33 protein-coding genes (1 of these 33 running past the window's edge) are annotated in these 57671 nt (G+C 72.1%); 16 read left to right on the top strand and 17 right to left on the bottom strand.

Translation table 11 applies throughout. The annotated features are described in order from the left end of the window. A protein-coding gene (locus tag Pmi06nite_RS07505; protein ID WP_203952151.1) for a non-ribosomal peptide synthase/polyketide synthase crosses the window boundary here: on the top strand, window positions 1-18587 show its 3' portion. Its footprint begins 4123 nt before the window's first position; the window shows 18587 of its 22710 coding nt (coding positions 4124-22710); the start codon falls outside the window, past its left edge; it ends in the stop codon at window positions 18585-18587. A gap of 90 nt (window positions 18588-18677) precedes the next feature. Next, a complete protein-coding gene (locus Pmi06nite_RS07500) occupies window positions 18678-18890 on the top strand; it encodes an MbtH family protein (protein ID WP_203952150.1) in 213 nt (70 codons plus the stop codon). Window positions 18891-19024: 134 nt separating this feature from the next. Here the strand turns inward: Pmi06nite_RS07500 and Pmi06nite_RS07495 are convergent, their stop codons facing one another. After that, on the bottom strand, window positions 19025-19711 hold the full coding sequence (locus Pmi06nite_RS07495; protein WP_203952149.1) for an alpha/beta fold hydrolase: 687 nt from the start codon (window positions 19709-19711) through the stop codon (window positions 19025-19027). A gap of 34 nt (window positions 19712-19745) precedes the next feature. Beyond that, the gene (locus Pmi06nite_RS07490; protein WP_203952148.1) at window positions 19746-20951 is read right to left on the bottom strand and encodes a YbfB/YjiJ family MFS transporter; all 1206 of its coding nucleotides are present in this window, start codon (window positions 20949-20951) and stop codon (window positions 19746-19748) included. A 147-nt stretch (window positions 20952-21098) separates the two neighbouring features. On the opposite strand from Pmi06nite_RS07490, the gene Pmi06nite_RS07485 reads away from it, so the two are divergent. After that, window positions 21099-21680: a TetR/AcrR family transcriptional regulator gene (locus tag Pmi06nite_RS07485; protein WP_203952147.1), complete on the top strand. Its 582-nt coding sequence runs from the start codon at window positions 21099-21101 to the stop codon at window positions 21678-21680. A 124-nt stretch (window positions 21681-21804) separates the two neighbouring features. On the opposite strand, the gene Pmi06nite_RS07480 is transcribed toward Pmi06nite_RS07485, so the two are convergent. From Pmi06nite_RS07480 to Pmi06nite_RS07470, 3 genes are read right to left on the bottom strand one after another with little or no spacing between them, the layout of a single operon-like run. After that, the gene (locus Pmi06nite_RS07480; RefSeq protein ID WP_203952146.1) at window positions 21805-22872 is read right to left on the bottom strand and encodes an ABC transporter substrate-binding protein; all 1068 of its coding nucleotides are present in this window, start codon (window positions 22870-22872) and stop codon (window positions 21805-21807) included. An 11-nt stretch (window positions 22873-22883) separates the two neighbouring features. Further along, complete coding sequence (locus Pmi06nite_RS07475; protein ID WP_203952145.1) at window positions 22884-24776, bottom strand: ABC transporter ATP-binding protein; 1893 nt, start codon at window positions 24774-24776, stop codon at window positions 22884-22886. Continuing rightward, a complete protein-coding gene (locus tag Pmi06nite_RS07470) occupies window positions 24773-26476 on the bottom strand; it encodes an ABC transporter ATP-binding protein (protein ID WP_203952144.1) in 1704 nt (567 codons plus the stop codon). The genes Pmi06nite_RS07475 and Pmi06nite_RS07470 overlap by 4 nt, the downstream gene beginning before the upstream one ends. Before the next feature lie 154 nt (window positions 26477-26630). Between Pmi06nite_RS07470 and Pmi06nite_RS07465 the strand changes: the two genes are divergently transcribed. The 7 genes from Pmi06nite_RS07465 (at window position 26631) to Pmi06nite_RS07435 (ending at window position 33768) form a co-directional block, all read left to right on the top strand. Beyond that, complete coding sequence (locus Pmi06nite_RS07465; RefSeq protein ID WP_203952143.1) at window positions 26631-27323, top strand: response regulator transcription factor; 693 nt, start codon at window positions 26631-26633, stop codon at window positions 27321-27323. Next, window positions 27320-28882, top strand: a complete 1563-nt coding sequence (locus Pmi06nite_RS07460; RefSeq protein ID WP_203952142.1) for a sensor histidine kinase — start codon at window positions 27320-27322, stop codon at window positions 28880-28882. The genes Pmi06nite_RS07465 and Pmi06nite_RS07460 overlap by 4 nt, the downstream gene beginning before the upstream one ends. 41 nt (window positions 28883-28923) lie before the next feature. Then, on the top strand, window positions 28924-29457 hold the full coding sequence (locus Pmi06nite_RS07455) for a hypothetical protein (RefSeq protein WP_203952141.1): 534 nt from the start codon (window positions 28924-28926) through the stop codon (window positions 29455-29457). Then, window positions 29454-30602: a peptidoglycan-binding domain-containing protein gene (locus Pmi06nite_RS07450; RefSeq protein ID WP_203952140.1), complete on the top strand. Its 1149-nt coding sequence runs from the start codon at window positions 29454-29456 to the stop codon at window positions 30600-30602. Before Pmi06nite_RS07455 ends, Pmi06nite_RS07450 begins: the two co-directional genes overlap by 4 nt. Beyond that, window positions 30599-31330, top strand: coding sequence for an ABC transporter ATP-binding protein (locus Pmi06nite_RS07445; RefSeq protein ID WP_239113743.1), 732 nt, complete (start codon window positions 30599-30601; stop codon window positions 31328-31330). The genes Pmi06nite_RS07450 and Pmi06nite_RS07445 overlap by 4 nt, the downstream gene beginning before the upstream one ends. Further along, the gene (locus Pmi06nite_RS07440) at window positions 31324-32580 is read left to right on the top strand and encodes an ABC transporter permease (protein WP_203952139.1); all 1257 of its coding nucleotides are present in this window, start codon (window positions 31324-31326) and stop codon (window positions 32578-32580) included. Before Pmi06nite_RS07445 ends, Pmi06nite_RS07440 begins: the two co-directional genes overlap by 7 nt. A 183-nt stretch (window positions 32581-32763) precedes the next feature. Beyond that, complete coding sequence (locus Pmi06nite_RS07435) at window positions 32764-33768, top strand: helix-turn-helix domain-containing protein (RefSeq protein ID WP_203952138.1); 1005 nt, start codon at window positions 32764-32766, stop codon at window positions 33766-33768. A 42-nt stretch (window positions 33769-33810) separates the two neighbouring features. Here the strand turns inward: Pmi06nite_RS07435 and cobF are convergent, their stop codons facing one another. Both cobF and Pmi06nite_RS07425 read right to left on the bottom strand, forming a co-directional pair. Then, on the bottom strand, window positions 33811-34641 hold the full coding sequence (gene cobF / locus Pmi06nite_RS07430) for a precorrin-6A synthase (deacetylating) (RefSeq protein ID WP_203952137.1): 831 nt from the start codon (window positions 34639-34641) through the stop codon (window positions 33811-33813). 52 nt (window positions 34642-34693) lie between these two features. After that, the gene (locus tag Pmi06nite_RS07425) at window positions 34694-37051 is read right to left on the bottom strand and encodes a M48 family metalloprotease (protein WP_203952136.1); all 2358 of its coding nucleotides are present in this window, start codon (window positions 37049-37051) and stop codon (window positions 34694-34696) included. Between the two features lie 146 nt (window positions 37052-37197). Between Pmi06nite_RS07425 and Pmi06nite_RS07420 the strand changes: the two genes are divergently transcribed. From Pmi06nite_RS07420 to Pmi06nite_RS07405, 4 genes are read left to right on the top strand one after another with little or no spacing between them, the layout of a single operon-like run. Then, window positions 37198-37974 (top strand): Crp/Fnr family transcriptional regulator, encoded by a 777-nt coding sequence (locus Pmi06nite_RS07420; protein ID WP_203952135.1) that lies wholly within the window; start codon window positions 37198-37200, stop codon window positions 37972-37974. A 37-nt stretch (window positions 37975-38011) separates the two neighbouring features. Then, on the top strand, window positions 38012-38578 hold the full coding sequence (locus Pmi06nite_RS07415; RefSeq protein ID WP_203952134.1) for a hypothetical protein: 567 nt from the start codon (window positions 38012-38014) through the stop codon (window positions 38576-38578). 1 nt (window position 38579) lies between these two features. Further along, the gene (locus Pmi06nite_RS07410; protein WP_203952133.1) at window positions 38580-41477 is read left to right on the top strand and encodes a CHAT domain-containing protein; all 2898 of its coding nucleotides are present in this window, start codon (window positions 38580-38582) and stop codon (window positions 41475-41477) included. Further along, window positions 41474-42865, top strand: coding sequence for a hypothetical protein (locus Pmi06nite_RS07405; RefSeq protein WP_203952132.1), 1392 nt, complete (start codon window positions 41474-41476; stop codon window positions 42863-42865). The genes Pmi06nite_RS07410 and Pmi06nite_RS07405 overlap by 4 nt, the downstream gene beginning before the upstream one ends. A 17-nt stretch (window positions 42866-42882) precedes the next feature. Here the strand turns inward: Pmi06nite_RS07405 and Pmi06nite_RS07400 are convergent, their stop codons facing one another. The 10 genes from Pmi06nite_RS07400 to Pmi06nite_RS07355 all read right to left on the bottom strand — a co-directional run bounded on the left by Pmi06nite_RS07400 (window position 42883) and on the right by Pmi06nite_RS07355 (window position 53720). Next, window positions 42883-43455: a hypothetical protein gene (locus Pmi06nite_RS07400; protein ID WP_203952131.1), complete on the bottom strand. Its 573-nt coding sequence runs from the start codon at window positions 43453-43455 to the stop codon at window positions 42883-42885. Window positions 43456-43507: 52 nt separating this feature from the next. Beyond that, window positions 43508-44689 (bottom strand): DUF475 domain-containing protein, encoded by a 1182-nt coding sequence (locus tag Pmi06nite_RS07395; protein ID WP_203952130.1) that lies wholly within the window; start codon window positions 44687-44689, stop codon window positions 43508-43510. After that, entirely contained in the window at window positions 44686-45261 is a 576-nt protein-coding gene (locus Pmi06nite_RS07390; protein WP_203952129.1) for a TerD family protein, read from the bottom strand. Before Pmi06nite_RS07390 ends, Pmi06nite_RS07395 begins: the two co-directional genes overlap by 4 nt. A gap of 11 nt (window positions 45262-45272) precedes the next feature. Continuing rightward, on the bottom strand, window positions 45273-46565 hold the full coding sequence (locus Pmi06nite_RS07385; protein WP_203952128.1) for a hypothetical protein: 1293 nt from the start codon (window positions 46563-46565) through the stop codon (window positions 45273-45275). Between the two features lie 43 nt (window positions 46566-46608). After that, a complete protein-coding gene (locus Pmi06nite_RS07380; protein WP_203952127.1) occupies window positions 46609-47364 on the bottom strand; it encodes a hypothetical protein in 756 nt (251 codons plus the stop codon). Between the two features lie 6 nt (window positions 47365-47370). Further along, window positions 47371-48153: a hypothetical protein gene (locus tag Pmi06nite_RS07375; protein ID WP_203952126.1), complete on the bottom strand. Its 783-nt coding sequence runs from the start codon at window positions 48151-48153 to the stop codon at window positions 47371-47373. Between the two features lie 425 nt (window positions 48154-48578). After that, complete coding sequence (locus Pmi06nite_RS07370) at window positions 48579-50636, bottom strand: beta-galactosidase (RefSeq protein ID WP_203952125.1); 2058 nt, start codon at window positions 50634-50636, stop codon at window positions 48579-48581. Between the two features lie 46 nt (window positions 50637-50682). Then, on the bottom strand, window positions 50683-51522 hold the full coding sequence (locus Pmi06nite_RS07365) for a carbohydrate ABC transporter permease (protein WP_203952124.1): 840 nt from the start codon (window positions 51520-51522) through the stop codon (window positions 50683-50685). Then, window positions 51519-52484: a carbohydrate ABC transporter permease gene (locus tag Pmi06nite_RS07360; RefSeq protein ID WP_203952123.1), complete on the bottom strand. Its 966-nt coding sequence runs from the start codon at window positions 52482-52484 to the stop codon at window positions 51519-51521. The genes Pmi06nite_RS07365 and Pmi06nite_RS07360 overlap by 4 nt, the downstream gene beginning before the upstream one ends. A 21-nt stretch (window positions 52485-52505) precedes the next feature. Next, complete coding sequence (locus Pmi06nite_RS07355; protein WP_203952122.1) at window positions 52506-53720, bottom strand: ABC transporter substrate-binding protein; 1215 nt, start codon at window positions 53718-53720, stop codon at window positions 52506-52508. A 220-nt stretch (window positions 53721-53940) separates the two neighbouring features. On the opposite strand from Pmi06nite_RS07355, the gene Pmi06nite_RS07350 reads away from it, so the two are divergent. After that, window positions 53941-55128: an ROK family protein gene (locus Pmi06nite_RS07350; protein WP_203952121.1), complete on the top strand. Its 1188-nt coding sequence runs from the start codon at window positions 53941-53943 to the stop codon at window positions 55126-55128. A 320-nt stretch (window positions 55129-55448) separates the two neighbouring features. Next, the gene (locus Pmi06nite_RS07345) at window positions 55449-57620 is read left to right on the top strand and encodes a discoidin domain-containing protein (RefSeq protein WP_203952120.1); all 2172 of its coding nucleotides are present in this window, start codon (window positions 55449-55451) and stop codon (window positions 57618-57620) included. Window positions 57621-57671: the final 51 nt, after the last annotated feature.

Genomic DNA, 57671 nt, shown 5'->3' with positions numbered 1-57671 from the left:
TCGACCTGCCCTGGCGCGAGGTCGACCTGTCGGCGTACGACCCGGATGCGCGGGAGGAGGAGGCGGATCGCGTCGCGGCCGCCGAGCGCGCCGCCCGGTTCGACCTGGCCAGGCCCCCGCTGCTGCGGTTCGCGCTGGTGCGCCTCAGCGGGGAGCGCAGCCGCCTCGTGCTGACCTTCCACCACATCGTGGCCGACGGCTGGTCGCTGCCGGTGCTGCACCGCGAGCTGATGGCCCTCTACGGCGACGGCTTCGAGGTTCTGCCCGAGCCGGCTCCCTACCGCGATTACCTCCGCCGTCTGGGCGCCGCGGACCGCGACGCCGCCCGCGACGCGTGGTGTCACGCCCTCGCCGGGCTGGACGAGCCGACCCGCCTGGTCGACGCCCCGGCGGACGGCGCCCCGCTCGTGCCGGGACAGGTGCGTGTCGAGCTCCCCGAGCACGTCACCGCCCGGCTCTCGGCCCGGGCGCGGGAGCGCGGCGTGACGCTGGGCACCGCCGTCCAGACCGCCTGGGGACTGCTTCTCGGACGGCTGACCGGCCGCCAGGACGTGGTCTTCGGCACGACCGTCTCCGGCCGCGACGTCCCGCTCGACGGCATCGAGTCGATGGCCGGCCTGTTCATCAACACCCTGCCGACCCGCTTCCATTGGCGGCCGTCCGACACCCTCGCCGGGCTCATGGAACGGCTCCAGGACGAGCAGGCCCAGCTGCTCGGGCACCAGCATCTCGGTCTCCCGGAGATCCAGCGGATCTCCGGGCTCTCCGGCGGCGGCGAGCTCTTCGACACGCTCCTCGTCTTCGAGAACTACCCGGCGGGCACCGGCCTGACCGACCCCACCGGCACGGTGGAGATCGTCGGTCACGAGTTCCACGACGCCGTCCACTACCCGCTCGCCCTCATCGTGAAGCCGGGTCGGCGGCTCGACCTGCGGCTGAAGCACCACGCGCAGCGCCTGGGCGGCCAGGCCGTACGGCGGATCGCGGCCCGTCTCACCAGGATCCTCGTCGCCATGGCCGACGACCCGGCCCTGCTCGCCGCCCGCATCGAGCTGCTCTCGTCCGGCGAGCAGGCGCGCGCCGAGCTCGCGGGGGAGGCCAGGGACGTCCCCGCGACGACGCTGGCCGCCGCCTTCGAGGCCCAGGCGGCCCGCACTCCCCAGGCGACCGCGGTCGTCTACGAAGGCGAGAGCCTCACCTACGAGGAGCTGGACGCCCGAGCGGGGGACCTGGCCCGCGACCTCCGTGGCCGCGGCGCGGGACCGGAGAAGGTCGTCGCGGTCGCCGTCCCCCGCTCGGCCGAGCTGATGGTGGCGTTGCTCGGCGTGCTGAAGTCCGGCGCCGCCTATCTGCCGGTCGACGTCGACTACCCGGCCGACCGCGTCGCGTACATGCTGGCCGACTCGGGGGCGGCGACGGTGGTGACCACGGCCGCGACGGCCCCGCGCCTGCCCCTGACCGATGGGCTCACCGCGCTCGTCCTCGACGCGCCGCCCGGTCACGGCGGCGACACCGCGGCTCAAGCGGCCGCCCGAGATGAGGGCGCGGGAGGCGGCGACACCGCTGCCCGAGGGGAGGCCCGGGGGCCCGCCCGGGGCGCGGGGCCCGACGACCCGGCGTACCTCATCTACACCTCCGGCTCGACCGGGCGGCCCAAGGGCGTGGTCGTCACCCACCGCGCCATCGTCAACCGGCTGGCCTGGATGCAGGACGCCTACGGGTTGCGGGCCGACGACCGCGTGCTGCAGAAGACGCCGTCCAGCTTCGACGTGAGCGTCTGGGAGTTCTTCTGGGCGCTGTGCGAGGGCGCGGCCGTCGTCCTCGCCCGGCCCGACGGGCACCGCGATCCCGCCTACCTGGCGACCCTCATCCGCGAGCAGCGGATCACCACGATGCACTTCGTACCGTCGATGCTCGAGGCCTTCCTCCAGGCCGAGGAGATCACCGGCGACGCCTCCTGGGCCGTCACCCTGCGCCGCGTCTTCAGCAGCGGCGAGGCCCTGGCCGCCGTCGCGGCCACGCGCTGGCACGAGCTGACCGGGGCGCCCCTGCACAACCTGTACGGTCCCACCGAGGCGGCCGTCGACGTCACCTACCACGCCTGCGACGAGACCGCTGGTGGCACCGGCCCCACCGTGCCGATCGGCCGCCCGGTGTGGAACACCACCCTGCGCGTGCTGGACGGGTGCCTTCGCCCGGTTCCCGCCGGGGCGCCCGGTGAGCTCTACCTGGCAGGCGTGCAACTCGCGCGGGGCTATCACGCGAGGCCCGGCCTCACGGCCGAGCGGTTCGTGGCCGACCCGTACGGCCCGCCCGGCGCGCGGATGTACCGCACGGGAGACCTGGTGCGGCGCGACGAGGACGGCGTCGTCACCTATCTGGGCCGCACCGACAGGCAGGTCAAGCTGCGCGGCAACCGCATCGAACTCGGCGAGATCGAGGCCGCGCTGGTCCTCCTGCCCGCCGTCGCCCAGGCGGCGGTGACCGTCCTCGGCTCCCGGCTCGTGGCCTACGTCGTGGCCGCCGCGTCCCCTGAAGTGGGGTCTCCCGCGGCGGGCTCCCTGGAGACGGCCTCGATGCGGGCCGCCCTCACGGGCGCTCTGCCCGCCCCGATGGTGCCCGAGGCGTACGTCGTGCTCGACGCCCTGCCGCTGTCGCCCAGCGGCAAGCTGGACCGCGGCGCCCTCCCCGAGCCGGAGGCGGCGCGGGTCCGGTCACGCGGTCCGCGCGACGAGCGCGAGCGCACCCTCACCGAGATCTTCGCCGCCGTCCTGAAGCTGGAGGAGGCCGGGGCCGACGACGACTTCTTCCTGCTGGGCGGTGACAGCATCAGCTCGATCGGCGTCTCCAGCAGGGCCCGCCGCGCGGGACTCGACCTGAGCCCCCGCGACGTCTTCGAGCACCGCACGCCCGCGGCGCTCGCCGCCGCATCCGCCCGGGCGGCGTCCCCGGATGCTCAGGCGTCCCTCATGAGTGCGGCCTCCGGTGGACGGGGCCCGGCCCTGTCCCTGACCGGCGAGGAGACCCGCCGCGTCCACCGGCTCAGTCCCGGCGCGGTGGAGGCCGTGTGGCCGCTGGCCCCGCTCCAGGAGGGCCTGTTCTTCCACTCGACGTACGACGCTGGCGCGCTCGACGTCTACACCGTCCACGAGTCCTTCGACGTCGCCGGCCGGGTCGACGCGGAACGGCTGCGCACCGCGACGCGGGTGCTGCTGGCCCGCAACCCCAGCCTCCGCGCCGGGTTCACCAGCGAAGGACTGCGCCAGCCGGTCCAGTTCATCGTCCGCGATCCGGAGATCCCGCTCGAAGAGGCCGACCTGTCCGGCCTGCCCGCCGCGGAACAGGACGAGCGGCTGCGCGAGCTCATGGACGCCGAGCGGACCCGCAGGTTCGACCTCGCCCGGCCGCTGTTGTTCCGGATGCTGCTCGTCCGGCTCGGCGGCGGACGCGGCGACCGGCTCGTCATCGGCAGGCATCTGCTGCTCTGGGACGGCTGGTCCGCCTGGTTGTTCCTCGACCAGCTCTTCCATCTGTACGAGACGGGGGGCGACGACGCCGGCCTGCCGGATCCCGGGTCGTACCGCGACTACCTGACCTGGCTGGACGGCCAGGACACCGCGGTCGCCACCCGGGCGTGGCGGGAGGCCCTCGCCGGCCTCGACGAGCCCACCCTGCTCGCCGCCGCGGACCAGGGGCTGGAGCCGGTCATCCCGGAGAGCCTCGACGCCGTCCTGACCGCCGGTCTGACCGGACGCCTGCGCGACACCGCCCGCAGGCACGGCCTGACCATGAACACGGTGCTGACGACGGCCTGGGGGCTGACGCTCGCCAGTGCCACCGGCCGCGCCGACGTCGTGTTCGGCACGACCGTCGCGGGACGGCCGAGCGAGGTGCCGCACGTCGAGAACGTCATCGGCATGTTCCTCAACACCGTCCCGGCCCGCATCGCGTACGACCCCGCCGAACGGGTGGCCGACCTGCTGCGGCGCGTGCAGGACGAGCGTCTGGCCCTGATGCCGCATGAGTATCTGGGGCTCGGCGTGCTGCAGGCGGAGACCGGTCACCGGCGGCTGCTCGACACCCTCTTCGTGCTCCGCAACAGCGACACCGAGGAGCGGCTCGCGGAGCTGTCCGACCGCCACGGCGCCACGGCCGTCGCCAACGTCGACGCCACGCACTATCCGGTCAACCTCGTCGTCACGCCGGGGGAGCGCATCCGGGTCACCCTCGCGCACCGGCCCGACATCGTGGCCGGGCCCCGCGCGCAGGCGCTGCTCGACCGATTCACGCTCCTGCTGGAGCGCCTCGCCGAGGGTCTCGACACGCCCGTCGGCCGCCTCGATCCGCTGCTCCCCGCGGAGCACGCGGCGCTGGAACAGGAGCGCGCCTCCGGGCGCGTGGCCGTACCCGGGGAGACGATCGCCGACCTCCTCGCCGTGCAGGCGGCCCGCACGCCCGAGGCCACCGCGCTCGTCTTCGGCGAGCGGAGCGTCACCTACGCCGAGCTCGACGCGCGCATCGACCGCATGACCCGGCTGCTGCTCGCCCGTGGCGCGGGGTCTGAACAGGTGGTCGCGCTCGGCCTGCCCCGCTCGATCGACATGGTCGTCGCGCTCTTCGCCGTGCTGCGCGCGGGAGCCGCCTACCTGCCGCTGGAGCTCGACCATCCGGACGACCGTCTCGCGTCCATGCTCGACGACGCCGGCCCGCTGCTGCTGATGTCCACCACGGCCGTCTCCGCACGGTTCGCGGCCGCCGTGCCCGCCGTGCCGCGCGTCCTGCTCGACGACGCGGCCGTGGCGCGGGAGCTGGACGCCCTTCCGGATGGCCGGATCACCGAGGCCGACCGGCCGCGCTTCAGCCTGGAGCACCCCGCGTACGTCATCTACACCTCCGGGTCGACAGGACGTCCGAAGGGCGTCGTCACGCCTCACCGCGGCCTGACCAACATGCAGCTCAACCACCAGAAGGAGATCTTCGCCCCGGCCGTGGCGTCCGCCGGGGGCCGCAGGCTGCGCATCGCGCACACGGTGTCCTTCGCGTTCGACATGTCGTGGGAGGAGCTGCTCTGGCTGGTCGAGGGGCACGAGGTGCACGTCTGCGACGAGGAGTTGCGGCGTGACGCCGAGGCCCTGGTGGCGTACTGCGAGGCCAACCGGATCGACGTCGTCAACGTCACCCCGACCTACGCCCACCTGCTGATCGAGGAGGGGCTGCTGGAGGGGCACCGCCCGCCGCTCGTGCTGCTGGGCGGCGAGGCGGTCTCCGAGACGGTCTGGAGCCGGCTCCGCGACACCGAGGGCACCTACGGCTACAACCTCTACGGCCCGACGGAATACACCATCAACACGCTTGGCGGCGGCACCGGCGACAGCGCCACGCCCACGGTCGGCCGTGCCATCCGCGGCACCCGCGCGCACATCCTCGACGCGTGGTTGCGCCCGGTGCCCGACGGTGTCCCCGGCGAGCTGTACATCGCGGGGATCGGCCTCGCGCGCGGCTATCTGCGCAGGCCCGCCCTGACGGCCGAGCGGTTCGTCGCCGACCCGTACGGCGAGGCGGGCGAGCGCATGTACCGCACCGGAGACCTGGTGCGCCGCCGCGCCGACGGCAACCTGGACTTCCTCGGCCGGACCGACGACCAGGTCAAGATCCGCGGCTACCGCGTGGAGCTGGGCGAGATCGAGACCGCGCTCGCCCAGCACCCCCAGGTCGCGCAGGCGGCCGTCATCGCCCGCCCCGACCCGTCCGCGCCCGGCACCCAGCGCCTCGTCGGCTACGTCGTGCCCGCCGAGCCGACCGCCGAAGAACGGTCGGCCGCCGAGCGGGACCGGATCGGGGAATGGCAGGAGATCTACTCCGACGAGTACGAGCAGATCGGCACCGCGGTCTTCACCGAGGACTTCGCGGGCTGGGACAGCAGCTACGACGGCCGCCCCATCCCGGTCGAGCACATGCGGGAGTGGCGCGAGCAGACCGTCGCCCGCATCCAGGAGCTGGGCCCGCGCCGGATCCTCGAGATCGGCGTCGGCTCCGGGCTGCTGCTGTCCCGGCTGGCGCCCGGCGCGGAGGCGTACTGGGCGACGGACTTCGCCGAACCCGTCATCCGCAAGATCGGCGAGGACCTTCGCCGCGATCCCGAACTGGCCGCCAAGGTCGAGCTGAGGTGCCGGCCCGCGCATGTGACGGACGGCCTGCCGACGGGATGGTTCGACACGATCGTCATCAACTCCGTCGTGCAGTACTTCCCGAGCGTCGACCACCTGACCGAGGTCATCCGGGGCGCGATGGAGCTGCTTGCGCCGGGCGGGGCGCTGTTCGTCGGAGACGTGCGAAACCTGCGGCAGGCCCGCGCGTTCCACACCGCCGTCCAGCTGTCCAAGGGCGGCGACTCCGGCGACCGGGGGGAGGCGGCGGATGTCCGCCGCGCCGTCGAGCGGGGGATGCGGCTGGAGAAGGAGCTGCTCGTCGATCCCGACTACTTCGCCTCGCTCGGGTTCGGCGTCGACCTGCGGACCAAGCGCGGGCACCACCACAACGAGCTGACCCGGCACCGCTACGACGCCGTGCTGTACCGCGAGGAGGCCAGGCCGCTCGACCTCGGCGACGCGCCCGTGGCGGCCTGGGCGGACGTGCTCGCCGATGCTCATTCCGCCGAGCCGTCTGACGGGCACGCCGCCGGGCTTGCGGACCGTCTCCGCCGGGACCGGCCGGAGACGCTGCGCGTGACCGGCGTCCCCGACGCGCGCGTCGCGGGCGAACTCGCAGCCGTGCGCGCACTGGACGGGGGCCGCGTGGCCCGCGCCGAGGTGGTTCACGGCGCTGCGGTTCCCGGCGACGGAGTGGAGCCCGAGGATCTGCACGCCCTCGGAGCGTCGCTCGGCTACCGCGTCCTGACCACGTGGTCGCGCGAGCCCGGGACGTACGACGCCGTGTTCGTGCGCGACGATGTGCGGCCGGACGCACGGGTCTCGGCCGGGCTGTACGTCCCCGGCGGCGGCACGGCCCCGTACGCCGGCACTCCGGCGACGACGCGCGGGGCGAGCGGGCTGGTGCGCAGGCTCAGGGAGGACCTGGGACGGCGGCTGCCCGACTACATGGTTCCCGCCGCGTTCGTGACGCTCGACCGGCTGCCCATGAACGACAACGGCAAGCTGGACGTCAGGGCCCTGCCCGACGCGGAACCCTCGGTGGCGCTCGGCGGCGGACGCGGGCCGCGGACGCCGGAGGAAGAGGTGCTCTGCCGGCTGTTCGCCGAGGTGCTCGGTCTGCCGGCCGTCGGCGCCGAGGACGGCTTCTTCACCCTCGGTGGGCACTCACTGCTCGCCACCCGGCTCGTCAGCCGGGCCAGGACCGAGTTGGGCGCCGAACTGGCGATCCGCGACCTGTTCGAGGCCCCCACACCCGCCCTGCTCGCCGAGCGCGCGGGGACGGGCAGGCCCGCCCGCCCCGCCGTCGTGCCCGTGCCTGCTCGGCCCGAGCGAATCCCGCTGTCTCCCGCGCAGCGGCGGCTGTGGCTGGCCGAGCGCATCAGCGGCGGCGACGCGTACCACTTCCCGCTCGTGTTCCGCCTGAGCGGGAACCTCGACGCCGGCGCGCTGCGGGCGGCCCTCCGTGACGTGGCAGCGCGGCACGAGGCGCTGCGCACGGTGTTCGCCGAGGACGACGGCGAGCCGTACCAGCGGATCGTGCCGGCAGACGAGGCGGAGCCCGGCTTCGCCGTGAGCGAGTGCCCGGAGGGCGAGCTGGAGGCCCGGATCCGCGAAGCGGTGGGCCGCCCGTTCGACCTGGGCGCCGAGCCGCCCCTGCGGGCCGAGATCCTCCGGGTCGCGCCGGGCGACCACGTGGTGGCGATCACCTTGCACCACATCACCACCGACGAGTGGTCGGACCGGCCGTTCCTCGCCGACCTGACCACCGCGTACCTGGCCAGGTCCGCGGGCGAGGCGCCGCAGTGGGAGCCGCTGCCGGTGCAGTACGCCGACTACACCCTCTGGCAGCGGCGGTTGCTCGGCGGCCCTGAGGACATGGAACAGCAGGGCGACAGCGGTGAGGGCGGGCGGCAGCTGACCTTCTGGACCGGCGCCCTGGACGGGCTGCCCGAGGAGATCCCGCTTCCGCTCGACCGGCCGCGTCCCGCGGAGCCCACGGGCCGGGGCGGCACCGTCCGTGCCGAGTTGCCGCCCGAGACCGCCCGCGCGCTCCGCGCGTTGTCGGCGCAGACGGGGACCAGCATGTTCATGCTGCTCCAGGCCGCGGTCTCCGCGCTGCTGCACCGCATGGGGGCCGGCGACGACATCCCGATCGGCGCACCGATCGCGGGACGCACCGACAGCGCCCTCGACGACCTCGTCGGCTTCTTCGTGAACACTCTGGTCCTGCGTGCCGACCTGTCCGGCGACCCGACGTACAGGGAGCTGGCCGAGCGGGTCAGAGACGCCGACCTCGCGGCCTTCGAGAACCAGGACCTGCCGTTCGAGCGGGTGGTGGAGGCGCTGGGCCCCGTCCGTGTCCCCGGCCGCAACCCGCTGTTCCAGGTCATGCTCGGCTACCACTACCGCCCTGACGGCGATCCGGAGATGCTCGGCATGCCCACCGAGTGGTGGCCGACGCGGATCGAGACCGCCAAGTTCGACCTCGACTTCACCTTCGTCGACCACGTGAAGAGCGACCGGGTCAGCCTGCTGCTGGAGTACGCCGCCGACCGGGCCGACCAGGCGACGGCCGTCGCGCTGGCCGAGCGCACGGTCGCCCTGCTCGGCGCCGTGGCCGCCGACCCGGACCTGCCGATCAGCCGGACGCCGGTGCTGACGGAAGCCGAGCGGCAGGCGTCACTCGGCCTCTGGAACGACACCGCGCGCCCCCTGGAACGGCGCACGGTCCCGGAGTTGTTCGCCGAGGCCGCCCGCGCCGGGGCCGGCCGGACCGCGCTGGTCACCGACGCCGGACGGATGACCTTCGCGGAGCTGTCGGCCCGGGTCGACGGCGTCGCGCGGCTGCTGGGGCGCCGCGGGGTCACCACGGAGAGCGTGGTGGGCCTCGCCCTGCCCAGGTGGGAGATGGTGCCGGCGATCCTCGGCGTGCTCGCCGCGGGCGCGGCCTATCTTCCGCTCGACCCGGCCCACCCGGCCGAGCGGCTCGGCCACATGCTGACCGACGCCGCGCCGGTGTGCGTGCTGACCACGACGGCACTGGCCGCCGCCCTGCCGTACGGCCACGCGGCGGTGGTGCTCCTGGACGGCCCGTCGGCCGCCGAGGAGATGGAGGCCCGTCCAGGCGACGGTCCGCCCGTTCCCCCGGCCGCGGACGGCGCCGCCTACGTCATCTACACCTCCGGGTCGACCGGCCGGCCGAAGGGCGTGGTCGGCACCCACCGCGGGCTGAGCAACCTGTACGCCTCCCAGGTGGACGACCTCATCGAACCGGCTCGCCGGGCCGCGGGCCGCGACGTGCTGCGCGCGGTGCACTCGGCCTCGTTCAGCTTCGACGCCTCGTGGGAGCCGATGCTGTGGTTGCTGGCCGGGCATGAGCTGCACGTCGTCGGCGAGGCCACGATGACCGACCCGGCCGCGCTGCAGGCCTATCTGGCCGACGCGCGCGCCGACTTCCTCGACCTCACCCCGACCTACCTCCAGGAGCTGGCCCACCACGGGTTCCTCGACCCCGGTCGCTACCGCCCGGGCGTGATGACGATCGGCGGCGAGGCCATGCCGGCCGCCATGTGGCGCACGTTGTGCGAGCTGCCCGGCGTGACCGTGCACGACATGTACGGCCCGACGGAGTCCGCGGTCGACGCGTACGGCCGGCACAGCGGCGACGCACAGGATGAGGCATGGGCCGCGCCGCTGGCCAACGTCCGCGCCCACGTGCTGGACTCCGCGCTGCGGCCGGTCCCCGCCGGCGTCCCCGGTGAGCTGTACCTTTCCGGGGCCGGACTGGCGCGGGGTTACCTCGGCCGCCCGGCGCTGACGGCGGAGCGGTTCGTGGCCGACCCGTTCGGGGAGGCGTCCGGCGAGCCGGGCGGCCGGATGTACCGCACCGGCGACCTCGCGCGACGCCGCGCCGACGGCACCCTGGAGTTCCTCGGCCGCGCCGACGACCAGGTCAAGCTGCGAGGCTTCCGGATCGAGCCCGGGGAGATCGAGTCGGTCCTGCGCGCCCATCCCGCCGTGGCCCAGGCCGCCGTGGTGATCCGCGAGGACACTCCGGGGGCCCACCGGCTGGTGGCCTACGTCGTCCCGGCCGGCGCGGACCCGGCCGGCCCGGGCACGCTCCGAGCCCATGCGGCGGCCACGCTGCCGGAATACATGGTTCCCGCGGCGTTCGTGGAGCTCGCGGCACTGCCCCGGTCGATCGGCGGGAAGCTGGACCGCCGGGCGCTCCCCGCGCCGGACCAGGCGAGCTCCCCGGCAGGGCGCCGGCCCCGTGACGCCCGCGAGGAGATCCTGAGCGAGCTGTTCGCCGCCGTGCTCGGCGCGGAGCGCGTCGGCGTCGACGACGACTTCTTCGCGCTCGGCGGCCACTCCCTGCTGGCGATGCGGCTGGTCAGTCGCGTCCGCACGGCGCTGGGCGCGGAGATCACCCTGCGCACGGTGTTCGAGGCGCCCACAGTGGCCCGGCTCGCGGAACGCGTGCGCGCGGCCGCAGGCCCCTCCACTGCCGGTTCCGGTGCGACGGTGGGCGGGATCGTGGGCGCCAGGCCCGTCCCGGCCCCCGCACGCCGCCCGGACCTCGTGCCGCTGTCGTCCGCCCAGCGACGACTCTGGGTGCTGCACCGGCTGGAGGGCCCGAGCGCCACCTACAACATCCCGATGGCGTGGAGGCTGACCGGACGGCTGGACCTGGAGGCCCTGCGCGCCGCGCTCACCGACCTGGTGACCCGGCACGAGAGCCTGCGAACGGTCTTCCGCGAGCGGGACGGCCTTGCCCACCAGCACATCCTGGACGCCGCGGAGGCCGGAGCCGTCCCCCTGATCCAGGAGGTGACGGACGGAGCGCTCGCGGAGCGGCTGGCCGAGGCGGCAGGCCGGGGCTTCGAGCTCGACCGGGAGCCGCCGCTGCGCGCCCACGTGTTCCGACTCTCCCCTGACGAGCACGTCCTGCTGCTGGTGGTCCACCACATCGCGGGCGACGAGTGGTCGGACCGTCCCCTGTGGCGGGATCTCACCACCGCCTACCGCGCCCGCCTCCAGGGCGGGGCACCGGAGTGGGCGCCGCTGCCCCTGCAGTACGCCGACTACGCCCTGTGGCACCGCGACCTGCTCGGAGACGGCGACGACCCCGAGAGCCCGATGGCCCGGCAGCTCGCATTCTGGCGGCGGGAGCTGGAGGGCATGCCCGAGGAGCTCGCACTCCCCGCGGACCGGCCCCGCCCGCTGGAGGGGAGCAACCGGGGCGGCGCGGTCGCCGTGCCGTTGAGCCCGGAACTCGAGCGCGGGCTTCGCGGGCTCGCCCGCGACCGGGGCGTCAGCATGTTCATGGTCGCGCAGGCCGCCGTCGCCGCGCTCCTGCACCGGCTGGGCGCGGGGGAGGACATCCCCCTCGGCTCGCCGATCTCCGGGCGTGCCGACGAGAGCCTGGAGGACCTGGTCGGGTTCTTCGTCAACTCGCTGGTCCTTCGTACGGACCTGTCGGGAGCGCCGGCGTTCGGCGAGCTGCTGCGAAGGGTGCGGGACGCCGACCTGGCCGCCTATGAGAACCAGGATCTGCCGTTCGAGCGGCTGGTCGAGGCGGTCAACCCGGCCCGTTCCCTGGCCAGGCACCCGCTCTTCCAGGTGATGGTCGTCTACATCGCCGGAGGGGGAGCGGCTCCCCGTTTCCCGGGGCTCACCGCCGAGCCCGAGCCTCTCGGCCAGGAGACCGCGAAGTTCGACCTCAGCTTCGACTTCGTCGAGCGGGGCGACGGCGGCGGCATCGACGGATGGATCGAGTACAGCGCCGACCTGTTCGACCACGCCACGGCCGAGTCGCTCGCGCGGCGGCTCGTCCGGGTGCTCGAGCAGGTCGTGGCCGACCCGGACCGGCCCGTGAGCCTGCTCGACGTCCTCGAGGACGGCGAGCGGCGGACGGTCGTCGAGGAGTGGAACGACACGGCGCACCCGGTCGAGCCGTCCACTCTGCCGGAGCTGTTCCGGGCCCAGGCCGTCCGGACCCCGGACGCGCTCGCCCTGGTCTTCGAGGGCGAGCGGCTGACCTACGCCGAGCTGGACGAGCGCGTCGAGCGCCTCGCGCGGACCCTCGCGGGCATGGGCGCGGGCCCGGAGAGCACCGTGGCCGTGGCGCTGCCGCGCTCCGCGGACCTGGTGACCGCCCTGCTGGCCGTGCACCGGGCCGGCGCGGCGTACCTGCCGCTGGACGCGGGCTACCCGCCGGAGCGGGTCGCGCTCATGCTCCAGGACGCCCGGCCGGTCTGCGTGATCGAGGGCGGCCTGCCCGACGGCCCGGCCGGCGCCCTGCCGGACCGGTACGACCCCCGCCACCCGGCCTACGTGATCTACACCTCCGGTTCGACCGGCCGCCCGAAGGGTGTGGTGGTGCCGCACGAGGGCATCGTGAACCGGCTTGAGTGGATGCAGGACGCGTACGGACTGACCGCCGGCGACCGGGTGCTGCAGAAGACGCCGTCGAGCTTCGACGTGTCGGTCTGGGAGTTCTTCTGGCCGCTGATCACGGGAGCGACGCTCGTGGTGGCCAGGCCCGAGGGGCACAGGGACCCGGCGTACCTCGCCGGGCTGATCCAGGCCGAGGGGGTCACCACGGCCCACTTCGTGCCCTCGATGCTCCGGGCGTTCCTCGACGAGCCGCGTGCGGCGGGATGCGCCTCGCTCCGGCAGGTGATGTGCAGCGGTGAGGTACTGCCCGCGGAGCTCGCCGCCCGTTTCCACGCCGTGCTCGGCGCCGAACTGCACAACCTGTACGGCCCGACCGAGGCGTCCGTGGACGTGACGGCCGTCCGGGTCGCGCCGGGGGCGGAGACCGTCCCGATCGGGCGCCCGATCTGGAACACCCGGGCCTACGTCCTGGACGCCGCGCTGCGCCCGGTCCCGCCCGGGACTCCCGGTGAGCTGTACCTGGCGGGCGTCCAGCTCGCCCGGGGCTACCTGGACCGTCCGGGACTGACAGCGGAACGATTCGTCGCCGACCCGTACGGCCATCTGTCCGGCGCGCCCGGCGCGCGGATGTACCGCACGGGAGACCTCGCGCGATGGAGCCGCGACGGGACGCTGGAGTTCCTCGGCCGCGTGGACGACCAGGTGAAGATCCGTGGTTTCCGGATCGAGCTCGGGGAGATCGAGGCCGTGCTGACCCGGCACGAGGCGGTGGCGCACGTGTCGGTGATCGCCCGCGAGCGGCGGCTGGTCGCCTACGTCGTCCCCGCCCCCGGCCGGGCGGCCTCCGCCGCCACGGTCCTGCGCGACCACGCCGCGGCGGCACTGCCCGAGTACATGGTCCCGGCCGCCTTCGTCACCCTCGACGCCCTGCCGCTCACGCCGAACGGCAAGCTCGACCGCAAGTCGCTGCCCGCGCACGACTTCGCGGCCGAGGTGACGGACACGCTCCCGCGCACCCCGCGTGAGGAGGCGGTGTGCGCGCTGTTCGCCGCCGTCCTGGGGCTCGAACGGGTCGGCGTCGAAGACGACTTCTTCACGCTCGGCGGGGACAGCATCGTCGCCATGCAACTCGTCAGCCGCGCCCGCGTGGCCGGGCTGGCGATCAGCCCCCGGGACGTGTTCCGGCACAAGACCGCAGCCGCGCTGGCCGCCGTCGCGGGCGACCTCGCCGCCGAGCCCGGCGCGTCCGCGGCGGCCCTGATCGACCTGAGTGACGAGGAGCGGGCCGAACTGCCCGCCGCGGGCGTCGCCGAGATCCTTCCGGTGACGCCCCTGCAGGCGGGTCTGCTGTTCCACGCCTCCTTCGACCCCGCCGGAGCGGTCTCCGGCGGCTCGCGCGGGCCTGACGTCTACACCGTGCAGGTGTCCTACGACATCGACGGCCCGCTCGACGCCGCCAGGCTGCGCGCGGCGGCTCAGGCGCTGCTCGACCGGCACGGCAACCTGCGGGCCGGGTTCCGGTACCTGTCGAGCGGAAGGCCCGTCGCGGTCGTGCCGCGCACCGCCGTGCTGCCGTGGCGGCAGGTCGACCTGTCGGGCCTGGACACGGCGGAGCGGGAGGAGCGCTGGGCCGGCTACCTGGAGCAGGAGCGGCGGCGATTCGACCCCGCGACGCCACCGCTGCTGCGGCTGCTGCTGGCGGGCGACGGGCCCGGCCGTCACCGGCTGCTCCTGTCCCACCAGCACCTCCTGCTGGACGGCTGGTCGGTGCCCCTGCTGATGGCGGAGTTGTCGGCGCTCTACGCCACGGGCGGTGACGCCTCCGGCCTCCCGGACGCGGCGCCGTACGGCACGTATCTGTCGTGGCTCGCCCGGCAGGACGCCGAGGCGTCGGCCGCGGCGTGGGACCGGGCACTGGAGGGGCTGGAGGAGCCGACGCGTCTCGTCCCCGCCGACCCCGACCGTGCGCCGGTCCTGCCGATGACGCACACCGTGCGGCTGACCGGCGAGCTGACCGAAGGACTGACGGCGCTGGCCCGCTCGCGGGGGTTGACGGTCAACACCCTGGTGCAGGGCGCGTGGGGCATCCTGCTGTCCCGGCTCACCGGCCGCGGCGACGTGGTCTTCGGCGCCACCGTCTCCGGACGTCCTCCGGAGCTGGACGGCGTCGAGTCGATGATCGGCCTGTTCATCAACACGGTCCCCGTCCGCGTGCGGATCGACGAGCGGGAGCCGCTGTCGGCCTTCCTCTCCCGGCTGCAGGACGAGCAGTCGGAGCTCATCGCCCACCAGCATCGGGGCCTGGCCGACATCCAGCGCCGGGCCGGGCTGGGCGACCTGTTCGACACCCTCGTCGTGTTCGAGTCGTACCCGGTGGCCGATGATGACGGGCTCGGCGTGGGGGAGGGTCTGCGCACCGCCGTCCGGGACCACCAGGACTCGACGCACTACCCGTTCGCGTGGGCGGTGGAGCCCGCCGACGGACTCGTCCTCACCGCCGAATACCGGCTTGACCTGTTCGACGGTCGGACGGCCGAGCGGATGACCGCATCGATGGTGCGCGTGCTCGAGACGATGGTCGCCGATCCCGGCCTGCCGCTCGCCCAGGTGGACGTGCTGTCCGAGCGGGACCGCCACGACGTCCTGCGGGGATGGAACGACACCGGGATGCCGGCGGCGCCGGGCGAACCGGACACCGCGCCCGGCCTGTTCGAGGCTCAGGCGGCCGCCTCTCCCGACGTCGTCGCCGTGGTGTCGGGGACGGCGGTCTCCGGGGCCGGCACGGTGAGCTGGACGTTCGCCGAGCTGAACGACCGCGCCAACCGGCTGGCCCGGCTGCTGGCCGCCGGCGGAGCCGGGCCCGAGCGGATCGTGGCGCTCGCCCTTCCGCGGTCCGCCGACTTCCTGCTCGCGATCCTCGCCGTGCAGAAGGCGGGCGCGGCCTACCTGCCCATCGAGACCGGCCTGCCGGTCGAGCGGACGCGCGACATGCTCGACGACGCCCGGCCCGCGCTGGTGCTCACCACATCGGACCTCGCCGGTGGCCTGCCGGACGGGGGAGCGCCGAGAATCCTCCTCGACGCGCCCGAGACCGCCGCGACCCTCGCCGTCCTGCCCGGGGGGAATCTGCACACCGCGCCACATCCCGGCGATCCGGCGTATGTGATCTACACCTCGGGATCGACCGGGCGGCCCAAGGGCGTCGTGGTCTGCCACCGCAGCGTGGTCAACCTCTTCCGCAGCCACCGGGCGACGTTGCACGATCCCGCGAAGCTGGCCACCGGCCGGCGTCACCTGCGGGTCGGGCACGCGTGGTCGTTCGCCTTCGACGCCTCGTGGCAGCCCCAGCTGTGGCTGCTGGACGGGCACACGCTGTACATCGCCGACGACGAGACGCGGCGCGACCCCGAACTGCTGGGCGCGGCCATCCGCGAGAACGCGCTGGACTTCATCGAGGTCACGCCGTCGTTCTTCGCACAGATGGCCGACGCGGGCCTGATCAGGGACGGCGAGTGCCCGCTCGCGGTCGTCGGAGTCGGCGGCGAGGCCGTTCCCGACTCCCTCTGGGCCGAGCTGGCCGGGCTGCGCTCCACTGAGGCGTACAACCTCTACGGGCCCACCGAGGCCACCGTGGACGCCCTCGTGGCGCGGGTGCGCGACAGCGACCGGCCGCTGGTCGGACGCCCGGTCGGCAACTCCCGGGCGTACGTGCTGGACGCCGCGCTGCGGCCGGTGCCGCCGGGCGTCACGGGTGAGCTCTACCTCGCGGGCGCCGGGCTGGCCAGGGGCTACCTGGGACGGCCCGGCCTGACGTCGGAGCGGTTCGTCGCCGACCCCCACGGCGATGCCTTCGGCGACCCGGGCGGCCGCATGTACCGCACCGGCGACCTGGCGCGATGGTCGGCCGACGGCAGGCTCGACTACGCGGGCCGGGCTGACGACCAGGTGAAGATCCGCGGCTACCGCGTGGAACTCGCCGAGATCGAGGCGGTGCTGGAGCGGCACCCGGCGGTCGCGCAGGTGGTGGTGGCCGTCCGCGATGACGGCCCCCGGGCCAGGCGGCTGGTGGGTTACGTGGTGCCGGAGAGGTCCGTGGCCTCGCCGGGCGTGCCCGACCCCGGAGGCGACGCGGCGGACCCGGCCGCACTGCGCGCCCACGTGGCGGCCACGTTGCCGGAGTACATGGTCCCCGCGGCGGTCGTGCTGCTCGACGAGTTGCCGCTGCTGCCCAACGGCAAGCTGGACCGCAGGGCGCTCCCCGCGCCCGACTTCGCCGTGATGACATCCGGCAGGCGGCCCGTCGGCGCGGTCGAAGAGGCGCTGGGCGCGGTCGTCGCGGACGTTCTGGGGCTGCCGGGAGTGGGAGCCGACGACGACTTCTTCACCCTCGGCGGGGACAGCATCCTCGCCATGCAGGTCGTCGGCAGGGCACGCGCGGCGGGTCTGCGGGTCACTCCCCGGCAGGTGTTCCAGCACCGGACCGTCGCGGCCCTGGCATCCGTGGCGAGGAGACTCGGGGAGGACGGGGACCTGACCGTCCACGACGACGGCACGGGAACGGTGCCCCTGACGCCGATCATGCACGCGCTGCGCGAACGGGGCGGTCCCATCGACGGCTACCACCAGGCGGCCCTGCTCCAGACGCCCGCCGGGCTGGACGCGGCGGGACTCACGGCCGTGCTGCAGGCGGTCGCGGACCGGCACGACATGCTGCGCGCCCGCCTGGAGCGGACCCCCGGCCTTCCCGCCGCGGACGGGGAGAGCGCCGAGCGGTGGTCCCTGGAGGTCCCCGAACCCGGCGCGGTGGACGTCGCCCGATGGCTGACCACGGTCGACCTGACCGGCACCGATGACGAGAGGCTCCGCGCGGCCATCGCCAGGCACGCCAGGAGGGCCCAGGACGGGCTCGACCCGGAGGCGGGCGACATGGTGCGCGCCGTCTTGTTCGACCGCGGCGCCGAACCCGGACGGCTCCTGCTGCTCATCCACCACCTCGTCGTGGACGGCGTCTCCTGGCGGGTCCTGCTGCCGGATCTGGCCGCCGCCTGGCGGGACGTCGCGCGCGGCGCCCCGGTGGCGTTGCCGCCCGTGGACATGTCGTTCCGGCGCTGGTCGCGGCTGCTGGCCGAGCGTGCCCACGATCCCGCGCGCGAGGACGAGCTGTCCCTGTGGAACGGAGTGCGGGCCGGCGCGGCGCCGTTGCCGGCGGCGCGGCCGCTCGATCCCGGGCGGGACGTCGTCGCCACCGAGCGGTACCTGTCGTTCACGATCCCCGCGGACCGGACCGGGCCGCTCCTCGGCCGGGTGCCCGCCATCTTCGGGGCCACCGTCAACGACGTGTTGCTGACCGCCCTCGCGCTGGCCGTGGCCGACTGGCGCCGCCGCCGTGACGACCGCGTGAACGGCGGCGCCAAGGACGGTGCGGCGGGGGGCGCGGTGCTGGTCGACCTGGAGGGCCACGGCCGGGAGGAGGAACTCGCGGGCGGCGCCGACCTGTCGCGGACCGTCGGCTGGTTCACCAGTGTCATCCCGGTCCGGCTCGATCTCGGAGTGGGCGCGGACGCGGGCGGTGACGGCGTGGATCTGGCCGACGCGTTCGCGGGCGGTCCCGCGCTCGACGAGGCGCTGGCCCGGATCAGCACGCATCTCGCCTCCCTGCCGCACGCCGGGATCGGGCACGGCCTGCTGCGCCACCTCAACCCGAGGACGGGTCCTGGACTCGCGGGCCTTCCCGAGCCGCAGATCGAGTTCAACTACATGGGCCGCTTCGAGCACCCGGACGCGACCGACTGGTCCTACGCCGCCGAGAGCGACGCCGCGGACCTCGACGCCGATCCCGGTATGCCGCTGTCCCACGCCCTCACCGTCAACGCGCTGACCGAAGACCGTCCCGGCGGTCCCGAGCTGACCGCCCACTGGTCGTACGCGTCGCTGATCCTCACCGAGGAGGCCGTCAGGGACCTGGCGGAGACCTGGTCGCGGGCGCTGGCGGCGATCGTGGACCGCGCCGCGGCACTGGAGGCCGAACGCAGATAGAGCAGAACACGCGTCCGACACGCGGCCCCACTGGCCGGACGAATCCTCACGCATATCAACGAACGCCAACGAAATAGGAGAAACGATCCCGTGAGCAGCAACCCCTTCGAGAACCCCGACGGCGTCTACTCGGTGCTGGTGAACGACGAGGGACAGCACAGCCTGTGGCCCGACTTCGTCGAGGTGCCGGCTGGATGGACGGTCGCCCACGGGCCCGCCACCCGGCAGGAGTGCCTGGACCACATCGAGGCCAACTGGACCGACATGCGCCCCAAGAGCCTGGTCGAGGAGCAGCGAGGCTGACCGCGCGAGCCGTCCGGAGACCTGCGGACGACCGGCTGCTCGCCGTCGCGGGCGAGCAGCCGGTGCCGGTCATCGCCACCGTGAGCACCGAGTGGTCGGCCGAGCAGGCACGGACGTCGCCCGGCACGCGGACCTCACGCCGATCCGAGCTGGGGTTCTGCGGCCTCGAGCAGGATCTTCAGCAGGTCCTGTGGTGCGTCCCGCATGAGGTTGTGCCCGCTGTCCAGCGCGTACGTCGCCCACGAGGGGTCCTGGAGCAGCCGCTGATAGACGGGTGTGAAGGGGGACTCGCCGTCCCAGCCCGCCGCGTACACATAGACCCGGCGCCGGACCCGCGCCGGATCCCCGGTGAGGCGCAGAGGCTGGAGCAGCGAGGCGACCGGGTGGGGTGTGGCCCTGGTGTCGAAGAACGGCAGCGGCCGCACCGCGTACCCGGTCTCCACCACGTCCGCGTACCACTGCCGTTCTCGATCGGAGACCAGATTCCAGCACGAGTCGCCGTCGCCCGGCACGACGGCGTCCAGGTACACCAGCGAGGCCACGCGGCCGGGCATGCGGTCGGCGACACCCGTGATCACCATCCCGCCGTAGCTGTGGCCGACCAATACCGCGTCGTGGAGGTTCTCGGTCTCCAGGACGCCGGTCACGTCCTGGAGGTGCGTGTCGAGGTTCACTCCGCCGTGCGGCAGGTGACCGCGTTCGCCGAGCCCGGTCAGTGTCAGCGGGTAGGTGCGGTGCCCGTGGTCGCGGAGTCGTTCGGCGAGCTCATCGAAACACCAGCCGCCGTGGCACATGCCGGGAATCAGGACGAAAGTTGCCATAACCGTGTTCCTTATCGGTGGATGACCGGGTGACTCAGGCGTCCGTCTCGATGACGCCGCCCGGCAGGGGCGTTGTGGGGGGCGCTGTGGAGAGGCGTGAACGGGCCCCGATCGTGGCGATCAGGGCCGCCGCGGCGCACAGGATCGCGGTCCACGCCAGGGTCGCGTCGGTCGAGGTGTGATCGGCGAGGAGCCCGGCCAGCCATGGGCCGGCGGTCTGGCCGGCGGCGAACAGCGTGGTGAAGGCGGCCAGTGCGGCGGTCCAGCCGGCGGGCGGGATGGTGGCCTTGATGAGCGCGGTGACGGCGGCGGGGACGCCCATGAACGTCGCTCCGTACAGGATCGCGGAGGCGAGGATGACCGGCTCCGCCGGGGACATGAGGGGAAGTGCCGCTCCTCCGGCGAGGATGGCGAGCAGCGCGGCCAGGGCTCTGCTGCCGGGCCAGTGGGTGATGGGACGGCTCCACAGGAAGGGCGCCGCCATGACGGCCAGCCCCAGGACCGTCCAGGTGAACGCCACCCGCGAAACCGGTGCGTCCCGGTCTGCGAGGTAGGCGGACAGGAAGGTGATGTAGGTGATGTATCCGGCGGCGAACAGGAGATAGGCCAGGGCTGTCCGCCGCAGCGGGCGCACCGGCCGGCGGCCGGCGGGGGCGGCCGATGCGGGGGTGTCCTCGTCGGTGCGTGCTGCGGACCAACTGACCAGTGCCGCCAGACCGGCGGCGACGCTGAGGCAGGCCCAGGCGAGTTGCCATCGATCCCCCAGGGTCGGAATGGTCACGCCGCCGAACACGATGCCCAGCCCGGTGCCGGCGAAGTAGACGGCGATGGGCATGCCGGAGGAGATGCCGGTGGCGATGCGCGCCGCGATCACACCGCCCGTGACGAACACCAAGGCCCCCGCCGCCCCGGCGACGGCCCGTGCGGTGAGCAGTGCCAGGTGGTCACCGCCGACGGCTGTGGCGGCGAGCGCCATCGCGGTGAGGACCATCCCCCAGCGGAAGGTGGCGGCGGTGCCCAGCCGTCGCCGGACGACGGGGGTCGCCAGAGCGCCGAGGAGGTAGCCGAGCCCGTTGGCGGCGCTCATCGTGCCGGCGTCGGCCAGGCTCCAGTGAAGGTCGTCACGCATGGCCGGCAGAAGAAGTCCGAAGGCGAAGCGTGCCAGCCCCAGCGCCGAAGCGGTGCCGAGAGCCAACCGCAGCGCCTGCCACCGGGCCTGCCTCACGAGCGCCTGCCTCATGAACACTGCGCGGGGAAGTTCGTGATCGTAGGTGTCAGGGGCAGGCGGAGGGCGGCGGCAAGCGATCACGGAGGTCCCCAAGGTCGAACCGATCGGTACGATCCGAGACGCTAGCACCTGATCGAACCGAGCGGTACCATCTATCGCATGCCAGTCGCCAAAGGCTCGACGATCGACCCGGCGCGCACCCGCGCCGCCATCCTCGAAGCGGCCACCGCGGTGCTGTACGAGCGCGGGCTCGACGGCATCGGCGTCGCCGAGCTGTGCACCCGCATCGGGGTGTCCAAGGAGACGCTCTACCGGCACTTCGGCACCAAGGAGGGCCTGGTCGAGGCCATGCTCCGGCAGCGCAGCGAGCGGGTCGTGCAATGGCTGGCCGCGGCCGCCGCGGCCGCCGGCGACGACCCCCGCGACCAGCTCGCCGCCGTGTTCGACGCCCTCCAGCAGTGGTACGACGACCCGGTCTTCCGCGGCTGCGCGATGCTGAACGCGGCCGCCCAGCACCACGTCGAGACCGTACGCGCCATCACCGCACGTCATCTCGACCGCTACCTCGAATTGCTGACCGGCATCGCCGAGCGCGCCGGAGCCACCGATCCCCAGGTCCTGGGGCGGCAGTTGCTCATGCTGGTCGAGGGTGCGACCGTCGTCGCCGCGCACCACGGCGGCGCCGGCGCGGGTGAGCATGCCCGCCACGCCGCGCTCACCTTGTTGTCCGCCGCATCCTGAACCCGCTCGCCGGGCCGGGCACGTCGGGGAGACGTGCAGAGGGGCCGGGCCGCGATCGCGGCCCGGCCCCTCGTGGTCTCCCTGCGCCGGAGGCGAGGCTCAGGGAGACCGGCTCATGGGAGTGTCAGGAGGCGGCCTGCTCCACCGGTGTCGCGGGGTCGCCGTCCACGGCCGCCGCGAGTTGCGGAACCAGCCTGTCGAGCGTGTACGGCAGGCTCAGCACCGACACGAACGAGATGGCGTTGCCGTAGTCACCGGTTTCCTGGATGTAGACCTCACGGCCCTGCTTGACCACGTTCAGGTCGCCGTACAACTTGTCCGCGTGGAGGGTGGCCGCGTCCTTCGTGGGGTCGGAGACGATCCACACGATCGCGCCGGTGTCGAGCAGGTCGGTGCGCTCCTTGCTGATGTTGGCGCCGAACTCGTCGCCGACGACCGCGTCAAGACCGGCGGGCAGCGTGAAGCCGAGCGAGGTGAGCACCCGCGAACGGCCGTCCTGGCTGCCGTAGACGAAGATGCCCTCGTACGGCGTGGCCATCACCGCTGTGGCCTTCGCGAAGTCGGGGTGCTCCTGGTGCGCGGCGCTGAAGCGGGCCTCGACGTCCGAGACGAGCTTGTTCGCCTCGGCCTGCTTGCCGAGCGCGGTGCCGATCGTCTGGGTCTGCTGCTGCCACGGGATGCCGTAGTCGGCGAACTGCGCGGGCTGGGCCACCACGGGGGCGATCTTCGAGAGCAGCTCGTACTGGTCCTTCGTCAGCCCCGAGTACAGGGCGAGGATCAGGTCGGGGCGCAGCGCGGCGATCTTCTCGATCTGGGGCCCGGTGCCGGTGTCCTTCAGCACGGCAGGCACGGCGGAGGAGCCCAGCTTGTCGGCGGCCCACGGCCCGATGGCGCCCTTGTAGCCGCCGATCCACTCGGTCGTCCCGACCGGCACCTTGCCGAGGGCCAGCACGGAGTCCTGGTCGGTCAGGCCCACGGTGACGATGCGCTGGGGCTCGGCCGGGATGGTGGTCGACCCGAACTTGTGCTGGATCGTCACCGGGAAGGCGCCGGTCTGCGGCGTGGAGTCCGAAGGCTGCCCGGAGGCGGAGCCGGTGGTGCCGGAGTCCGAGCCGCACGCGGCGGCGCCGAACAGGAGCAGGGCGGAGGCCAGTCCCACCGCGAGCCGGGTGCCTCTCAGGGAGCGGAACATCAAAAGACCCTTCATGTCGATTTCGGATTCGTTGCGTGCCGGGGGGCGTCGTTCGGGGGGTGAGGGGAGCGAGGAGGGCCGGGCGGGTGTGGCGCGCGGGTGTCCGACCACGCCTCCCAGAGCGCGGCGTAACTTCCGCCGCCGGCCCGCAGTTCGTCATGGGCGCCGATCTCGACGATCCGGCCGGCGTCCATGACGACGACCCGGTCGGCGGTCGCGGCCTGGGTCAGGCGGTGCGCGACGACCAGGGCGGTGCGGCCCTCGATCGCCCGGTCCGCGGCCGACTCCAGGGCGCGTGCCCCCGTGCTGCCCGCCTCGGCCGTCGCCTCGTCGAGCACCGCGACCGGTGGATCGGCCAGGACGAGGCGGGCGAGGGCGACCTGCTGGACCTGCGTCGGGGTGAGGCGGTGGCCGCCCTCGCCCACCACGGTCGCGATGCCGTCGGGCAGCGCCTCGGCCCAGTCGAGCGCGCCCACGAGGGTGAGCGCCTCCCGGAGGTCGTCGTCGCCGGCGCCGGGCCGGGCCAGCCGGAGGTCGTCGGCGAGGGGGCCCGCGAAGACGTGCACCTCCTGTGTGACCAGGGCGACCGGGCGGCCGTTGCCCGCGGATGGGGCGACTGCCAGCCGTACCGACCCGGTGGCCGGCCGGTGCACCCCCGCGATGAGCTTGGCGAGCGTGGTCTTGCCCGCGCCGCTCGCCCCGACCAGCGCCACGCGTTCACCGGTCCGCAGGACGAGGTCCACGTCGTGCAGGACGGGCCGGCCCGGTTCGTACGCGTGCCCGAGTCCGGACACCGTCACGGCCGCCTGATCGCCCGCGCGCCCGGCCCCGTGCTCGGCTGAGTGCTCATTCTCGTGCTCGGATTCGGGCCCGGCGTCGTGTTCCCCGGAAGGCGCTGCCGCCACGCCGACCAGTCGCGCGAGGCTCGCGCCCGCGGACTGGGCGTCGTCGATCAGCACGAGCGCCGAGTTGATCGGGCCGAACAGGCTGTGGAAGTACAGCGCGGCCGCCGTCGCCGTCCCGATGGACGCGGACCCGCTGCGCACCAGCACGAAGCCGGCCACCAGGACGGCCGCCAGGCCGGTGTACTCGGCGACGTGCAGCCGGCTGTAGAACCGGAGCACCAGTTGCACGCCGCGCATCGTCAACTCGACCGCCGACCAGGAGCGCCGGGTGACCTGGTCGATGTGCTCGGCCTCCAAGCGGAACGCGCGGACCGTGGCGGCGCCGCCGATGGTGTCCAGCAACTGCTGTTGCTGGGCGCCCGCGGCCACGCGCTGCCGCGCGTAGAGGGGGACGGCGTTGCGCACGTACCAGCGGGCGGTGTGCGCCTGGATCGGCACCGCGAGCAGCGCCGCCACGAGGAACCGCCAGTCGAGCACGGCCAGCGCCACGAGCGTCAGCACGATCGACAGCAGTGAGCGGGACAGCTCGGGCAGTGCGGTCCGCACCGCCTCCGCGATCTGCGAGACGTCGGCGGTCACCCGTGCGGTGAGGTCTCCGGAGCCGGCCTTCTCGACTCGTTCCAGCGGCAGCCGAAGAGCCCGGTCGACGAAGCGCTCACGCAGCCGCGCGAGCACGGTCTCCCCGAGCCTCGAGACCAGCGACAACCCGAGCGCGGTGGTGACGCCCTGCACGACCGCGACGACACCCAGCAGCACCACAGGAAGCGTGATAGCCCCGGCGGGGTGCCGCTCCGCGACGAGGTCCACGATGCGCCCGAGCAGCGGCTGCGTGGCCAGCCCGACGGCCGTCGCCCCGACCATCACGGCGAACCCCCCGAGCAACAGCATCCGGTGCGGGCGCAGCAGGTCGCGCATGGCGGCGCGCGTCTCGGCGGGGGTAGCGGTCGGCAGGAGGTAGCGGGAAGGCTCGCGTGCCTCAGATGAGGCTGGCGTCGTCATGCCAGCACCGCCGTCCGGTAGGCGGCGTGGCGCTCGACGAGGTCGGCATGCGGAGCGGTGTCGGCGATCCGGCCGCCGTCCAGCAGCACCACCCGGTCGGCGACCGCGAGCAGAGCGGGGCTGGTGGTGACGAGGATCGTGGTCCTCCCGCGCCGGATCTCGCGGACACCGGTCGCGATGCGCGCCTCGGTGACCGCGTCGACGGCGGTGGTCGGATCGTGGACGACGAGCACCGGGCGGTCGGCGGCCAGGGCCCGGGCGAGGGCGACGCGCTGGCGCTGTCCGCCGGACAGAGAGCGTCCCCGCTCGCTGACCGTCGCGTCACCGCCTCGCGGTACGGCCAGGGCGACCTCGTCGGCTCCGGCGGCGGCCATAGCCGCCAGGGCGGCTCCCGGATCGGCCGCGGCCGGAGCGGCGGCGGTGACGTTGCCGTGCAGGGTGCCCTCGAACAGGTCGGCGTCGTGCTCGGCCACCAGCATCGCCATGCGGATGTCCGCCGGATCGAGGTCGCGCAGCGGCACGCCGTCGAGCTCGATCACCCCCGTGTCGGGGTCGGCCTGCCTGCTCAGGCAGCGGAGCAGGGCGGCGGCGTCCGCCGGATCGGTCGCCGCCACGCCGAGCACCTCGCCGGGGGCGACGTCGAGGTCGATGTCGCGCAGCGAGCCGTGGCCGACTCCTCGCAGCCGCAGCGCACCGCTGAGCCGCTCGGGCAGCCGCGCGTCCCCGGGCACGACGTCGGGCGGCGCGGCGAGGACTCCGGCGATGCGCGCGGCGGACGCCCTGCCCTGGGCGAAGTCGGCGTTGACCCAGGAGAACACCTCCAGCGGGCCGAGCAGGAAGAGCGCGAGCCCCACCGCCGAAACGAGCTGGCCCAGGCTGATGTCGCCGTCGATGGCGAGCCGTCCGCCCACCAGCGCGACGACGGCGATGAAGACCCCGGTCAGGGTGAGGACCATGCCGTTCTGCACGGCCTCGGCCCGGGCCGCCCGCAACGTCGCGACCAGCGAGTCGCGGCTGGTGCGCCGGTAGCGGGCCACGGCGGCGGACTCCGCCCCGATCCCCTTGAGGACGCGCAGCCCGGCGACCAGGTCGGCGGCCACGCCCGACGCGTGCGCGGCACGCTCCTGCTCGGCCTCGCTGCGCCGCTCGAGGGGCTTGCTCAGCAGGTGCCCGGCCCACAGGAGGACGGGGGTGCCGACCAGGACGACCAGGCCCAGCGGGATCGAGATCCGCAGCAGGACCACGGCTCCCACGAGAAGGCCCATGAGCGCGGAGAACCCGAACATCACGGCCATGGCGACCGTGCCCACCCGCTTGGCGTCCTCGGTCGCGATGCTGGTCAGGGCGCCGGGGAGCCTGCCGTTCTCCGCCCCGCCGCGCGGGTCCACGACGCGGGTCACGAGTTGTACGCGCAGGACGTGCGCGGCCTGTTCGGCGGCGCGTTCCCCGGCGCGCGCGCCGAACCGGAAGCTGAACGACAGCCCCACGTAGACGACGGCGAGCACGGCCAGCCACGCCAGCAGCGGGGTCACCTCGCCACCGGCGACGGCCTGGTCGATCACGACGCCGATCAGGACGGGGACGAGCGCCTCGCCCGCCTGGTGCCCGGCTCCCAGGAGCGAGCCCAGGGCGACGTCGCGTCGCTGTCCGCTGATCACCTGCCTCAGGACGTCGCGTCCCGAGGGACCTGAACCACCCACCCGCACTCCTTCAGGCCCGAGCAAAATTTAGGTAAGGCTATTCTAAGTAAGGGTTACCTGACCAGCCGGGTTCACCGCGCCTTCAACGGGCCGGATCTCGCGTGCGACAGGGGCTTTGAGCGGAAATTGAGGATTCTCAGGTAGACCCTGAGATATGGATCGGGCCGCCAAGGTTCTCGTCGTCGACGACGAGCCGAACATCCGCACGCTGCTTTCCCAGACGCTCCGCCTGGTGTCCTTCGAGGTGAGAACGGCCGAGAGCGGTTCTCAGGCGCTGACCGCGGTCAGGGAGTTCGAGCCCGACATCGTGATCCTCGACGTGATGCTGCCCGACTTCGACGGGTTCGAGGTGGCACGACGGCTGGGGGAGGTGCCCGTGTTGTTCCTGACGGCACGGGACACGGTTGAGGACCGGGTCCAGGGGCTGAGCATCGGCGCGGACGACTACGTCGCCAAGCCGTTCAGTCTCGAGGAGGTCGTCCTGCGGATCAGGGCGATCCTGCGCAGGAGCCGGGTGGCGGAGCCGCCGCAGGGCAACGTTTTGTCCTACGCCGACCTGGAACTGGACCCGGATGCCCACGAGGTGCGGCGTGCCGGGATCCTCGTCGACCTGTCGCCCACCGAGTTCAACCTGCTCGCCTACCTGCTCGCGAACGCCGGCCGGGTGGTGAGCAAGACCCAGATCCTCGACCGGGTCTGGCGGTACGACTTCGACGGCGACTCCAGCATCGTCGAGTCGTACGTCTACTACCTGCGCAAGAAGATCGACAAATGGGATCCACCGTTGATCCAGACCGTGCGCGGGGTCGGCTACACCCTCAAGCTGCCACGGAAGGGCGACTCGTGAGGGGCCCGGGCCGCTGGACGGTGCGCACCCGGCTCGTGGTGGCCGCCGTCGCGTTGACCGGTCTCGCGCTCGTGCTGGCGAACACGGCGGGGCTGGCCCTGCTGCGCGGCTATCTCATGGACCGGCTCGACGACCAGTTGAGCGCCACCACGGGTGTCGCCTCCTCGGGTCTGGTCGCTCTGGCCCGGCGGCCGCCCGACGGGCTCGCCGCTCCGGGAGACCCGGGGGAGGCCGGCATCCCGGTGGAGAAGAAGATCGTCGCACGGATCGTGGGCGACCGGGCGATCTACTTCTTCTCCCCGGACGGAAAGCTGACCGGCGGGTTCCCCTCCCAGCCCATCAGCGGACCGGATCTCGGCTCCTTCGAGGAGATCCGCAGAGGCGAGCCGTACACGGTGCCCGGCACGGACGGGCCGTCCTGGCGCGTGATGGCGATGGACGTCCCCGGCGGGGGGACGATGGTGACGGCCTCGTCGATGGCCGAGATCGAGGCCATCCAGAAGTGGCTGCTCGCCATCGACGCCGGAGTCATGGCGGTGGTGCTGTTCCTGCTCGGCCTGGCCGCGGCCGCGCTGGTACGGCTCGGCCTGCGCCCGCTCACCAGGATGGAGGAGACGGCGGGGCACATCGCCGCGGGCGACTTCGGCCGGCGCGTCCCGGCGGACGACCCGCACACGGAGCCTGGCCGCCTCGGCATCGCGATGAACGTGATGCTGGACCGCGTCGAGAGGGAGATCGCCGCGCGGGCGCAGTCGGAGGCGCGCATGCGCCGGTTCCTCGCCGACGCCTCTCACGAGTTGCGCACGCCGCTCACCTCCGTGCGGGGCTTCGCCGAGTTGTACCGCAGGGGAGGCACCCCGCCGGGGCCGCCGCTCGACGAGGCCATGCGCAGGATCGAGGACGAGGCCGGCCGGATGGGCGTCCTGGTCGACGACCTGCTCACCCTGGCTCACCTGGACGAGGAACGTCCCATGGACAGCCATCCCGTCGACCTGCTGGAGATCGCCGCCGACACGATCCGCGACGCCCGTGCCCGGGTGCCCGACCGGCAGGTACGGCTGGCCGGCCTGGGCCCGTCGCTGGCCCCGGTCGTGGTGGTGGGGGACGAGGCGCGGCTCAGGCAGGTTCCGGCCAACCTCGTGGCCAACGCCCTGGCGCACACGCCGCCGGACGCGAAGATCACGGTTCGGGTGGGCGTCGCCGAGGCCGCGTCCGCTCCGGCCGTCGCCGTGGGCGCGGGGCGTGCCGGGCTGATGGGGGTCATCGAGGTGTCCGACACCGGGCCGGGGATCCCGCCGGCCCATGTGCCGCACATCTTCGAGCGCCTCTACCGCGTCAGCCAGAGCCGTTCCCGCGCCGAAGGCGGAGCCGGGCTCGGGCTCGCCATCGTGGCCGCGATCGTCCGGGCGCACGGCGGACGCGTCGAACTCGCACCCTCCGGCACGACGACGGGCGCTGAGAGGGAGGGTGATGCGGGCGCGGTGTTCCGCGTCCTGCTGCCGCTCGACGCCTCGCCGGGGGAGCAGGAAGATCCGGACTCTGATGGTCCTCCGAGGTAGCTCCGGGCCGGCTCCGATGGGCGCCGCGCACCATCGGGCTCATGCGAAGAACACTTGTGGCGGCGGCGCTTCTCGCGTTCGCCGTCGGATGCGGACAAGCCGGCGCCTCGCCGGGCGTGGCCTCGGTCAAGGGCACCGAGACCGCGTCGCAGGCGAGCGCCTCCCCGGCACCCTCGGTGGACCCCGCGGAGCAGGGCAGGAAGTTCGCCCAGTGCATGCGCGACCACGGCGTGGACATGCCCGATCCGGAGACCGACGGCAAGGGCGGCATGCGTATACGCGTGAACGCGGGCAAGGGCGGCGAGGCGAAGGTCGAAAAGGCGATGGAGGCGTGCCGGAGCCTGAACCCGATGGGTGAGAAGGGCCGCGAGATCTCCCCCGAACAGCAGGAACAGGCTCTCGCGTTCACCAAGTGCATGCGGGACCACGGCGTGGACATGCCCGATCCGGACTTCAGCGGCGGCGGCGTGAAGATCACCGGAAGAGGTCCCGGGTTCAGCCCCGACGATCCCAAGTTCCAGGAGGCCTCAGAGGCCTGCCGGGACAAGCTGGGCCCGATGGGAGGCCGACCGTGACCGAGACCCGCGAGACGGAGGCGGAGGGGGCCGCCCGGCACACGGTGGACGCGCCGCACGACGAGATCGGACCGCCGGATGGGCCGGTCCGCCGCCCGCGACGGCGCAGAGCGGTGAGGACCGCCGCGGCGACCGGCGGCGCCGCGCTGCTCGCGGCGGCCGTGGCCGCCACCGCGATCGGCGTGGGGGGCGAGGGCGGCACGGCGGTCGCCGTGCGGACGCCCCCCGCGACGGCCACGGTCGAGCGGACGACGCTGACCGAGACCAAGGAGGTCGACGGCACGCTCGGGTACGGCGACACGGCCACCGTCACCGGCCGCGGGCAGGGCACGATCACCTGGCTCCCGGCTCCGGGCGCGACGATCACCAGGGGGCGCGCGGTCTACAGCGCCGACGCCGACCGGGTCCCGCTCCTCTACGGCGTCACGCCTCTCTACCGGATCCTCCAGAACGGGATCGAGGGCCGGGACGTCAGGATGCTGGAGCAGAACCTGGCCAAGCTCGGCTATGACGGCTTCACCGTGGACGACGAGTTCACCTGGGCCACCCGCGAGGCGGTCGAGGAGTGGCAGGACGACCTGGGCCTGAAGGTCACGGGGCAGATCGCGCCGGGCGACGTCGTCGTCCACGACGGCCCGCTCCGGATCGCCGAACTCAAGGCCGCGCTCGGCGGCCAGGCGGCCGGGCCCGTCCTCACCTACACCGGCACCACCCGCGAGGTCACGATCCCCCTCGACGTGGCCGACCAGCACCTGGTCAGGAAGGGGATCAAGGCGAGCGTCGAGTTGCCGGACGGCGCCACCGTGCAGGGCACCGTGACGAGCGTCGGCAAGGTGGCGACGGAGACCACGACCCAGGACGAGACGACGACCACGGTCGACGTGGTCGTCTCGGTGCGCGACGACGGCGAGCTCAAGACCTACGACACCGCTCCCGTGGACGTCACCATCGTCTCCGCGAAGCGCGAGGACGTGCTCGTCGTCCCGGTCGGGGCCCTGGTCGCGCTGGCCGAGGGCGGGTACGGCGTGCAGGTCGTGGAGGGCCCCGCCACCCGCTACGTCGCGGTCGAGACCGGGATGTTCGCCGACGGCAAGGTCGAGGTGACCGGGGTGGACGAGGACGCGACCGTGGTGGTGCCCTCGTGAGCCGGGACGGCGTCACCACGCCCGAGGCGGCCGGCGGGCCGTACATCGTGGAACTCGCGGGCGTCAGCAAGGTCTACGGCGGCGACGTGGTCGCGCTGCGCGGAGCCGGGACGACCATCCGCTACGGCGAACTCGTCGGCATCGTCGGGCCGTCCGGCTCGGGGAAGTCGACGATGCTGAACATGATCGGCACGCTGGACCGGCCCACGGAGGGCACGGTCCGGATCGCCGGCCACGACGTCGCGGAGTTGTCCGACCGGGAGTTGTCCGCCCTGCGGGCCGGAGTGATCGGCTTCGTCTTCCAGCACTTCCACCTCGCGGCCGGAGTCCCCTCCCTCGACAACGTCGCCGACGGACTGCTCTATTCGGGTGTCGCCCTGCGCGAACGGCGCGGACGTGCCGCTGAGGCGTTGCGCAGGGTCGGCCTGGGACATCGGCTCGACCATCGCCCGCATGAGCTCTCCGGCGGCGAGCGGCAACGGGTGGCGATCGCCCGCGCCGTCGTCGGCGACCCTCTGCTGCTCCTCGCCGACGAGCCCACCGGCAACCTCGACTCCTCGTCGGGTGCCGGCGTGATGGGGCTCCTCCAGGAGCTCCATCGGGGCGGGACCACCGTGGTGATCATCACGCATGATCGGGACATCGCCGCCGGGCTGCCCAGGCGGATCGAGATGCTCGACGGCCGTGTGATGGAGGACTCCCGGGTGAGGCGGGTGGCGGCATGCTGACCACGGCGCAGAACCCGGCGGAACCGATCCCGGGGCACCCGCGGGGCGGGCGGTCCGGCAGGCCGTCTCCCGCGCGGCTCCGCCCGCGTGACGTGATCAGGGTCGGCGGGGCAGGGCTGCGGGCCCGGCCGTTGCGGGTCTTCCTGTCGGCGCTCGGGATCGCGATCGGCATCGCCGCGATGATCGGGGTGGTCGGCATCTCGGCCTCCAGCCAGGAGAAGCTGAACCGCCAACTCGCCGCGCTCGGCACCAACCTGCTCACGGTCTCGCCGGGCCAGACCTTCTTCGGGGAGAACTCCCACCTGCCGGCCGAGGCGGAGGGGATGATCGGCCAGATCGCCCCCGTCACCTCGGTGACCGCGATCGGCGCCACGAGCGCCAAGGTCTACCGGAACGACCACATCCCGGAGGGCCAGACCGCCGGCATCTCGGTCCAGGCGGCCAGGCTCGACCTGCTCGCGGACGTCGGTGCGACGGTCGCCAGCGGCGCCTGGCTCAATCAGGCCACCCAGGGCTTTCCTGCCGTGGTCCTCGGAGACAAGGCGGCCGACCGGCTGGGGGTAGCCGAGGCGGGGCCCGACCAGCGGGTCTGGCTCGGCGGCCGGTGGTTCACCGTCGTCGGCGTGCTCGCGCCGGTGCCGCTCGCCCCCGAACTGGACGCCTCCGCGCTCGTCGGCTGGCCGGTCGCCGAGGAGCGACTCGACTTCGACGGCTACCCCACGACGGTCTACACCCGGGCCGAGGAGGAGCAGGTCGTCGCGGTGCGGGACGTCCTGGCGGCCACCGCCAACCCGGAGAACCCCAACGAGGTCGAGGTCTCCCGTCCCTCCGACGCGCTCGCCGCCAAGCAGGCGACCGACGCGACGCTCAACGCGCTGCTGCTCGGCCTGGGCGGAGTCGCCCTGATCGTCGGTGGGGTGGGCGTGGCCAACACCATGGTCATCTCCGTGCTGGAGCGCCGCGCCGAGATCGGCCTGCGCCGGTCCCTGGGCGCCACACGAGGGCAGATCCGGTCCCAGTTCCTCGTCGAATCCCTGTTGCTGTCGCTGATCGGCGGGGCCGGGGGAGTGCTGCTCGGCATCGGCGTGACCGCCGCTTACGCCACGTCCCAGGGCTGGCCGTCCATCGTTCCCGTCTGGGCGATGGCGGGCGGCGTGCTCGCGACGCTGGTGATCGGAGGTGTCGCCGGGTTCTACCCCGCGGTCCGCGCGGCCCGCATGTCGCCGACGGAGGCGCTCGCGTCCCCCTGAGGCTCGCATCCCCGGCACGCCGGCCCTCTCCCGGCCGGCGTTCCGGGCCGTAAGCTCATCGGCAAATGGCGCGTAATTCCTTCACCTTTACCTTTATGCAAATAACAATCTACTTTGCCGGAAATTTGGTAATGGGTGAGATGCACCCACCCTTAATTCTCTTTTTGGATTTAACGTGGTGTGGTGGACAGTGGAAAGCTTCTTGGTGAGTACTTACAAGCGCGGCGCAAGCTGGTGACTCCCGATGAGATCGGGTTGAAGCATTCCGGCCGCCGCCGGACCCCCGGTTTGCGCCGGGAAGAGATGGCCTATCTGGCCGGTGTCAGCACCGACTACTACAGCCGCCTTGAACAGGGGCGGGAGCGCAATCCCTCGGACCAGGTCCTCTCGGCGCTCGCACGGGCGCTCGACCTCGACTCGGAGTCCGCGCAGCACCTGTACGCCCTCGCACACCCTCGGACGCGGCGCGGCACGCCGGCCAGCCGGGTGGAACGCGTGAGCCCGATGTTGATGCGGTTGCTCCGGGGCTGGAACCACACACCGGCGCTGGTGCTCGGCCGGTGGATGGACGTTCTGGCCACCAACCAGATAGCCGAGGCGCTCTATGACGGGCTGGCGCACAACGACAATCTGATTCGGATGGTCTTCCTCAATCCCGAGTCGCGCACGTTCTACTCGGACTGGGAGAAGGTCGCGTATCACAAGGCGGCGCACCTGCGTGCGGCGGCGGGCACGGACCCGGACGATCCGTTCCTGCCCGAACTCGTGGAGGAGCTGTCCGAAGAGAGCGACGAGTTCCGGCACCTGTGGGCCCGGCATGACGTGCATTTCAAGAAGCACGAATCCAAGGGTTTCCATCACCGCGACGTCGGCGACCTGACCCTCATCTGCGAGTCCTTCACCGTCAATAGCGCTCCCGGCCAGCAGCTCATGATCTTCCAGGCCGAGCCGGGAAGCCTGACGGAGAAGGCCCTGGCGATGCTGGGCAGCCTCAGCTCCCTCGACGTCAGCATGAGCGACTCCCTCGTGCCGTCCCCCGCGAGGGCGCCCAGGGCCCCCGTCGCGAAACCTGTCACGGTGCCCGCGAAGGCGCCCGCCACGGTGCGGGGTCCGGCCGTGCGGGACTCGGTCGAGCCGGAGATGAAGGAGATGAACGCCAGGCACGCGATGTGGCAGAAGGCCTGGTGACGGATCCTCGTCGCAGGCCGGGCGACGGGCCGGCCCGCGGCGTCACACTCTGCGGACTCCGCCGCGGCCTCCGGCCTCGGGAGCACGCCGCAGCAGGTAGGTGTCCATGATCCAGCCCTTGCGGGCGCGCGCCTCGGCACGGGTGCTGCGGATCCGCTCGGCGACGTCACCGACGCGCCCCGATATGAGGATCTCGTCGGGAGTGCCGAGGTAGGCGCCCCAGTAGATGTCGATGTCGGCGTCCCCGGGGATGTCCGCGAAGGCACAGTGCGCGTCGAGCATGACGACGACGTCGCCGGCCTCGTCCGGCTCGCCCGGCCGGTCGGTTCCATCGGCGATCGCCCGGGCGAGACGGCGCCCGGTGGTGATGTGCAGGGGCCGGGCGACGCGGGTCAGGCTGACACGGTGCCGCGCGGCAAGCGCGGACACGCTGCTGACACCGGGGATGACGGTGTGGCCGAACCGCGCCGAGCCCCGGGCGAGCACGTCCTCGAGGACGGCGAGCGTGCTGTCGTAGAGGGACGGGTCTCCCCAGACGAGGATCGCTCCGGTCTCGGTGTCGCCGAGATCGTCGAGGATGAGCCGTTCGTAGACGTCCGCCCGCCGGGACCGCCAGTCCTCCACGGCTTCGGTGTAGGCGTCGCCGGTGCGGTCGCGCTCGGGATCGCGGGCCTCGACGAGCCGGTACGGCTCTCGCGCGTGCGTGCGGATGACGTCCCTGCGCAGACGGGTCAGGTCGTGCGCCTCCGGTCCCTCGCCGGATCCCTTGTCGAGGACGAAGAACACGTCGGCCGCCGCGATGGCCTTGACCGCCTGCAGCGTGAGGTGGTCGGGATCGCCGGCGCCGATGCCGATGACGAGGACTTCTTTCATAGCCAGAGTCTGCGCCGTCCGGCCGAGACGAGGCCGGGCCGGGTCCCTCGGTTCACGGGGCGGTCCGCACGTCGAGACGCGCGGTGAAGTCCAGTGCGGGGGAGGCGAGCAGATCGGCCGCGGAGCCGTCCGGCTTGCGGGCCCACGACGCGTTCATGACCGCCGGGCTCCCGCGGAGGTCGATCGTGCCGTTTATCTCCGTGGCCACCGATCCGCTCGCGGTGACCTGTTCGATCGGCAACCAGAAGGTGACCTCGTCGCCGATGCGGAGCCAGCCGCCCTGGCCGGGGCGCAGGTCGGATCCGCCCGTCAGGTCGGAGAAGGTCAGCCGGCCGTCCTCGTCCGCCCGCCAGACGCCCGCGCCGAGCCTGCCCGCCGCCCGCGCCTTCCAGCCCGGATCCCCGCCCTGCTGGTCGAGCCGTGCGAACGCGGTGATCCGGAGGTCGGCAGGCAGGGCCTGCCCGGTCCACGGGCGGTCGTCGACCAGTCCGGTCCGCTCCGTCGCGGGCTCGGTGACGGGGTCAGCGGCCGGGTCAGTGGCGGGCCCGGTCGCCGGGCCTGTGGCCGGCGGCGCGGGAGCCGCCGCGGAGGAGGCCGGGCCGCTCGACGCGACGGACACCTCGCCCGCCGTGCCGGTCGCGAACCCGCCGGCGACGAGCAGGCCGGGCACCAGCGCCGACAGCAGATAGGGGGCGAAACGGTGCCGGGAGGCGCGCAGCGGCGCCCAGATGCGCAGCCACAGTGGTGCGATCAGCGGCCAGTTGAGGAGCAGCGCGGCCATTTCCGCCAGGAGGGTCCGGACCGAGGACAACTCCTCGGGAAGGCCGCCGGCCACGACCTGCACGGCCTCGGTGAAGGAGGATCCGTTCAGCATCCGGGCGAACAACTCGTAGACCGTGATCGCGATGAGCCGTACGACGAAGGCGAGCGGCCACAGCGCCGCCAGAGCCGCGGTGCCTCCCGGCCAGGAACGCGCGGCCCATGATCGCAGCCGCAGCGGCGGATGGCTGAGCAGGCCGAGCAGCCGGCCGATCACGGGCCCGGCCGGACGGGCCGGGCCGAGCGCGCGAGCGAGCGCGGCGGGCCCGGCCACGCTCATCGCGTACCGGTCGGCGCTGAGTTCGGCGACCCACAGGCCGGCGACCGGCAGGATCAGGCTGATCGGGACCGCGACCGCGACGTACAAGACGGAGTTGAGGACCGGCGACGTCCCCGTCCCGCCCACCGCGAGATAGACGACAGCCGGCACCAGGGCGAGAGCCGCGAGGGCGACGCCCCAGGTCCTGACGAACCATGCGAACGGGCTGGCCAGCCCGACGATCAGATGGTCTCCCTGCCGCAGATGGGCGACCTCGTGCAGCAGTACGGCCTGTGCCGCGTCCCTGTCCCGGCTCCATAGGCGTACCAGCGGCGGATAGACGGCGACGCGTGCCTCCCTCCATCCCACCGGATAGACGCGGGCCAGCCGATCGTCGCGTTCGCCGAGCCGGAGTCCGGCGGCGGGGGCGTGGCGCCGCACGTAGGCGGTCATCTCGCCGATCACCGGGTCGTCGCTCGGCTGGAGCCGGTGGCGGCGTTCCGCCCAGCGGCCGCGCGGGCCTGGGAACAGCACCCCCAGGATTCCGGTGAGCAGCAGGAGCGCGGGGAGGAACTCCAGAAGGCCCGCCGCGGTCAGGATCGCCGTCCCGGCCCGCTGGACGTTGGCCGCCAGATAGCCGACCAGCGTGGCCATGCCGGCGACGTCGTCCTGGAAGCCCTCGACAGCCGAGGGGACGGACGGGGCGAGGACGCCGAGGAAGTAGAGCCAGAGCCAGGGCGGCAACATCCATCCAGAGGTCTCGCCCGGCGCGGAGGGCAGGGCGCTCCCGGCGGGAGGGCCCGAGGGCGGGCTGCCCGCGAGGGCCCGCAGGAACGCCTCGATCTCGGCGGGGCCGCGGTCCTGCTGGAAGATCAGCTTGAGGGTGTCGTAGGTGAGTTCGTCCGCCCGGTCGGCGGGGATCCCCTGCGCGGCCAGCCGGTTCCGCAGTGCGTCGATCGTCTGGCCGAGCGACGGGACGGCGTCGGCGGAGGACGGCGCGGCGCCGTACCCGTGGGGAGCCGCCTGGGAGGGGTCCCGCGCCGGACGTCCGGCTCCGCGCATCGCGATGAGGACGAGCAGGTTGGCCATCGGATGGCTCGCGAGCAGGCCGAGCAGGTCGCCCGCCACCGCGCGGAGGCCGTCGAGGATGATCGGCAGCTCTCCCGGGCCCGTGCCGCCGAAGCCGCCGGGCTCCGGCGCGGTGGTCCGCATGAGATCACGGCGGCGGCGTCCCCCCGCCACGTACGCCGTGCCGACGCGCTCCGCGGACGAGGCCTCATGGGGCGCGAGATGCTCGGCGAGATGCCGCGACCAGGCTGCGACGGCGTCCATGGATCCTCCAACAGGGCTGGGGGGATCGCCCGGAGAGATCGTGGCACCGATCCGCGGGAACGGTCCAGTATTTCTGTCACATGGGCCACTTATTGCGCTATAAACGGGATCGTCACCCCCTGGCGGCCTGAAGGCGGAGGCAGGAAATGGCCACACCGACGCCGAGGCACCCCCACGGCCCGCGGAGGCTGGGACCGTGGCCGCCCGCCACGCTGCTCGGCTCGCTGGAGCCCCGGATACGTGAGACGTTGTTGTCGCTCGGCACGTTCTCGCAGGTCGTCAGCGGCGAGACTCTGATCATGGAGGGCGATCCCCGGACCAAGGACGTCTTCCTCATCGTCCAGGGCTACATGAAGGTCGTCAGCAACAGCGCGGACGGCAAGGTGGTCCTGCTCGCCATCCGCTCCGACGGCGACCTCGTCGGCGAGCTCGCCAGCCTCGACGGCAGCCCGCGAGTGGCGTCCGTGGTCACGGTCGGGCCCTGCTTCGTCCGCAAGATCAGCCAGCGGGACTTCCTCGGTTTCCTCGCGGACCACCCGGACGTCGCCCTCGCGGTCAACGCCAACGTCGTCGGGAAGCTGCGGCACGCCACCTGGCACCGCATCGAGTTCGGCACGTCGCCGATGCCGGTTCGCGTGGCGCGTGTGCTGATCTACCTCGCCCAGCGGTACGGCGAGACGACGGCCGAGGGCGTCCTGATCGGTTCGCTGACGCAACCGGAGCTCGCCGCCATGATCGGCGCCCGGGAGCACAGCGTGCACAAGATCCTTCGTTCCATGCGCGAACGCCAGGTGATCGCGACGAGGTACGGGCGGATCCTCATCCTGGACAGCGCGGCGTTGTACACGGACGCCGGAATCAGCGAAATCCCGCCTGAATACGGGGTCTGGCCGTCTTCCGGCCCGCAGAGTGAGGAGAACTGACGAGATCACGCCTGCTCGCCCTGTATTCGGAGGACGTATGGACGGCCTGGACCCGGTTCGGCGGCTGTGCGTGGCGATGGGAGCCGAGACGCCCGCGCAGGGGGACGCGAGCGGGCCGCTCGTCGACCTCGCGGAGGGCGCGAGCATGGCCGCGGGCCTCGACCAGGTCACCTTCCAGGTCCTGCCCGCGGGCATCCTGCTCGTGCTGAACTCGGGGGTCAACGAGCCGCGCGTCGTCGCCGACCTCACCCGTGAGCTGCACAACGGCCTGTGGCGGCGGAACCGCCGGGGGGCCGGGACGGCGAGGTTGCGCTGTCGCATCGCGTTCCACCAGGGGCTGGTGAGGCTGACCGACGAGGGGTTCGAGGGTCAGGCGGTGACCGTGGTCGGCGATCTGTGCGCCAGCGAGCATCTGCACGCGGAGCTGGGCGCCAGCCCCCGGAGCGACCTCGCGATGATCATCTCGGGACAGCTCCTCGACGAGCTCGCCTATCCCGAGTCCGCCGACCTGCACCGGGGGCAGTTTCGCCCCGTCACCGTCGCGCTCACGGCCGCCATGCCCGGGAGGTCCCTGCCGGCCTATGTGTACGCCCTCGGCGGGTGACATGGCCGCCGACGGATGGAGCCTGATCGGGCACACTCCCACGATCACGCTCGCCGAGCCCGCCCGAGCACCGGACGGAGGGCCCCCAGATTGGCGCGAGGTCGTACCTCGCTCGCGGGATTCCTTCCTGACACGCCTGTTCACCGGTCTCGAACTGCGCCTCCGTCCCGACGGCTCCGCCGAGGCGCGGCTGGGCACGGGCACGCCGCTGGCCGGCACCTGGCGGTCCCAATCCGGGCACGTGCTGGTGACCACTCAGGCAGGCGACGGGAGCACGCTCGACGGTCTTGTCCCGGCTGGTGACGCTCGGGGTGAGTTCGACGCGGTCTACACCGGTCGCGGGCGCGTAGGCGGTGTCATCGCCCACGTCAGGCAGAGCCTCGTTCCGCACCAGGGACCGTCGTCCGGTCAGGAGCCGGCACAGGAGCCGGTACAGGAGCCGGCGCAGGAGTCGCAGCCCGGGCCGCCGCCGGAGCCGCAGCCCGGGCCCCCGGTTCCGGCGGGGATGGACGAGTCCGCCGCGGTCAGGGAGCTCAGGACGCGATTGAACCGGGCCTCGCTGCGCGGCCGATGGCTGGGCGCGCTGGGACCGGTCGAGAGCCTGGTCGTCACGGAGGCGGAAGGGCTGGTCGAGAGGGGGCAGGCTCTCGGCGGGGGGTTCCTGCGGTTGGCGCGCGGTACGGACGTCGCCGCCGGGCTGGCACCCGGCCCGGGAGGCTGGACCCTCGTGGTGCTGGTGCGCGCCCCCGAAACCCTGACCGGATTCGCGGTGGAGGACCGGCCGGCGCTGCGGCGTCTCGGCGCCGACCTGTTGACCGCGGGGCGGCACGCGCAGGCGGCGCCCGTGCTGGACCTCGCGGCCGAGTTGTACGGCCATGACCCGCCGCGGGGAGCGGCGGAGCTGATCGACCGGCTCGGACTGTCCGACGCGCGGATCCGCTGCGCCTTCGCGGAGTCCGCCTACGCGCGCCTGCCCGGGCTGCTCGTGACCGCCGCCGAGTCGCGCAGGGAGCTCACCCTCGGCCCCCGGGCCTTCAATCCCTGGCTGGACGCGCTCCGCTTCGTCAGGTCGTCGGCCGAAGCCCTGAACGAGACGCTCGTCCGGCTGGCCGACCTCACCGACGCGCACCGGCGCAGGCCCTGGCGGGGGAGGACCGGGCCTCCCGGCGCGGACGCCCTGCACGCGGCCGCGGAGGCGTCCGCCGCGGCGACCGGGTCCATGTGCGCGGCCCTCCGCGAGATCGGTTCTCACCTCGACGGTCCCGAGGCCGTCGAGGCGTCGTCGGAGCACGCCGACCGCCTCCTCGCCAGGGGGCAGGAGACTCTTGGCGCGGCGGCACGCCGGCTCGCCTCCGCCGGGCCGCCGGATCCGGGAGCAGAGGCCGCCACGCCACACGAGACGGTGACGCTCGCGATCCGCGACGGCGTGGAGACGCTCGCGCTGCTCCGCGCCCACATGCGCCGGTCCGATCCGGCGTCCGCCGCCCGGTTCGTCCGTGAGCAGGCGCGGCAGGCGTCGCACATCACCGCCGGTTACGTGGAGACCTGGCGGGCCCTGCTCGACGATGCCTGGGAGAAGATCCTCTCCACCGACATGGCACTGCCGTTCTACGAGCGCATGGTGACGCTTCTGCTCGACCTGGACCTTCCCGAGGACGCCCTGGCCGTGTCCGAGATGTCCAGGGCGCGCGCGTTCGCCGACGCCCTTCACGCGGCCGGCGAGGCCGATGAGGAACCGTCGCGCGGCCTGATCGGGGCCGGACCGGTGGATCGGACCGCGCTGCTCGGCCTGCTCACCTCGCACGAGTCCGCCGTCGTGGAGTACTTCCTGTCGGGTGACCTCCTCGCGATCTGGGTCTGCTCCCGCGGCGGTCAGGTCACCTCGGTCACCCGAAGGATCGACCGCGCACGGCTGGCCGAGGACGTCGCGGAGTTCGGACGGCTCGCCCGCACCCCCCGGCACGACGCCGGATCGCGTACGGCGACGGCCGGCGTGCTGAGCCGCCTCGGCGCCGTGTTGTGGGACGTCATCCCGGACGGCCTGCTGCCCGCCGACCCCGACGAGCCCGTCACCGTCGTCCCGCACGCCGAGTTGTTCCGCGTGCCGTTCTCCGCCCTCATCGACGGCTCCGGCTCCTACCTCGTCGAGCGGCACGCGATCAGGGTGCTTCCCGCGCTGGCCCTGACCCCGGACCTGACCTCGGACCTGACCTCGGGCCCGGTCCCGGGCGGGCCGCCCACGCTCGTGGCGCTGGTCAATCCGTCGCCGATGGCCGAGGGAGAATCTCTCGACTGGACCGAGCGGCGTTTCGGCGCCATCACGAGCATGTACGGCGAGCACGTCCTCCACACCGGCCCCGCGGCCAGCGTTGCGACGTTGCGCGAGGTCGCGGGGCAGGGAACCGTGTTGTACTTCGGCACCCACGCCCGTGCCGTACCCGACCTGCGGGGCGATCCGCTGGCGTCCCATCTGGTGCTGGCGCCGTCCGCGGGCCACGACGGGATCCTGCACGCCAGAGACGTGCCGGCTCTCGGCATCACCGCGGACCTGGTCATCCTCGCGGCGTGCGAGACCGGTGCGGGCGCGGTGACGGCGGACGGCGTCATCGGGCTCAGCCGCGCCTTCCTCACCGCCGGGCCGACAGGGCTGATCACCACGCTCTATCCCGTCGGCGAGAGGGCGAGCCTCGAGCTGATGGCCGACTTCCACGAGAGCTGGCTGCTCGACGGCCGGGAGCCGGTGAGCGCGCTCCGGCACGCCCAGGCCCGAGCCGCGTCGTCGCAGCGGGCCTCCGCCCGGGAACCCCACCTGTGGGCGGCGTTCACCTTCTTCGGCCTGGGTTCCCGCACCCCGGCCGGCGTCCCGATCCGAACCCCGAACACGGAAGGCACCCCATGACCGACCAGACAGCCGAACCCCCTCTGCCTGACGGTGAGATCCTGGCGCGTTCCGACCTCTACGGAGCCGAGCAACTCCTCGGCCCGGGCACGCAGCGTCCGCGCGAGACCGGAGTCGACGTCGCCCGGCCCTACGTCTACCTCGTGCCCGACGAGATGCTCTCGCCCGCGCTGCGCAGCCGGGCCGCGACCTCGGGTGTCCGGCACTACGAGGTGCTGTTCGCGTTCGACCTCGACGAGTTGCCGCCCGATCGGCACTACACGGGGCTGCGGTTCGAGGTGCGCCTCACCGACGACGACGCGCTCGCGCTCCGCCTCGGTGCGGGGGAGGGCGCGCTGGAGGACATCGTCGGCCCCTGGCCCGCCACGACGCCCGCCACGACGCCCGCCACGACGCCCGCCACCACCGCCTCGACACCGGGCACGGCGGGGAACGGCGCGGAGAGCACCCCGGCGGAGGGCAGGTTCAGGAGACTCGTCAACCGGCTGCGCAACGTCCCCGGCGACCCGGAGCCGCGGGTCTTCGGCGCGCAGCGGCCGGCGTTCGGGTTCACCCTCACAGCGGATCCCGGGCGTCCGCTGGCCCGGCGTTCGTACGGCCTGCGTGTGCTGCTGGAGTTGCCCGGCGACGTACCGGATCTCGCCGGCAGCCTGTTCGTCGGCACGACCATCAGCCGGGTGCGGCGGACCTGGTCGGACGTCTTCGACGCGACCCTGGCGACGGCGGAGCCGTTCAGCGAGGTCCTTCCCGGGGTGACCGGATCGGCGTCCCGTCCCGTCGCTGGCGCCGCCGTACGCCTGTGCGTGGCGACCGACATCGAGAAGTACAGCCGGTTCACCGACCTCGCCGCACTGCACGCCCAGGAGCGGCTCGTGGCCGTGCTGACGGCCGCCCGGCGTAGGGCGGGCATCGACGAGACCAGCGTGGACCTGCAGGAACAGGGCGACGGGCAGTTCGCCGTGCTGCCACCCGGCATCGAGGAGGCGAAGGTCATCCCCGACCTGGTCAGGGCGTTGCGGATGGAGTTGCACGACGTGAACGCCGACCTCAACGCCGACGCGGTCCTGCGGCTACGGGTCGCCATGTGCAGGGGCAACATCCGGCGCGGCGCCAACGGCTACGTCGGCGCCACCGCCATCGCCGTGCATCGCATGCTCGACGCGCCGACCGTCCGCGCGGCGCTCCAGGACGAGACGGCGGCCATGCTGGTGTTCGCGGTGTCCGACTCGGTCTTCATGGACGTCATCGCCCCGGGGAGCGGCGACCTGGATCCCGCGGACTTCCAGCCGGTGACCGCGAAGCTGCTGGAGAAGGGCTTCGAGGAGAAGGCGTGGATCCTCGTGCCGCCGCCGCTCAGGAGGCCGAAGGAGCCCGGCCTCCCGCATTGACCGGCCGCCGGCCCGCGTCACTTGCGGCCGCGCCCCCAGGTGAGCCCCCAGTCGTAGGCCGCGTCCATCGCCCGGTGGCCGCGTGTGAAGTAACGGACCTCCCTGCGGATGCGGAGTTCGCCGCCCACGTTGCGCAGCAGGAACATGGCGCACACCCGCGCCCGCGGGTCGGACTCGTCCAGATTGACCTCGACCGGCGGGCCGCTGACCGGATATACCGTGACGACACCGTCCGCGGCCGCCCAGTTGGGCACTCCGTCGTAGATGTAGGCGAACACGAGAATCCGGCGGATCAGCTGCACCTGGGACATGTCGATGGTCATGCTCTCGCCCTCGGGGCCGCCCCTCCGCTCGTCGCCGTCGTGGGCGATCACCGGGACCGCGGCGTTCCGGGGCGCGTTGAACTTCCCGCCGAAGGCCTGGACGCAGCCGCGCGAGCCGTCCGCGAACTCCCACAGACAACACAGGTCCAGGTCGATCGGTGTGGGGCCGGCGGCGTTCCAGTTGAGGGTGACGCGCATCCGGCCGGCCTCGGCGGGAAGCGACATCCTCGGGGCCTCCTTGGTGAGCACGACCCGGTAGTCCTCCATCGTCGTCCCGCCTTTCCGTCGCGGTCGTCGCCGCGGCACTTCGGTCGGCCGGTCAGTTCCGGCCCGGAGTCCCGGTTTTGAGCGTGCCGACCGAGTCGGCGGAACTCGCGGGCGCGCCCGCGAGCACGGTCCCGTGGGCGTGGTCCCGGACGTCGCCGGCGGCACCGGCCACGCGCCTGTTGCGCAGGGTGGAGGAGAGCATCGCGGTGCCGATGAAGGCCAGGCCGATGAGTCCCGTCACGATCTCGGGCACGTCATGGCCGAGCCCGATCAGCATGATCGCGGCCAGCACGCCGATCGCCCAGTGGGCGCCGTGCTCGAGGTAGACGTACTCGTTCAGCGTTCCGCGCCGGACAAGGAAGATCGTGAGCGAGCGGATGTACATCGCCCCGATTCCGAGGCCGAGGGCGATGACCAGGAGGTCGTCGCTGATGGCGAAGGCTCCGACCACCCCGTCGAACGAGAACGACGCGTCGAGCACCTCGAGGTAGAGGAACAGGAAGAACCCGGCCCGGCCCACCGCGTCGCCCACCTTCCTGGCCGCCGACCCGCCCACCGACCCGCCCGCCCCCTCCCCGGGGGCGCCCACGCCGCCGTCGTCCTCATCGGCGCCGCCCGCTTCGAACAGCTTTCCCAGGCTGTTGACGAGCAGATACGTCACGATGCCGAGCACGCCGGCGCCCAGGACCCCGCCGGGTTCGCTCGCGGCGACGGACGTGGCGGAGAGCAGCACGGCCAGGGCGACCACGACCGACAACTGGTCGAGCTTGCCGATCTTCGCCAGCGGGCGCTCCAGCCAGGCGAGCCAGGCGAACTCGCGCTCCTCGAAGACGAAGTCCAGGAAGATCATGAGCAGGAACATGCCGCCGAAGGCCGCGATCAGCGGATGGGCCTCGTGCAGACGCCTGCCGTACTCGGCCGGGTCGTTCAGCGCCAGGCCGATCGCCTCACCCGGGCTCAAGTGCGCGGTGACGCCCACGATGAGCAGGGGGAACGCCAGACGCATGCCGAAGACGGCGATCACGATGCCGGCGGTGAGGAACATCCGCTGCCAGAAGCGGCTCATGCGCTCGATCACCCGGGCGTTCACGACCGCGTTGTCGAACGACAGCGAGATCTCCAGCACGGCGAGGATCGCCACCAGTGCGAGGGCGCCCGGGCCGCCCAGCGCGTGCGCCGCGACGAGCCCGAGCGCGGTGACCCCGAAGGACCAGCCGAAAGTGCGGATGATCACGAGGTCACGTCCACCCCGTAGCTGACGGCGATGCCGCGCAGGCCCGTGGTGCATCCCTCGCCGACGGCGCGGAAGCGCCATTCGGCGTAGTGGCGGTACAGCTCGCCGAAGATCACCGCGGTCTCCTTGGAGGCGTCCTCGCTGAGGTCGTAACGCACCAGTTCGGCGGAGGTCGCCTCGTCCACGACGCGGATGTAGGCGTCGCGGACCTGGCCGAACGTCTGACCGTGCCGGTCGCCCTCGTAGATCGACACGGTGAAGACGATCCGCACGCAGCGGGGAGGCACCTTTGCCAGGTCGACGCGGATGACCTCGCAGTCGCCGTCGCCCGACCCGGTCCTGTCGTCGCCGGTGTGCTCGACGGAGCCGTCCGGGCTGGTCAGCTTCCCGTAGAAGACGAAGTGCTCGTCGGAGAGCACCTGGCCGTGGGGGTCGACCATCAAGGCCGAGGCGTCCAGGTCGACGTCGCGGCCCGTCGTGTCCGCTGCCTCCCAGCCGAGGCCGATCAGGACCCTGGTCAGGTCGGTTCCGTGCAGGAGGGCGTCGCCGCCCTTGGAAAGGTTCACACCCATCGGGGGTCTCCTCAGGTGTCGGACTGGTTGTAGTCGTGCCGGCGGCGCTGGTGCCTGTCGAGGACGGAGGGGCCGTAGAGCGAGGCCTTGGGGTCGTCGATCCCGCCGATCAGCGCGTCCATGTAGATCGCCTCGAGGTGGTCGAAGCGGCCTTCGGTCCGTGCCATGTGCGTCTCGCGGTTCTGCCGGGTGGACGACAGGTACTGGCCGACCCTGGTCGCGTACTCGTCCGACTCCCGCTGGCGCGCCGCGGCGGTGTCCAGCGCCGTCGACGCGCGGCGCAGGGCGGCCCGCTGCTCCTTGAGGTCGTGGTCGTTGGGGTTGCCCATGCGGCGGCCCAGTTCGGTGGCGATCAACGCTGTGAAGATCAGGAGAGCGAAGACCAGGATGACCGTCGGGACCAGTCCCCAGCCCGCGATGAGCGTCGGTGCTTCGCGCACGACGCCCTCCGAGTCGACGTAGGTGACATCGCCGATCGTGAGCAGGCGGAGCGAGGCCACCGCCGCGATCGCGGCCAGCCAGATCACCGGGATGAGGAAGAGGATGACGGGCCGCCCGGCGAGGCCCCTGCGCCGCGGCCGCCCGTCATCCCGCTCGGTGTGGTGGCCGCTCGCGCCGCTGTCCGCTGCGTGCCTGCGCCACCCGCGGAACTCCTCCCATTCCCGGAACTTCCGGCCGTAGAAATGCGGTCCGAAGACGAACACGAAGATCGCGCCGATCGCGAACGCGTACGTCATGGCCGTGGTCTCGCCCCAGTTGAGGAAGGTCTGGTAGTAGATGGGGACCTCCACCGAGAGGAGCACGAGCAGCAGGAGCAGGGGCACACCCCACTGCCTGAGCACCTCGCGCCGGTCTCCGTCGAGCGCGATGGAGCTGGGCTTCCCGTCGCCGGGCCACTGCGAGGGCCCGATCTGCAGCTTCTCGACGCGGCGCCGCGCCCATTCGTGGGCTTCCCGCGCGCGGGTGTAGTCCTGGCCCACCGCCTCGGCGTGCTTGGCGTGGGCCGCCTGCGCGGCCCGTGCGGCGAGTTCCTCCTGCGCCAACTGCGCGGTGACGTCGTCGATGGCGAGCTGCCGCTGGGCGTCGAGCACGAGGAGGTGCGGCGGTTCGTAACCCTGTGTCTTCAAGGTGATCGAGTCGAAGCCGCTGCTGGTGGCGTCTTCCGCGCCCTTGGCGGCGGCGCCGGCCTTCAGGCTCTCCCAGTCGGGCTCGCGGATCGTGCCCGGACGCCAGTCCGGTGGAGGCGCGGGGGGATGGTCGTGGACGGGCTGCGGGGGGACGGCGTGCTGCTGCTTCGGGGCCATGGCTGTTCCGATCTGTCACGAGGTCACAGGTACGGCTGGGGGATCACTGGAGGATGTTCACGCTGGATTCGTCGACTCCTGACGCGACGAAGATCGCCTTCCAGAGGAGTTTCAGCTGGGGGACGCGGTCCGGCTTCCTTTCGGACAGCAGGTTGAACCCGTAGATGTCGACGCTGGCGTCGGTGAGCTCGGGGAGGAGGCTCTTGTCCTTCAGCTCCTTCACCTTGGCCGTGCGTGCGGCCGCGGAGCTGTAGTCGCCCGACGACAGGTCGAGGGCGCCGACGTTGCTCATCATGTCGCTGAAGACGACCACGCGGCGTTCCATGCCGTCCTCGGGGCGCGCCTCGAGCTGTGCGGCGATCACCCGGAGTCCGCCGAGGACGTCCGAGCCCCGTGCGTCGTCATCGTCGCAGGTCAGAAGCTCCTTCGCCTTGGCGACGGCCTCGGCGAGATGCGCCTTGCGTACCGTGTCGGCGATCTTCGGGTTGCCGTTGGGGTTCTCCTCCGGCCGGGGGTACAAGGGCACGGATGAGGTCTGGCACGGAGACCCTTCGGAGTTCCCGGTGATCGCGGCATAGGCGAGCCAGTCGCAGCCCTTCAGGAAGTCGCGCACGTGCTGGTTGAGGAAGTCCTCCGCCTGCGCGTACTGGCGGAAGCCGGTGATGTCGATGACGGCTCCGCAGGCCGCCTTCGTCGGTCCCGCGTGCGCCGCTGTGCAGGCCGTGGACGAGAGCGCGGTGACGAGGGCGACCGCGAGGAGAGCGACCGTGGGACGTGCCGAGAGGAACGGGGTGCGCATGGGTTCTCACCCGCCTTCGTGGGAGTCGCCACTCTCGATCGAGTGGGGGTGCTGGTCGCGGCGCCACAGGTTGAGCCACTGCTCCCAGGCCTGGCTCAGGCTGTCCCGGACGCCGATGGGAATGCCGATCTGGAGTTGGGTGGCGGGGTCCTGGAACCAGTCGTCGCGCAGAGTGAACTCCTGAGGCCGCCACCGCCGGGCGATCTCCTCGGCGTGCTGGTGGGTGTTCAGCAGTCCGTCCTTGTAACACGCGACCAGGGCGTTGGCCTCGTCCAGCGTCATGCGCGCCTTCTCCTGGAAGGACGACCAGCACTGCAGCCAGTTGTTGCTCGCCGTCGAGAGGGAGGTGACCCGGGTCTCGATCTCCGCGTTGTACTTGCGGAGCTTCTCCTCCATCCGCTCCTGGTCGGCCTCCTCGACGGTGAGGGGGCGCACCTCGCCCCAGGGCTCGGGCGAATCGCCGCCGGCCTTCCCCAGCGCGAGGATGCCGGGGTTCACGGCCCCGCTGACCGCCTGCAGTTCGTTGACCCGCGTGGTGAGGGCCACCGACGACGTCTGCGCCTCCTGCTCGATCCGGCCGAGGGCTTCAGCCCGCTTGATGAGCAGCCGGCCCTGCCGTGAGTTGAAGTACGCCGAGATCCGGAGGACGAAAGGCGGCTGGAAAGTGGGGTCGGTGATGAACACCTGGTAGAGGGCCTGGTTGCGACCATCCGCGGCGCCGGCCGCGCGTGCCGACTCGCAGGTGATGACCTCCTCCGCAGGCCCTCCAGGGTCGATGTCGTACGCCATGGGCCGCGATTCCTCTCCTTCACGCTTCCGGTTGGGGCGAACACGCTCAGGGTGCGGGAGCGGAGAAGGCGAGACACCCGATAAATACGGGTTTCAACGATGCGTCAGCGGGGGCTGGTCACGGCGGGCCGGGTCGTCGCCGCTCTCAGGTGGCGAGACGGAATACGTGCGACGTATTTCCGGCAATAAAGGGATAAATCGGGTCGGACATTCTCTAGGGTGGACGCCGGTTCATGCCGCCCGTTCACCAAGCCGGCACGGACGGCATGAACCGGAATTCAGGCGCGGCCGTGCCGGTGGACCTCCCCGGTGTTCGCGCCCTTGTCCCGGCACGGCGGATGCCCCCCGGACACGACGAAGGGCCCCCGGCGGTCGTGAGTCCTTGGTCGGCTCACAACACGCCCGGAGGCCCTGTCCGTGGTCGGTTACAGCAGGCGGAGAGTCCCGCCGACGCGCGCGAGGTCGGCGGGACGGTCCGCGTGCGACTCCGCGTCGTTCATCGCGATGCGGGCCGGCACGGCCGAGTCCAGGAATCCGTTGAGCCCCTTGACGACGAAGTCGTCCAGGGCGCCGCCGGCCAGCCGCACCACCGCGGCCCCGCCCTGGGCGGAGAGGAGTTCCACGACGCCGTGCGGGGTCTGCACCCGGACCGGCCCGTCGTTGTCGCTCTGCACGAGCACCGTGAGGTACTGAACGTCACGCGAGGGATGCGCCCGCAGGAACGCGTCCGCGTGACCCGACACCACCCGTGCCGCCGGGGCATCCTCCGGCGCGTCGCCCGGCACAGGACCCGAGCCGGTCCCGCCGGCGGAGCCGAGGGCGTCGGCGAGCACGGTGTACGGGCGCAGGTCCTCGTCGAGGCGCGGAGCCGGGCCGTCGAGCACCAGCCTGCCCCCGCTCGCGGCGTATCCCGCGAGCAGGTCCTGGACGTGGCGGTGAAGGAACGGCCCGCCGGGGACCGTCACCGACGCGTGCGCGGCCAGGCGTTCCGCCGTAACCGTCTCCAGGTCGAGGATGGCGTAGTCGAGGCCCGCCTCGCGCATGCGGTCGTGGAAGTCCCGCAGCGCACCGCCGCACCTCGGGATCCCGTCCTGCCCGGGTCCCGCCCAGGCGGCGATCCCGGCGTACGGCGAGTAGAGCCCGAAGGCCCCCCCGGTGACCGGGCCGCATTCCAGGAACTCCTCGCCGTGGAGGGCGAGGAAGTCCGCCAGGACGCGCACGACCGGCGCCTTCTCCGTCGCCGACCCGTCGGCCGCGATGGGGGCGCAGTCCGGGTACGGCGGGGTGTGCGCGGTGTCCAGGTCGGGCAGCCAGCCGGAGGTGCCGGCTCCCGTGTAGACGTTGAACCCGGTGGCTCCGGCGGCGAGGGCGAGCAGGGTCTGGTGGTAGCTCGTCGTCGCGTCGGAGTACGCCTGGTCGTAGAGGACGGAGAAGCCCCAGTTCTCCTCGAGATTGGGACCGGGCGCCCGCTTGGCGGCGATGACGTACCGCGCCTGGGAGTCGGGGTCCGTCGAGACGACGCCCATCCAATTGGTGAAGCCGTAGGCGACGTCCTGCCAGATCTCCGGCCGCACACGGGCGAGCCAGTCGTCCAGTTCCTCGACCGTCGGCGGGTTGAGGTTGACCACCGTCGGCACGGAGCAGCCGACCGCGTCGGCCCAGCGACGGTACACCTCGGCCGTGTAGTCGGCGTGGAAACGGCCCCAGTCCGCGTACGCCCGCATCCGCTCGGGGGTGTCCGCCCCGGTCCACGAACGCGGCGGCTCGATCTCGTCCCAGCCGCCCGAGGTCGTCGCGTGCACGCGATCGTACTCCTCGAGCGTGCCGTACCAGGCGCGGAGCCGGTCGCGGAAGAAGGCCAGGCCCGACGCGCTGTAGTCGTACGCCGACAGGGCGCGGGCGCCGTTGGTGTAGATGCCCTCGTTGGCGATCTGCATCAGGATGACCGGACCGTCCGGGTGGGTGGTGCCGTCGAGCACCAGCTTGCCCACCGCGGACAACCATTCGGTCACCTTCGCCGAGAACACCGGCCCGAACGGGGCGGGCAGCGGCCGACCGGCCCTGTTCGCGCCGTCGGACCACAACGAGGCCTCACCGGCCGCGTCGAGCAGCGGCTCGATCGACGGGTCCGACGACGGGCAGACCCAGTCGGGCAGCCCGCCGTAGGTGACCTCGGCGTGGATGAACGGCCCCGGCTTGGCGACGAGCTTCAGCCCGAGCCGGTGACACAACTCGATGAAACCCACCACATCACGGCTCGCGTGGGTCCGGCCGGTGAAGTCCGGCGCCGCGTCCGGCTCCGGCTGGTGGTGCCGCCATGGGATGTAGCTCGTGATCACCTCGATGCCCAGCTCGTCGCGCATCGCCCGGAGACGGTCGGCCCACACGGCGGGGTCGTCCCGGTAGTACGGATAATCGGCGGTGACGAGCACCTGGGGCCGCCCGTCGATGACGGTGACTCCGTCGCGGACCTCGATGGTCACGCTCACACTCCCATTCGTGATCTGGCGCTGAGGCCGTGGTCGGCGTTCAGCTCTTGAGCCCGCTGAACGCGATTCCCTGCAGGATGCGGCGCTGGAACACCAGCAGGACGGCGATCACCGGGACGACCGCCACAGCCGCGCCGGCCATGATGTAGTACGAGCGCCCGGCCTCCGCGGTGGCGAGTTGTTGCAGTGCCAGGGGCAGAGTGTATTTCTCCGGGTCGTTGAGCACGACGAGGGGCCACACGAGGTCGTTCCAGTGGAAGATGAAGCTCGTGATCGTGACGACGGACAACACCGGCTTGGACAGCGGCACGATGATCCGCCAGAAGATCTGAATCCGCCCGGCCCCGTCGATGCGCGCCGCCTCCTCCAGGTCACCCGGCAGCGACAGGAAGAACTGCCGCAACAGGAAGATGTCCAGCACCGAGGCGATGTTGGGCACGATCAGGCCCCACTGCGAGTCGAACAGCCCGAGTTCCTGGGTCACGAACACACGCGGCACCAGCAGGGTGATCGTCGGCACCATCATGCCGCCGAGCATCAGCACGAACAGCTTGTCGCGCCCCGGGAACGGGATGCGGGCGAACGCGTAGGCGGCGAGCGCGTCGATCAGCAGCTTGGCCGGGATCAGGATCAGGCAGACCCACACGCTGTTGAGGAACGCCGTGCCGAGACCTCTCAGGTCGAAGACGTACTCGTAGTTCTCCAACGTGGGGGACCACTCACCGGTCTTGCGGTCGAGCGGCAGGAGGCTCGGCACCTTCGTGTAGACGTCGTGGCCGTGCTTGAACGAGGTCGAGAGCATCCAGATGAACGGCACGACCGAGATCGCCGCGAGGAGGATCAGGGCGATGTATATGGGCGCCAGCCTGACGTTCCTCACGCCGCCTCCTGCTTGACGAATTTGAACTGCAGCGCCGTGATGATCATGATGAAGACGAGCAGGATGAACGACATCGCACAGGCCGCGCCCATCGCGTCGTAGCGGAACGCGAACAGGTACAGATGCAGGACGTAGGTCAGGCCCGCCTGCTCGGGGCCGCCCGTCACACTCTTGTTGGCGGCAGAGAAGATCACATACACCAGGCCGAACACCTGCAGTGCCGCGATCACCCCCGTCACCAGCAGGTAGAACGTGGTGGGCCTGAGCATCGGCATGACGACCTTGCGGAACCGCTGCACGGGCCCGGCTCCGTCGATGATGGCCGCCTCCCTGAGTGACAGGGGGATGCCCTTCAGCCCCGCGAGGTAGATGATCATCGAGATGCCGCACTGCCAGGCCGAGATGAACGCCAGCGCGGGGATCACCAGGTCGGGGTTGTTGAGCCAGTTCTGCGGGGGGACGCCGAACCACCCGAGGATGATGTTGATCAGCCCGTACTGCGGGTCGTACAGCCAGCGCCAGATGGCGCCCACCGCCGCCTCCGCGGTGACCACGGGCAGGAACAGCAACAGCCGGAAGAGGTTGGAACCCCTGCGGATCGCGTTGATGAGCAGCGCCTGGCCGAGCGCGGCCACCAGCGTGAGCGGCACGGCCACCACGGTGTAGAGCAGGGAGACCTGCACCGACTTCCAGAAGTGCGGGAATTTCACGTCGTCGAACAGCAGGTCGGTGTAATTGGCCAGGCCCACCCAGCTCGGGCTGGATCGGAGGTTCCAGTCCGTGAAGCTGTAGTAGAGGGCGGCGACGGCCGGATAGAGCAGGAAGGCGACGAAGTAGACCAATGCGGGGGCGATCAGCAGCCACCCGACTATGGAGTCGCGGCGCCCGAAGCCTGGGCGGGGTCGCCGCCCAGGCCGGTCAGACGTCGCGGCGGGCCTGTCGGCCGACACCGGATTTGTCACGGAGAATCCTCGCGCTCTCGGCTAGCTGTTCCAGCCGAGCAGGCTGCGGGTCTTGTCGGCGGCCTCGGTCAGCGCCTCCTGAGCGGTGGCCTTGCCGCTGAGCGCCTTCTCCAGGGCGGGGGCGATGATCTCGTCGTTGACCTGGATCCACTGCGGGACCGCGGGGCGGGCGTGCGCGACCTTGAGTTGCTCGAGGAACGCCGCCTGCTGGGGCTCGATGGTCGCGGCGGTCTGCTCCGCGGCCTTGATGTTGGTCGGGTAGCCGCCGAAGGCGTCGGCGAACTTCGCGTTGTTCGTGCCGTCGGTGATGTACTGCAGGAACTTCCACGCCAGGCCGGCGTTCTTGCTGGTGCTGAACACCACGCCGTTCTCGCCGCCGATGTTGCCGGCGGGCTCGGTCTTGTACGGCAGGGGCGCGACGTTGAAGTCGAGGTCGGGGAACTGGTCCTTGATGGTGGCGACGTCCCACGGCCCGGAGATCATCATCGCGGCCAGGCCGTTCGCGAAGGCGTTGTCGGAGTCGGTGATCTGCCGCGGCGACGAGGGGAGGAGGTCCACCCACATCTGCAGCGTGTCGACCGCGGGCTGCTGGTCGAACAGGACCTTCTTGTTCGCGTCGTCGGTCAGCGCGCCTCCCGCGCCGGCCACGAAGCCGGGCCACATCCACGCGCCGTAGCCGTCGCCCTTCGGCACCACGATGCCGGCGATCTTGGAGTCGGCCTGGTGGATCTGGTTGACCGTCGCCTTCAGCTCGTCCCAGGTCTTGGGCGGGGTGGGCACGAGCTTCTTGTTGTAGAACAGGCCGACCGTCGTCTGGTCGAGAGGGAGGCCGAACAGCTTGCCGTCGGAGAGGTTGGTGTCGAGCGCGCCCTTGTAGTAGGCGCTTTCGTCGATGGTCCCGTCGGGGACCGCCACGATCGTCTTGTCCAGCGCGAAGCGGGACACCAGCGGCTGGTCGAGGACGCCCGCGTCGGGCGCCGTGCCGCTCGCGATGGCGCTGCTCAGCTTGGTGTTGTAGTCGTCCTTGGCGATTTGGACGTATTTGACCTTTACGTTGTTCGCCTTCTCGAAGCCCTTGCGCAGGTCCTCGTATATCTGACCGGCCTGCGGCGTTCGCGGCTGGTACATCCAGAAGGTCAGCGTGGGGGAGTCACCCGCGTCGGAACCACCGCCGCATGCGGTGAGCCCGGCGATCAGAGCTATGGCGGCAGCGGCTCCTGCGACTCTTCGGCTCATCTCACTTCTCCTAATTGGGGGGTGATCAGAAGATAATGTAAGTGTAAAAAAAAGTCATGACCTCTCTTGGAAACGCTTCGGTAACGCGGGCGAGACGCGCTGTCACGCCTTTCTTTCTGCCGAATCCGGTTGAATTCGGGCGGGTCGCATGGCCCGCTGATGACTGGTTTCGGACCCTGAACTAACATGTCCCGGCAGATAGGGGAGGCAGGGGAACAGCATGACGAGGCCCGTGCGCAGGACCGTCCGCGATCTTCGGCGAGGCAACCGGGCGGTGCTGCTGCGAGCGCTGTACTTCGGTGGTCCGGCGAGCCGCAACGAACTGAGCGCCACCACCGGCCTGAGCGCCGCGACGGTCAGCAACATGACGGGTGACCTGCTGGGCGAGAACGTCATCGTCGAGGCCGGTCAGGTCGACTCCGACGGCGGCCGCCCCCGTGTCCTGCTGCGCGTCAACCCCGAGTTCGGCTTCGCCGTCGGGGTCGACGTGGGGGAGACCCACGTCCGCGTCGAGCTGTTCGACCTCGACATGAAGGAACGCGCGAAGGTCGAGTACGCCCTGCGTACGGCCAGGCACGAGGTCGAGCTCGTCGTACGGCACATCCTCGCCGGCATCGACGTCGTCCTCGCGGAGGGCGGCGTCACCACCCAGCAGGTGCTCGGGGTCGGGGTCGGCGTGCCCGGCATCGTGGAGAGCGGTCCCGACGGGCTCGTCCAGGCGAAGACCTTCGGCTGGGAGGGCGTGCCGCTGAAGGCGCTGCTGCGTCAGGGAACCTCGCTGCCGCTGTTCGTCGACAACGGGGCCAAGACGATGGGCCAGGCCGAGCTGTGGTTCGGGTCCGGCAGGGGCGCGGGCAACGCGGTGATCGTCTTCCTGGGGTCGGGCATCGGCGCCACGCTCGTCACCGACGGCACCACCTACCGGGGCGCCGCCAGCGCCGCGGGCGAGCTGGGTCACGTCAAGGTCACCATCGGCGGGCGGACCTGCCGGTGCGGCGGGCGCGGCTGCCTGGAGGCGTACGCCGGAGCCGAGGGCATCCTTGACCGCGCCGGGATCCGCGTCGACGCGGCCGACGAGGAGAAGGCCCTGACCGGCCTGCTGGAGCAGGGCTCACCCGTCGTGGACGAGACCATCGCGTACCTCGGCATCGGCCTGGCCAACATGATCCACCTGTTCGATCCCGAGCGGGTCGTCATCGGCGGCTGGGCCGGGCTCATACTCGGCCGGCACCGGCTCGACGACATCCGCGCGGTCGTGGCCGAGAACTGCCTCGTCCACCCGCTCCCGTCCGACGCCATCGTGCTCGGCAGCCTCGGCCCCGACGCCGTGGCGCTCGGGGCCGCGGCCCTCGTGGTGGAGGACTTCCTGCGCGACAGCGGCGCCGCGCGCACACCTGCGGTCGTCTGAGGCCGGCGGCGGTCACCCGCCGGGAGCGGGCCGCCGCTGCCCTGAGAGCGCGATCATCGCAGGCCCCGACCGGCCGCGGTCAAGTGCCCTGACGTCCCCGGGCGCCGTCCGGCCGGAGCCGTTCGGAGTGCGGGGTTCAGTGATCTTTCCTGGCCGTGCCTGCTTGCCGGCGCGTTTCGCGGATAAGTCGACCCTATTGCCGAAGGGTTAAATTAAGTATTGACAGCCTTGACCGCGCAAGTGCACGCTCAACCCGGTAGAGAGCGCTCTCCCCGCCCCGTCGCCGCTCATGCGACGGCCCCCCGCCCCGAGGAGAAGCAGTGCACCCATCCCGCAGGTCAGGCCGATTAGGCCTCCTCGCCACACTCGTCGCGGCCCTCGCCCTGGTCGCGTCCTATCTCACGATCGGTACCGCCGCCGCGGCGGACACGCTGCTGTCGCAGGGCAAGCCGGCGACCGCCTCGTCGACCGAGAACGGTGGCACGCCGGCGTCCGCCGCGGTCGACGGAAACACGGGCACCCGCCGGTCGAGCGCCTTCAGCGACCCGCAGTGGCTCCAGGTCGACCTGGGCGCCAGCGCCACCATCGGCAGCGTCGTGCTCAACTGGGAGACCGCGTCCGGCAAGGCATTCAAGATCCAGGTCTCGGCCGACGGGTCGGCCTGGACGGACGTCTACTCGACGACCACCGGCACGGGCGGCACGCAGACCCTGGCCGTGTCGGGCACCGGCCGCTACGTGCGGATGTACGGAACCGTCCGCAACACGGGTTACGGCTACTCCCTGTGGGAGTTCCAGGTCTACGGCACACTCGTCGGCGGGGGCGGCGGGGGGCCCATCCAGGGCGGCGGTTCGCTCGGCCCCAACGTGCTGGTCTTCGACCCGTCCCAGTCGGCGGCCACCATCCAGAGCCAGCTCAACAGCGTGTTCGCCACCCAGGAGTCCAACCAGTTCGGCTCCCAGCGGTACGCGCTGATGTTCAAGCCGGGCACCTACAACAACCTCAACGCCCAGATCGGCTTCTACACCTCGATCGCAGGCCTCGGCCAGTCGCCCGACGACGTCACGATCAACGGTGACGTCACCGTCGACGCGGGCTGGTTCGGCGGCAACGCCACCCAGAACTTCTGGCGTTCCGTCGAGAATCTGGCCATCGTCCCGTCGAACGGCACCGACCGGTGGGCGGTGTCGCAGGCCGCGCCGTTCCGGCGCGTTCACGTCCGTGGCGGGCTGAACCTGGCACCGGCGGGTTACGGCTGGGCCAGCGGCGGCTACATCGCCGACAGCAAGATCGACGGCACGGTCGGGCCGTACTCCCAGCAGCAGTGGTTCACCCGCAACAGCAACATCGGCGGATGGACCAACGCCGTGTGGAACATGGTGTTCTCAGGAGTGGTCGGCGCTCCCGCGCAGAGCTTCCCGAACCCGCCCTACACGACGCTGGCCCAGAGCCCGGTGACCCGGGAGAAGCCGTACCTGTACCTCGACGGGGGCGGCGCCTACCGGGTGTTCGTCCCGTCGCTGCGGCAGAACTCGAGCGGTGCCAGCTGGGCCAACGGGGCCACCCCCGGCACGTCCATCCCGCTCACCCAGTTCTTCGTCGCCAAGCCGTCCGACAGCGCGGCGACCATCAACGCGGCGCTCGCCCAGGGACTGAACCTGCTGTTCACCCCCGGCATCTACCACGTCAACCAGACGATCAACGTGACCAGGGCCGACACCGTGGTCCTCGGCCTCGGCTACGCCACGATCATTCCTGACAACGGCGTCGTCCCGATGAGCGTCGCCGACGTGGACGGCGTGAAGATCGCCGGTCTGCTCTTCGACGCCGGCACGGTCAACTCGCCGGTGCTGCTCCGCCTCGGGCAGGACGGATCGTCGGCCGCCCACGCCGCCAACCCCAGCTCCATCCAGGACGTCTTCTTCCGGATCGGCGGCGCGGGCCCCGGCAAGGCGACGACCAGTCTCGTGGTGAACAGCGGCAACGCGATCATCGACCACATCTGGGCGTGGCGCGCCGACCACGGCGCGGGCGTCGGCTGGACCACCAACCCCGCCGACACCGGCCTGATCGTCAACGGCAACAACGTCACGGCCTACGGCCTGTTCGTCGAGCACTACCAGAAATACGAGGTGATCTGGAACGGACAGGGCGGCCGGACGATCTTCTTCCAGAACGAGATGCCCTACGACCCGCCGAACGCGGGCTCCTGGATGAACGGGTCGACCGTCGGGTACGCGGCCTACAAGGTGGCCAACAACGTCACCACCCATGAGGCCTGGGGACTCGGCAGCTACTGCTACTTCAACGTCGATCCCTCGATCGTGGCCGCGCGCGGCTTCGAGGCGCCGACCGCCTCGGGCGTGAAGTTCCACGACCTGCTCACCGTGTCCCTGGGCGGCAACGGCACGATCGCCCACGTCATCAACAACACAGGAGGCCCGGCGCAGGGCACGGCGACGGTTCCCAGCTACCTGGTGAACTTCCCGTGATGAAGCCCCGCCGGTGACCGATCCGGTACGGCGGGCCCACTCGGCGGGCCC

This window comes from Planotetraspora mira (assembly GCF_016863275.1).
Classification (GTDB): Bacteria; Actinomycetota; Actinomycetes; order Streptosporangiales; family Streptosporangiaceae; genus Planotetraspora; species Planotetraspora mira.
Note: the sequence above shows the minus strand (reverse complement) of the source record. Positions and strands in the feature narration are given on the sequence as shown.

What these genes read in the sequence shown, in the direction of transcription:
- Pmi06nite_RS07415 (WP_203952134.1), top strand. Translation starts at nt 38,012, where the DNA reads ATGGACGGCCTGGACCCGGTTCGGCGGCTGTGCGTGGCGATGGGAGCC.
- Pmi06nite_RS07410 (WP_203952133.1), top strand. Translation starts at nt 38,580, where the DNA reads ATGGCCGCCGACGGATGGAGCCTGATCGGGCACACTCCCACGATCACG.
- Pmi06nite_RS07375 (WP_203952126.1), bottom strand. Translation starts at nt 48,153, where the DNA reads ATGGCGTACGACATCGACCCTGGAGGGCCTGCGGAGGAGGTCATCACC.
- Pmi06nite_RS07385 (WP_203952128.1), bottom strand. Translation starts at nt 46,565, where the DNA reads ATGGCCCCGAAGCAGCAGCACGCCGTCCCCCCGCAGCCCGTCCACGAC.
- Pmi06nite_RS07495 (WP_203952149.1), bottom strand. Translation starts at nt 19,711, where the DNA reads ATGGCAACTTTCGTCCTGATTCCCGGCATGTGCCACGGCGGCTGGTGT.
- cobF (WP_203952137.1), bottom strand. Translation starts at nt 34,641, where the DNA reads ATGAAAGAAGTCCTCGTCATCGGCATCGGCGCCGGCGATCCCGACCAC.
- Pmi06nite_RS07440 (WP_203952139.1), top strand. Translation starts at nt 31,324, where the DNA reads ATGCTGACCACGGCGCAGAACCCGGCGGAACCGATCCCGGGGCACCCG.
- Pmi06nite_RS07425 (WP_203952136.1), bottom strand. Translation starts at nt 37,051, where the DNA reads ATGGACGCCGTCGCAGCCTGGTCGCGGCATCTCGCCGAGCATCTCGCG.
- Pmi06nite_RS07390 (WP_203952129.1), bottom strand. Translation starts at nt 45,261, where the DNA reads ATGGGTGTGAACCTTTCCAAGGGCGGCGACGCCCTCCTGCACGGAACC.
- Pmi06nite_RS07455 (WP_203952141.1), top strand. Translation starts at nt 28,924, where the DNA reads ATGCGAAGAACACTTGTGGCGGCGGCGCTTCTCGCGTTCGCCGTCGGA.
- Pmi06nite_RS07405 (WP_203952132.1), top strand. Translation starts at nt 41,474, where the DNA reads ATGACCGACCAGACAGCCGAACCCCCTCTGCCTGACGGTGAGATCCTG.
- Pmi06nite_RS07485 (WP_203952147.1), top strand. Translation starts at nt 21,099, where the DNA reads ATGCCAGTCGCCAAAGGCTCGACGATCGACCCGGCGCGCACCCGCGCC.
- Pmi06nite_RS07490 (WP_203952148.1), bottom strand. Translation starts at nt 20,951, where the DNA reads ATGAGGCAGGCGCTCGTGAGGCAGGCCCGGTGGCAGGCGCTGCGGTTG.
- Pmi06nite_RS07355 (WP_203952122.1), bottom strand. Translation starts at nt 53,720, where the DNA reads ATGAGCCGAAGAGTCGCAGGAGCCGCTGCCGCCATAGCTCTGATCGCC.
- Pmi06nite_RS07350 (WP_203952121.1), top strand. Translation starts at nt 53,941, where the DNA reads ATGACGAGGCCCGTGCGCAGGACCGTCCGCGATCTTCGGCGAGGCAAC.
- Pmi06nite_RS07465 (WP_203952143.1), top strand. Translation starts at nt 26,631, where the DNA reads ATGGATCGGGCCGCCAAGGTTCTCGTCGTCGACGACGAGCCGAACATC.
- Pmi06nite_RS07420 (WP_203952135.1), top strand. Translation starts at nt 37,198, where the DNA reads ATGGCCACACCGACGCCGAGGCACCCCCACGGCCCGCGGAGGCTGGGA.
- Pmi06nite_RS07380 (WP_203952127.1), bottom strand. Translation starts at nt 47,364, where the DNA reads ATGCGCACCCCGTTCCTCTCGGCACGTCCCACGGTCGCTCTCCTCGCG.
- Pmi06nite_RS07475 (WP_203952145.1), bottom strand. Translation starts at nt 24,776, where the DNA reads ATGACGACGCCAGCCTCATCTGAGGCACGCGAGCCTTCCCGCTACCTC.
- Pmi06nite_RS07480 (WP_203952146.1), bottom strand. Translation starts at nt 22,872, where the DNA reads ATGTTCCGCTCCCTGAGAGGCACCCGGCTCGCGGTGGGACTGGCCTCC.
- Pmi06nite_RS07400 (WP_203952131.1), bottom strand. Translation starts at nt 43,455, where the DNA reads ATGGAGGACTACCGGGTCGTGCTCACCAAGGAGGCCCCGAGGATGTCG.